Raw genomic sequence first — 54409 nt, 5'->3', positions numbered from 1 at the left:
CTGCCGCTGTGTGATGTGCTGCGCGAATGGGGCGGGATGGCGTCGGTGGGGGAAATCGAAGGGGCGTTCTGTGATGGCCGCTACAACGTCAACCTTAACGGTCGCAAACTGGTCGGCACTGCCCAGCGCTGGCGCCAGGGCCTGGGTGGCAAGCGCCCGGTGGTGTTGGTTCATGGTGCGTTGCTGCTGGATAACGAGCGCGAGTCGATGGTGGCGGCGGTCAACCGCTTCAACGAATGCTGCGAGCTGGAGCAGCGCTGCCTGGCCGACAGCCACATCGCTTTGCACGAGGTGGTACCCGAGGCGCCACTGCTCGAGCGCCTTGGCCAGGCCTATGCCGAAGTGATCAAAGGCATCGCCCGCGATTAACGGGTACCGAAGACCACCATGGTCTTGCCCTTGACGTGTACCAGGCTGCGCTCTTCGAGATCCTTGAGGACGCGGCCAACCATCTCCCGCGAACAACCGACGATGCGGCCGATTTCCTGGCGGGTGATCTTGATCTGCATGCCGTCGGGGTGGGTCATGGCGTCTGGCTGCTTGCACAATTCCAGCAGGCAGCGGGCTACCCGGCCGGTGACGTCGAAGAAGGCCAGGTCGCCGACCTTGCGCGTGGTGTTGCGCAGGCGCTGGGCCATCTGGCTGCCCAGGGCATAGAGAATGTCCGGGTCGTGACGCGCCAGTTCACGGAATTTTTCGTAGCTGATTTCTGCAACTTCACATTCGCTTTTGGCCCGCACCCAGGCGCTGCGCTGGTGTTCCTGGCCGGCTGGTTCAAACAGCCCCAGCTCGCCGAAAAAGTCGCCACTGTTGAGGTAGGCGATGATCATTTCGTGGCCGTTGTCATCCTCGATAAGGATGGTCACCGAGCCCTTGACGATAAAGGACAGGGTTTCGGCCTTGTCACCGGCGCAGATGATGTTGCTCTTGGCCGCATAGCGGCGGCGCTGGCAATGGACCAGCAGCTTGTCGATGTTCTTGATCTTGGCTGGAAGGGCTGATGCAACCATGGCTGGATCCCGGTCAGGAGGCGACGCTTCAATTTCTTTTATAGATAGTCTGGCGATAAGCGCCAGTGATTTGGCGTCAGCTTATCAGACACTTGTCCTTCTATCGGCAGATTTACTCATGCGCTTGAGCTTTTCCGCCGGGCTCGCAGGGTCTAAGCTGGCAGTCTTTTTTCAATCAAGGGAGTCCAGGTAATGAAGGCGCGTATCCAGTGGGCAGGTGAAGCCATGTTTCTGGGCGAATCGGGCAGTGGCCATGTGGTCGTGATGGATGGCCCGCCCGAGGCCGGTGGCCGCAACCTGGGTGTACGGCCCATGGAAATGCTGCTGTTGGGCCTGGGTGGCTGCAGCAACTTCGATGTGGTCAGCATCCTGAAGAAATCCCGCCAGGCAGTAGAGAGCTGCGAAGCTTTCCTTGAAGCCGAGCGCGCCAGCGAAGACCCGAAGGTATTCACCAAAATCCACCTGAATTTCGTGGTCAAGGGCCGTGGCCTGAAAGAAGCCCAGGTCAAGCGTGCGGTCGAGCTGTCGGCAGAGAAGTATTGCTCGGCCTCGATCATGCTCGGCCGGGCCGGTGTCGAGATCACCCACAGCTACGAGATTGTCGAGCTCGGTTGATTACCAGCAAGCCCGCTCCTGTGGGGGCGGGCTAACGGCGCAGGCGCTCCAGCCCGATCAGCCAGGCCAGCCCCGGAACCAGCGCCACCACCAACCAGTGCAGGTTGAAGACGAGCAGACCGACGATTTCTGCGCTACTCCAGGTATTGCCAAAGGCGTCGGCAAATATCAGGCACTGCAGCCAGGCCGTCAGCGCGGCCGATAGCACAAAGGCCAAGGCAAGCAGGCGCTGCCTGTGAATGAAGCAGCCGGCCAGCAGCAACAGCAGTTGCCCGGGCAGTGAGAACACCCACAGGTCGACGGCACTGTTGCCATCAGGTTGGGAGATGTCAGGCAGTTTCAGGCTAAAGGGTTCCCCGCTCATGCCGGCAGTCAGCAGGCACACGAACAGATAAGCCACCAGCACCAGCCCCAGGCTTTGCAGCAAGCGAAGGCAAAATAACCGAATCATCAGTGGCGCAACCCCGGCAGCAGCTTCAGCAAGCCTTGCGGCAATCGCGCCTGCAAACGGCTGCTCAAAGCCTCGCGGTGCTTCTGATAGAAAAGCCCCAAGCCAATCACGCCCAACCCGATCAGGGTCAGCACCACCGGGAACAGCAGCGACTCGGCAAACACCTCGTAAGACAGGTAACCCAGGTACATCGCCACGCCCATGCCACCAAAGACCATGAACAGCGGACGGCGCAGCAACAGTGCTATGCCCATCAGGCCAAGGTTGATCAGACCATAAAGCGCTTTGTCCCATTCACTGTCGGTATCCAGCAGCGGCAAGCCGAGCCAGAAGGCCAGCAATCCGGCCAGATAGCCCCAGAAGGCATAGTCCTGGCGGGTGCGACCGTCGATCACCAGGAACACCAGCAATGTCGCCAGGCCAAACCACAGTGACACCGTACGCCGCTGATTCCAGTCGAAGGCCTCGCCATAGAACCATTCGCTCAGGTCCATGGACATGAACCACAAGGCCACGGCAATCGGCATGACGATGAACGGAAACGGGATCAGGCGCAGCATCAACAAGCCGGCCAGTATCGTCGCCGCCTCCATCAGCAGCCAACCGTCCTGCACGTAGGTGTAGTAGTTGTGGTAGTTGCCCTGGGCGTTGTCCAGTAGCCAGAAACCGCTGAGTCGCTCCGCCGCAAACACTGCCAGCGGTACGATGCTCACCGCCACCGCAGCAAGTACGCCAGCAGGGATGACCTGGCCGCGGCGTTGCATTAGCAAGGCGCCCAGGGTCAGTACGCCGATATAAATCAGTGAGACCAGCAGCAGGGCGCTGTCACCGACGCGCATCCAGGCTTCACTGAGCAGCCAGCCCATGGCGGCCATGATCAGCAGGGCGCCGAAGTAAAACGCCACGTGGGCCAGCTGGAAACTGGCCTGGGTTTGCGGCTGGCGCTTGAGAAATTCAAGCAGGGCCTGATCCTGGCCCGGGTTCAGAACGCCGGCGCTGACTGCGCGGGCCAGGTCCTTGGCGTCGAAGCGTTCCGTCATCGGTGGTCCTAGATACGATAAGTGCTTTTGGTCATGACCTTGGCCATCAGGCTCATGCCGAACTTGACCGGTGCCGGGAAGCGGAAGCCGCCAGCATCCAGGGCCGATTCGGCATGTTGCTCTTCGTCGATGCGCATCTGCTCAAGAATCGCCCGGGATTTCTCATCCTCGGCCGGGATTTGCTCCAGGTGTTCGTCCAGGTGCTTGCACACCTGATGCTCGGTGGCGGCGACAAAACCCAGGCTGACCTTGTCGCTGACCAGGCCAGCGAGGGCGCCGATGCCGAAGGACATACCGTAGAACAGCGGGTTGAGCACGCTGGGGTGGCTGCCGAGCTGGCGAATGCGTTGTTCGCACCAGGCCAGGTGGTCGATTTCTTCTTCGGCGGCGTGTTCCATGGCCTTGCGAACCTGGGGCAGCTTGGCGGTCAGGGCCTGGCCCTGGTACAGCGCCTGGGCACAGACTTCACCGGTATGGTTGATACGCATGAGCCCGGCCACATGGCGGGTCTGGGTTTCGTCGAGGGTGACATCCGGCTGGATGATCGCCGGCGACGGCCGGGAAGGCTGGCCGCTGAAGGGCAGCAAGGTGCGCATGGCGGTGTCGGCCTGCAGCAACAAGCGGTCGAGCGGGGAATAGTGACGTTCGGTAGCCATCGGGCACCTCCGCAAGAATGTGCCCGACAGTTTACCCCAATCGCGATGCCGGGGCTTGCCCTGGATCAGCCTGGTGGCCAGTGCATCTGACGCTGGCCAAGCACGTGCATATGAATGTGGTAGACGGTCTGCCCACCCAGCTCATTGCAGTTCATGACCACGCGAAAGCCGTCTTCGCAGCCCAGTTCCTTGGCCAGCCGCTGGGCGGTGAACAGGATGTGCCCGGCCAGGCCCTTGTCTTCTTCGGTCAGATCGTTGAGGGTGCGGATCGGTTTTTTCGGGATGACCAGAAAATGTACCGGTGCCTGCGGGGCGATATCGTGGAAGGCCAGAACCTGGTCGTCCTCGTAGATGATCTTGGCCGGGATTTCCCGGTTGATGATCTTGGTAAACAGAGTATCCACTACGGCTGCTCCATGAGGGTGATCGGACTTGAGTGTACGCAGGCCAGACGCTTGCGCCCAGCCCTGTACAACTAGCGCGGGCAATAGGCCTGGTTGATGGCACCGGCCAGCTTGCGTGCCAGCCAGCGCGATAGCCAGCGCGGGCTGAAGGCCAGCCAGCGGTTGCGCCGGCCGGGGATGATCAATGCGCGGTTCTTGTCCAGGGCGCGTACGGTATACAGCGCGACTTCTTCCGGGCTCAGGCTGCGTTGGCCGTTTTCCAGCCGCGGGATACGTCGCAACGGCGAACGCACCGGGCCTGGGCACAGCACCGAAACCTTGATGCCGGTGCGTTTGAGCTCTTCGCGCAGGCCTTCGGAAAAGTGCAGCACATAGGCTTTGCTTGCCGCGTAGCTGCTCATCCACGGGCCGGGCGCGAAGGCGGCAAGCGAAGCGACGTTGAGTATCTGCCCGCCGCCCTGAACCGCCATGGCATTGCCAAGGGCGTGGCAGAGGCGGGTCAGGGCGAGGATGTTCACCTCGATCAGGTCCTGCTCATCGCTCCATTCCTGGGCCAGAAAGTGCCCGTAGGAGCGAATGCCGGCGCAGTTGACCAGCAAGTCGATGTGCCGCTCGCTTTCTTCCAGCTCCAGCAGGAACCCCGACAACCGCAACGGCTCGCCCAGGTCGCAGGCACGAAACAGCACTTCGACGCCAAACCGCTGGGTCAGCTCGATGGCGATGCTTTCCAGCGGGTCGCGCTGTCGGGCCACCAGGATCAAATTGCGTCCCCGACGTGCCAGCGCCTCGGCCAGTGCCAGGCCCAAGCCGCTGGAGGCACCGGTGATCATGGCGTAACGGGTCATGCAGTTCTCCAGTCGGGAAGGGTGGCCAAAGTGCGCAGTTTACAGGTGCCGGGCCCGGAGTGCTGCTACCCGTGGCGTGTCTAGATGCCGGGGCGGGTGACGGTGACGTATGCAAGCCCGGCAACCAGGACCAGCCACAGCCAGGCCAGGATCACCACTGCGTTGTTGTTGGGCACTGGCGGCGCACCGAAGCGGTTGCTGCCACGCGTGCCGGGCATCAGTACCAGCACCAGGATGAAGAAGTTGCCGACCCATGGAAGGATCGACAGCCAGCAGAACCAGCCGCTCCAGTTCAGGTCGTGCAGGCGCTGGACAATGAACAGCATGCTCAGGATCCGTGCCGACAACAGGCCGATCATCATCAGGCCGCCGAGGTCCAGCGACATTGAACTGGACAGCAAGGCCACCAGGAAAATGCCGCCGATGGTCGCAGCGAACAAGACCAGGCTCCAGGCCAGCAGGCGCACGCGGCCAATTCGCCCTTCCAGGCTCATGACCTTGGGTTTGCTCGAGTTGGCGAGAGTCAGGGTGTCATACATGCGGGCTTCCTTTGCCGTGATAAAACGTGAGTCAGCCCGGCCAGCGATGGCCAAGGGCTGTGGCCGAGGCGTGCGCCTGGCGGTATTCGGTATCCAGGCGGGTAATCAGTTGCTCGACCGAGCAGAGCTGGTCGATGGCACCGACACCTTGTCCGGCAGACCAGACGGTCTTCCAGGCCTTGGCCTCGTCGTCGATGGGTTTGAGCTTGGTCTCGGTGTGGCTGCGCAGGGCGGCCATGTCGAAACCGGCGTTTTCCAGGCTCTGGCGCATGAAGCTGGCAGGCACCCCGGAAACCGCAGCGGTGTGGATGATATCGGCTGCCTTGGCTTCAAGCATCATTTCTTTGTAAGGCCCCGGCGCCTGGCTCTCGTGGGTGGCGATAAAGCGCGTACCCAGGTAGGCGAGGTCAGCGCCCAGCAACTGCGCGGCGAGGATTTCCTGGCCACGGTTTATGCAACCGGCCAGCAGCAAGGTCTTGTCGAAGAACTGGCGAATCTCGGCGATCAGGGCGAACGGGCTCCAGGTGCCAGCGTGGCCGCCGGCGCCCGCGGCTACGGCAATCAGACCGTCGACACCGGCCTCGGCGGCTTTCTCGGCATGCCGGCGGGTGGTCACGTCATGGAACACCAGGCCGCCATAGCTGTGCACGGCATCGACCAGTTCCTTCACCGCCCCGAGGCTGGTGATGACGATCGGCACCTTGTGCTCGACGCACAACGCCAGGTCTGCCTGCAGGCGCGGGTTGCTCTGGTGCACGATCAGGTTGACGGCATAGGGTGCAGGTTTGTCGAGGGCCGCCAGGCCCGTTTCGATCTCTTCCAGCCAAGCCTTGAAGCCTGCGCTGTCGCGCTGGTTCAGGGCCGGGAAACTGCCGACCACCCCGTTGGCACAACAGGCCAGTACCAGTTGCGGATTGGAGATCAGAAACATCGGCGCCGCTACCACCGGCAGGCGCAAGCGTTGTTCGAGCAGGGCAGGCAATGACATGGCAGGTTTCCCGAGGCTGAGTATGGGTTTAGGTTAGAACGGTTTGACCACCACCAGAATTACCACGGCCAGCAGGACCAGCACCGGCACTTCATTGAACCAGCGGTAGAACACGTGGCTGCGGGTGTTTTCGCCGCGGGCGAAGCGCTTGAGCTGTGCGCCGCACATATGGTGGTAACCGATCAGCAGCACCACCAGGGTGAGCTTGGCGTGCATCCAGCCCTGGCTCATGAAGCCCGGGGTCAGGCTCAGCAGCCAGATGCCGAAGACCAGGCTGGCGATCATCGCCGGCAGCATGATGCCGCGGTAGAGCTTGCGCTCCATGATCACGAAGCGTTCCTGGCTGATGCTGTCCTGGCTTTGTGCGTGATAGACGAACAGGCGCGGCAGGTAGAACAGGCCGGCAAACCAGCAGACCACGCTGACGATATGCAGCGCTTTGATCCAGAGAAAAAGCATGGGGTTGAGTTCCTTCAGGGTTCACGGTGGTCAGATAGTAGAGGCAAGGGGCCCGGCGAGCCATCGCAACAGTTGTGGGCGTGTTTCAGCGCCCCTATTATCGTGGGCTTTCCTGATGGTTCGTTGATAAGGGGCACGCGTTATGGTCAAGGTCGGTATCGTTGGCGGCACGGGTTACACCGGGGTCGAGCTGCTGCGTCTGTTGGCACAGCATCCACAGGCCGAGGTGGCAGTGATCACCTCGCGTTCCGAAGCTGGTCTGGCGGTTGCCGATATGTACCCGAACCTGCGTGGCCACTACGACGGCCTGGCCTTCAGCGTACCGGACGTGAAGACCCTGGCCGCCTGCGACGTAGTGTTCTTTGCCACCCCGCACGGTGTCGCCCACGCCCTGGCCGGCGAGCTGCTGGCCGCGGGCACCAAGGTCATCGACCTGTCCGCCGACTTCCGCCTGCAGGACGCCGATGAGTGGGCCAAGTGGTACGGCCAGCCGCACGGCGCGCCCGAGCTGCTCAAGGACGCGGTCTACGGTCTGCCTGAAGTCAATCGCGAGCAAATTCGCCAGGCACGCCTGATCGCCGTACCGGGTTGCTACCCAACCGCTACCCAGCTTGGCTTCCTGCCGCTGCTCGAAGCCGGTATCGCCGACGCCTCGCGGCTGATCGCCGACTGCAAATCCGGGGTCAGCGGCGCCGGCCGTGGCGCGGCGGTGGGCTCGCTGTTCTGTGAGGCGGGCGAAAGCATGAAGGCTTATGCGGTCAAGGGGCACCGTCACCTGCCGGAAATCACCCAGGGCCTGCGCCGGGCGGCGGGTGGTGATGTCGGACTGACCTTCGTGCCGCACCTGACCCCGATGATCCGCGGTATCCATTCGACCCTGTATGCAACCGTCGCCGATACCTCGGTCGATCTGCAGGCGCTATTCGAAAAACGCTACGCCGATGAACCGTTCGTCGACGTAATGCCGGCCGGCAGCCATCCGGAAACCCGCAGCGTGCGCGGTGCCAACGTCTGCCGAATTGCCGTGCACCGTCCACAAGGCGGCGACCTGGTGGTGGTGTTGTCGGTGATCGACAACCTGGTCAAGGGCGCGTCGGGGCAGGCGGTACAGAACCTCAACATCCTCTTTGGCCTGGACGAGCGCATGGGGCTTTCCCACGCCGGTCTGCTTCCGTAAACGCCAGCTTTCAAGCTGCAAGTAAAAGGTGTATGCGATCCGCTTATAGCTTGCGGCGCACCTCTTGCAGCTTTTGTATTGTTGACCGCTTTTCTCGGAGAAGCGGATAATGCGCGTCATCACGCATTATGGCGGCATAGCGCCGGGAGATAGTCAGCATGAGCGTCGAATCCTTCACCCCTGTGGCATTGCAGTTCACTGAGGGTGCAGCGCACAAGGTGAAGACCCTGGTCGATGAAGAAGGCAATGATCGCCTGAAGTTGCGAGTTTTCGTGACCGGCGGCGGTTGCTCGGGTTTTCAGTACGGTTTCACTTTCGATGAAGACGTTGCCGAAGACGACACCATCGTCGAGCGCGAAGGCGTGGCTCTGGTTGTCGATCCGATGAGTTTCCAGTATCTGGCAGGAGCCGAGGTGGATTACCAGGAAGGCCTGGAAGGCTCGCGTTTCGTTATCAAGAACCCGAACGCCACCACGACCTGTGGTTGCGGCTCTTCGTTCTCGATCTGATCGCCAGGGCAGTACCGCAAACGCCGCGCTGATGCGCGGCGTTTTGCTGTCTGCGAGTTATGCCGGGTAGATCGCGCCCAGTACCCGCAGGCCACGGGCAGCGGTGACGCTGGGGCGGTTGGCGGGGATGCGCTGCAGGCAGCAGTGGGCCAGCCAGGCAAAGGCCATGGCCTCAACCCAGTCAGGGTCGATCCCGCAAGCGGCAGTGCTGCTGACCCGGGCGTTGGGCAGCAGGGCTGCCAGGCGCTGCATCAGCACGCTGTTGTGGGCGCCGCCGCCGCAGACCAGCAGTGCCTGGGTATCATGCTGTGCCGCTTGCAGCGAGCTGACGATGCTACGGGCGGTCAGTTCCAGCAGGGTGGCCTGCACGTCTTCATCCCGAAGGCTTGGCTGAGGGGCCAGGTGCTGATTGAGCCAAGGCAGGTTGAACACTTCGCGGCCGGTACTTTTCGGGCCGCTGCCTGCGAAGAACGGATCGCTCAGCAGCGAGGCGAGCAGGCCTGGGATAACCTGGCCGGTGCCCGCCCAGGCACCATTGGCGTCATAGCTGTGCCCTTGTTTCTGCTGAATCCAGGCATCGAGCAGCACGTTACCCGGCCCGCAGTCGAAGCCGCTGACTGGTTTGTCCTGCTCGATCAGGCTCAGATTGCTGAAGCCACCGACATTGAGCACCGCCAGGCGTTGGCCCTGATGGGCGAACAGGGCTTCGTGAAAGGCCGGTACCAGGGGAGCGCCCTGGCCGCCGGCGGCAACGTCACGGCGACGGAAGTCGCTGACCACGCTGATGCCGGTAAGCTCAGCCAGCAGCGCCGGGTTGCCGATCTGTACGGTAAAGCCGCGCGCCGGTTCGTGGCGGATGGTCTGGCCGTGGCTGCCGATGGCGCGAATGGCCTCGGGCGTGAGGTTGCGCGCGGCCAGCAGGTGCTGGATACCTTCGGCGGCAAGCTGCACCCAGCGGTTTTCGGCCAGGGCGGCGCGGGCAATCTCGTCCGGCCCGCTGGCGCACAGGGCCAGCAGGTCCTGGCGCAGGTCGGCGGGCATGGGGATGTAATGGGTGGCGAGCAGCGTGAGTTGCTGCTCCTGTTCGATCAAGGCGATGTCAAGGCCATCGAGGCTGGTCCCGGACATCACACCCAGATAGAGCGGCATTGCTTAACGCTTGCTCGAAGCAAGCAGGGTGGCCTTTTCCTGGTCCATGCGCGCGACCAGTGGCTGGCTTTGCTGCAGGAAACGCTGGCGCTCGGCCTTGGCGATCGGGTCAGCCATTGGCAACTTCTGCCCGAGCGGGTCGACGTGGACGCCGTTGACCTGGAACTCGTAGTGCAGGTGCGGGCCGGTAGACAGGCCGGTGGTGCCAATGTAGCCGATGATTTGCCCTTGCTTGACGGTGCCGCCGGTCTTCACGCCCTTGGCGAAGCCCTGCATGTGCCCGTACAGGGTCTGGTAGCGGTTACCGTGCTGGATGATCACGGTGTTGCCGTAGCCGCCGCGGCGGCCTGCCAGCAGCACTTTACCGTCACCGGCCGCCTTGATCGGTGTGCCGCGTGGTGCTGCGTAGTCGACACCTTTGTGCGCGCGGATCTTGTTCAGGATCGGGTGCTTGCGGCCAGCCGAGAAGCGCGAGCTGATGCGGGCGAAATCAACCGGAGTGCGGATGAACGCCTTGCGCATGCTGTTGCCGTCGGCGGTGTAGTAGTTGGTGTTACCCTGCTTGTTGGTGTAGCGCACTGCGGTGAAACTCTTGCCGCGGTTGGTGAAGCGGGCAGAGAGGATATTGCCGGTACCGACGACCTTGCCGTTCATGACCTTCTGTTCATAGATCACGTCGAACTCGTCGCCCTGGCGGATATCCTGGGCGAAGTCGATGTCATACCCGAAGATGCGCGCCATATCCATGGTCAGGTTGTGATTCAGGCCGGCACGCTGGGCCGAGGCCGACAGCGAACTCTTGATCACGCCATGTACATAGGCCGAGCGCACCACGGGCTTGCTGATTTCACGGTTGAACGCGTAACCGTTTGCGCTCTTGGTCAGGCGAATGGTTTCCAGGTCGCTGAGCTTGCTGTGCAGGCTGGCCAGCTGACCGTCCTTGTCCAGTTCGATCTGCAGTACCTGGCCATGCTTGAGCTGGCTGAACTGCTTGGCCTGCTTGTTACTGGCCAGCACTTCATGCACAGCGGTAGCCGGCAGGCCGACCTTGGCGAACAGGGTCGACAGGGTATCGCCGCGGCTTACGGTGACTTCGCGGTGGCTTGGGTCCTTGGCTGGCGCGGCTTCGGCAGCGGCGGGCGCAGGCTCGGTCTTAGCGGTTTCCTCGGTTGCTGCGGCGCTGTTGTCGATCTGCGCAAACGGCGAGGGGGCGGCGTCGGTGTTCTGGGTAAGTGGGGCGTCCTGTTCCTGCTTGAGTTGCTCTGCCGGGCTTTCCAGCTCCAGGTTCAGGGTGGTTTTCTTGGCTTCGACCTCGCTGGATGGGAACACCAGCAAGGCCAGGCTGAGTAAGGCGGCGATGCCGCTGGCGGCCAACAGGTGGCTCTTCGGATAAAGCGGGGGCGCTTTAGGCGGTTCGTTGGTCATAGATGAATTGACTTTGAAATAGATGAAGTGGAAAAGATGAATGACATGATGAAGATGAAATAACTGTATAAAATATAACCAAATCCCCTTCAGCGCAAGCGCGCAGACGTCATCAGTCGGCTTCGAGGTCACACTCGGGGCAAAAACTTGTATTTGATGGCTGATCTTGTATGGTTGGGTCCCTTTGAATCTGAGCCTTACGGGTCTGTTATGAAGTCGGTTGAAGAGCAGCTAGCGCTGATCAAGCGTGGAGCGGAAGAGGTACTGGTCGAGTCCGAGTTGGTCGAGAAGCTCAAGCGCGGGCAGCCGCTGCGGATCAAGGCGGGTTTTGACCCGACTGCGCCTGACCTGCACCTGGGGCATACCGTCCTGATCAACAAGCTGCGCCAGTTCCAGGATCTGGGTCACCAGGTGATCTTCCTGATTGGCGACTTCACCGGCATGATCGGTGACCCGAGCGGCAAGAGCGCTACCCGTCCGCCGCTGACCCGCGAGCAGGTACTGGATAACGCCGAGACCTATAAACAGCAGGTGTTCAAGATTCTCGACCCGGCCAAGACCGAAGTCGCGTTCAACTCCACCTGGATGGACAAGCTCACCCCGGCCGACTTCATTCGCCTGGCGTCGCAGTACACCGTGGCGCGCATGCTCGAGCGCGACGACTTCGACAAGCGCTACACCACCAACCAGCCGATCGCGATCCATGAGTTCCTCTATCCGCTGGTGCAGGGTTATGACTCGGTGGCACTCAAGTGCGACGTCGAGCTCGGCGGTACCGACCAGAAGTTCAACCTGCTTATGGGGCGCGAGCTGCAACGTGCTTACGGCCAGGAAGCACAGAACATCGTGACCATGCCGCTGCTCGAAGGGCTCGACGGCGTGAAGAAGATGTCCAAGTCCCTGGGCAATTATGTCGGCATCCAGGAAGCCCCTGGGGTGATGTACAGCAAGCTCGTGTCGATTCCTGACACCCTGATGTGGCGTTACTTCGAACTGCTGAGCTTCCGTTCCATGGAAGAGATCGAGCAGTTGCGTGCCGATGTCGCCAATGGCGCAAACCCGCGTGACATTAAGATCAAGCTGGCGGAAGAGATCGTTGCCCGCTTCCATGGCGAGGAGGCTGCCGCCAATGCTCACCGCGCGGCAGGTAACCGTATGAAAGAGGGCGAGTTGCCGGAGGATCTGCCTGAGGTTGAGGTCTCTGCGGCTGAAGGCTTGCCGATCGCTGCCGTGTTGAACCGCGCGGGTCTGGTGAAGAACTCGGCGATGGCGCGGGATCTGCTCAATGGCGGCGCGGTGAAGGTCGACGGTGCGGTGGTTGATCGTGATTTCATGTTTGCACTTGGCGCGACCCATGTATGCCAGGCGGGCAAGAAGGCATTTGCCCGGGTTACCCTCAAGGCTGAGTAGGCGGTAGCGGCAAGCTATAAGCTGCAAGCTACAAGTTGAGCGCGGTGCCTCTGCTTTTACTTGCAGCTTGAAGCTTGCTACTTATAGCCAAAACGCCCCCGCTGAAACAAAGTTGAAATAAGTCCTTGACGCCCCCGCAGATCTCTCTATAATTCGCCCCACTTCCGGCGCAGTCGGAACTGAAAACTCCTTGAGTTTCAAAGAGTTAGCGGTTCCAGGGTCATCCGGAGGTGCTTCGATCGAAAGATCGGCAGCGGTGAAAAAGGCGGTTGACAGCGGTTTGAAACGCTGTAGAATTCGCCTCCCGCTACGAGAGATCGCAGCGAGTCAAGTGTTTGAAGCGAAACGAAAAACTTCAAAATAAACGCTTGACAGGCTCTGAGGAAAGCGTAGAATGCGCGCCTCGGTTGAGACGAAAAGCTCTTAACCAACCGCTCTTTAACAACTGAATCAAGCAATTCGTGTGGGTGCTTGTGAGCTCAGACTGATAGTCAAAAAGATTATCAGCATCACAAGTGGCTACACGAAAATCGAAAGATTTGAAAGTAAGTCATTTGAGATTGCTGAGCCAAGTTTAGGGTTTTCTCAAAACCCAAGCAGTATTGAACTGAAGAGTTTGATCATGGCTCAGATTGAACGCTGGCGGCAGGCCTAACACATGCAAGTCGAGCGGATGAGAAGAGCTTGCTCTTCGATTCAGCGGCGGACGGGTGAGTAATACCTAGGAATCTGCCTGGTAGTGGGGGACAACGTTTCGAAAGGAACGCTAATACCGCATACGTCCTACGGGAGAAAGCAGGGGACCTTCGGGCCTTGCGCTATCAGATGAGCCTAGGTCGGATTAGCTAGTTGGTGAGGTAATGGCTCACCAAGGCGACGATCCGTAACTGGTCTGAGAGGATGATCAGTCACACTGGAACTGAGACACGGTCCAGACTCCTACGGGAGGCAGCAGTGGGGAATATTGGACAATGGGCGAAAGCCTGATCCAGCCATGCCGCGTGTGTGAAGAAGGTCTTCGGATTGTAAAGCACTTTAAGTTGGGAGGAAGGGTACTTACCTAATACGTGAGTATTTTGACGTTACCGACAGAATAAGCACCGGCTAACTCTGTGCCAGCAGCCGCGGTAATACAGAGGGTGCAAGCGTTAATCGGAATTACTGGGCGTAAAGCGCGCGTAGGTGGTTCGTTAAGTTGGATGTGAAATCCCCGGGCTCAACCTGGGAACTGCATCCAAAACTGGCGAGCTAGAGTAGGGCAGAGGGTGGTGGAATTTCCTGTGTAGCGGTGAAATGCGTAGATATAGGAAGGAACACCAGTGGCGAAGGCGACCACCTGGGCTCATACTGACACTGAGGTGCGAAAGCGTGGGGAGCAAACAGGATTAGATACCCTGGTAGTCCACGCCGTAAACGATGTCAACTAGCCGTTGGAATCCTTGAGATTTTAGTGGCGCAGCTAACGCATTAAGTTGACCGCCTGGGGAGTACGGCCGCAAGGTTAAAACTCAAATGAATTGACGGGGGCCCGCACAAGCGGTGGAGCATGTGGTTTAATTCGAAGCAACGCGAAGAACCTTACCAGGCCTTGACATGCAGAGAACTTTCCAGAGATGGATTGGTGCCTTCGGGAACTCTGACACAGGTGCTGCATGGCTGTCGTCAGCTCGTGTCGTGAGATGTTGGGTTAAGTCCCGTAACGAGCGCAACCCTTGTCCTTAGTTACCAGCACGTTATGGTGGGCACTCTAAGGAGACTGCCGGTGACAAACCGGAGGAAGGTGGGGATGACGTCAAGTCATCATGGCCCTTACGGCCTGGGCTACACACGTGCTACAATGGTCGGTACAGAGGGTTGCCAAGCCGCGAGGTGGAGCTAATCTCACAAAACCGATCGTAGTCCGGATCGCAGTCTGCAACTCGACTGCGTGAAGTCGGAATCGCTAGTAATCGCGAATCAGAATGTCGCGGTGAATACGTTCCCGGGCCTTGTACACACCGCCCGTCACACCATGGGAGTGGGTTGCACCAGAAGTAGCTAGTCTAACCTTCGGGAGGACGGTTACCACGGTGTGATTCATGACTGGGGTGAAGTCGTAACAAGGTAGCCGTAGGGGAACCTGCGGCTGGATCACCTCCTTAATCGACAGACATCAGCTGTCTTATGAGCTCCCACACGAATTGCTTGATTCATTGAAGAAGACGATTGGGTCTGTAGCTCAGTTGGTTAGAGCGCACCCCTGATAAGGGTGAGGTCGGCAGTTCGAATCTGCCCAGACCCACCAATTACATGTGGTGCAGCCTGTAGCAATACGGGGCCATAGCTCAGCTGGGAGAGCGCCTGCCTTGCACGCAGGAGGTCAGCGGTTCGATCCCGCTTGGCTCCACCACCTTACGTCAAAGCTTAGAAATGAATATTCGTATCGAATATTGATTTCTGAACTTTTTCAGAATCGTTCTTTAAAAATTTGGGTATGTGATAGAAAGATAGACTGGACAGCACTTTCACTGGTGTGTGTTCAGGCTAAGGTAAAATTTGTGAGTAATTACAAGTTTTCGGCGAATGTTGTCTTCACAGTATAACCAGATTGCTTGGGGTTATATGGTCAAGTGAAGAAGCGCATACGGTGGATGCCTTGGCAGTCAGAGGCGATGAAAGACGTGGTAGCCTGCGATAAGCTTCGGGGAGTCGGCAAACAGACTTTGATCCGGAGATCTCTGAATGGGGGAACCCACTCAGCATAAGCTGAGTATCTTGTACTGAATACATAGGTGCAAGAGGCGAACCAGGGGAACTGAAACATCTAAGTACCCTGAGGAAAAGAAATCAACCGAGATTCCCTTAGTAGTGGCGAGCGAACGGGGACTAGCCCTTAAGTGGCTTTGAGATTAGCGGAACGCTCTGGAAAGTGCGGCCATAGTGGGTGATAGCCCTGTACGCGAAAATCTCTTAGTCATGAAATCGAGTAGGACGGAGCACGAGAAACTTTGTCTGAATATGGGGGGACCATCCTCCAAGGCTAAATACTACTGACTGACCGATAGTGAACCAGTACCGTGAGGGAAAGGCGAAAAGAACCCCGGAGAGGGGAGTGAAATAGATCCTGAAACCGTATGCGTACAAGCAGTGGGAGCCTACTTTGTTAGGTGACTGCGTACCTTTTGTATAATGGGTCAGCGACTTATATTCAGTGGCGAGCTTAACCGAATAGGGGAGGCGTAGCGAAAGCGAGTCTTAATAGGGCGTTTAGTCGCTGGGTATAGACCCGAAACCGGGCGATCTATCCATGGGCAGGTTGAAGGTTAGGTAACACTGACTGGAGGACCGAACCGACTACCGTTGAAAAGTTAGCGGATGACCTGTGGATCGGAGTGAAAGGCTAATCAAGCTCGGAGATAGCTGGTTCTCCTCGAAAGCTATTTAGGTAGCGCCTCATGTATCACTGTAGGGGGTAGAGCACTGTTTCGGCTAGGGGGTCATCCCGACTTACCAAACCGATGCAAACTCCGAATACCTACAAGTGCCGAGCATGGGAGACACACGGCGGGTGCTAACGTCCGTCGTGAAAAGGGAAACAACCCAGACCGTCAGCTAAGGTCCCAAAGTTATGGTTAAGTGGGAAACGATGTGGGAAGGCTTAGACAGCTAGGAGGTTGGCTTAGAAGCAGCCACCCTTTAAAGAAAGCGTAATAGCTCACTAGTCGAGTCGGCCTGCGCGGAAGATGTAACGGGGCTCAAACCATACACCGAAGCTACGGGTATCACTTAGGTGATGCGGTAGAGGAGCGTTCTGTAAGCCTGTGAAGGTGAGTTGAGAAGCTTGCTGGAGGTATCAGAAGTGCGAATGCTGACATGAGTAACGACAATGGGAGTGAAAAACTCCCACGCCGAAAGACCAAGGTTTCCTGCGCAACGTTAATCGACGCAGGGTTAGTCGGTCCCTAAGGCGAGGCTGAAAAGCGTAGTCGATGGAAAACAGGTTAATATTCCTGTACTTCTGGTTATTGCGATGGAGGGACGGAGAAGGCTAGGCCAGCTTGGCGTTGGTTGTCCAAGTTTAAGGTGGTAGGCTGAGATCTTAGGTAAATCCGGGATCTTAAGGCCGAGAGCTGATGACGAGTTGCCATTAGGCGACGAAGTGGTTGATGCCATGCTTCCAAGAAAAGCTTCTAAGCTTCAGATAACCAGGAACCGTACCCCAAACCGACACAGGTGGTTGGGTAGAGAATACCAAGGCGCTTGAGAGAACTCGGGTGAAGGAACTAGGCAAAATGGCACCGTAACTTCGGGAGAAGGTGCGCCGGTGAGGGTGAGGGACTTGCTCCGTAAGCCCATGCCGGTCGAAGATACCAGGCCGCTGCGACTGTTTATTAAAAACACAGCACTCTGCAAACACGAAAGTGGACGTATAGGGTGTGACGCCTGCCCGGTGCCGGAAGGTTAATTGATGGGGTTAGCTAACGCGAAGCTCTTGATCGAAGCCCCGGTAAACGGCGGCCGTAACTATAACGGTCCTAAGGTAGCGAAATTCCTTGTCGGGTAAGTTCCGACCTGCACGAATGGCGTAACGATGGCGGCGCTGTCTCCACCCGAGACTCAGTGAAATTGAAATCGCTGTGAAGATGCAGTGTATCCGCGGCTAGACGGAAAGACCCCGTGAACCTTTACTATAGCTTTGCACTGGACTTTGAATTTGCTTGTGTAGGATAGGTGGGAGGCTTTGAAGCGTGGACGCCAGTTCGCGTGGAGCCATCCTTGAAATACCACCCTGGCAACTTTGAGGTTCTAACTCAGGTCCGTTATCCGGATCGAGGACAGTGTATGGTGGGTAGTTTGACTGGGGCGGTCTCCTCCTAAAGAGTAACGGAGGAGTACGAAGGTGCGCTCAGACCGGTCGGAAATCGGTCGTAGAGTATAAAGGCAAAAGCGCGCTTGACTGCGAGACAGACACGTCGAGCAGGTACGAAAGTAGGTCTTAGTGATCCGGTGGTTCTGTATGGAAGGGCCATCGCTCAACGGATAAAAGGTACTCCGGGGATAACAGGCTGATACCGCCCAAGAGTTCATATCGACGGCGGTGTTTGGCACCTCGATGTCGGCTCATCACATCCTGGGGCTGAAGCCGGTCCCAAGGGTATGGCTGTTCGCCATTTAAAGTGGTACGCGAGCTGGGTTTAGAACGTCGTGAGACAGTTCGGTCCCTATCTGCCGTGGACGTTTGAGATTTGAGAGGGGCTGCTCCTAGTACGAGAGGACCGGAGTGGACGAACCTCTGGTGTTCCGGTTGTCACGCCAGTGGCATTGCCGGGTAGCTATGTTCGGAAGAGATAACCGCTGAAAGCATCTAAGCGGGAAACTTGCCTCAAGATGAGATCTCACTGGAGCCTTGAGCTCCCTGAAGGGCCGTCGAAGACTACGACGTTGATAGGTTGGGTGTGTAAGCGCTGTGAGGCGTTGAGCTAACCAATACTAATTGCCCGTGAGGCTTGACCATATAACACCCAAGCAATTTGCGTCGAAGACCAGATTGCGGTGTTGTGAAGACTGCACAGCCGAAGATTTGTAACTCACAAACATCACATACCCGATTCGCTGGAGTGTCTGAACAAGACCTTCTGGCAACAGAATTTCTTGACGACCATAGAGCATTGGAACCACCTGATCCCATCCCGAACTCAGCAGTGAAACGATGCATCGCCGATGGTAGTGTGGGGTTTCCCCATGTGAGAGTAGGTCATCGTCAAGATTAAATTCCGAAACCCCTATCTGCATATGCAGGTAGGGGTTTTGTCTTTCTGGCTGTTTCCTCTGCGGGCGGTGACCACAGAGGGCCATTCCTACAGCTCAGTTTTCTATGCAATCCCCACCTGCATGGCTATCATGCCCTCCTCATTGTGAGTCGAGATTGGCATGCTGAAGTTGTTGAAGCTCCTCAAGGATGGCCGGTTCCATTCCGGGCAAGACCTGGGCGCAGCCTTGGGCGTCAGTCGCGCCGCTGTCTGGAAGCAATTACAGCTTCTTGAGGCTGAGCTGAACCTGCCCATTCATAAAGTCCGTGGCCGCGGCTACCAGTTGGCCACGCCGTTGTCGTTGCTGGAAGAATCGGCCATAGCCGAGCTTTCCCAGGGCGAACAATGGCCAGTATTGATATTCGAATCCATCGACTCGACCAATGCCCAGGCCCTGCGCTCAATCAGCGAAGGCCAGGCTGCGCCGTTCCTGGTGCTGGCTGAGCGTCAGGCGGCGGGGCGCGGCCGACGCGGTCGTCAGTGGGTCAGCCCATTCGCGGAAAACCTCTATTACAGCCTGGTGCTGCGTATTGAAGGCGGCATGCGCCAGCTGGAAGGTCTGAGCCTGGTGGTTGGCCTGGCGGTAATGCGTACGCTGCAGGCCTTTGGTGTTGCCGGCTCGGGACTGAAATGGCCGAATGATGTTCTGGTAAACAATCAGAAGATCGCCGGTATCCTCCTGGAACTGGTCGGAGATCCTGCGGACGTCTGTCACGTCGTGCTGGGGATTGGTATCAACGTCAACATGCAGGTCAACGAGCAGATCGATCAGTTGTGGACGTCAGTGCGTCGTGAGACAGGGGTGGCAGTCGATCGTAATAAACTGGTGGCTGCGCTCAGTCAGAACCTGCAGCAGGATCTGCAGCGCCATCGGCAATCCGGATTCGCCGCGTTCCAGGCCGAGTGGGAACAATCCCATCTGTGGCAGGGGGCTGCGGTGTCCTTGATTGCCGGAGTCAACCGGATTGACGGAATTGTTCTAGGCATTGACCGGCAAGGGGCGCTGCGCCTCGAGGTCGATGGTGTTGAAAAGAGCTTTAGCGGTGGTGAGCTCAGTTTGAGGTTGCGTGATGATTCTTGAGCTCGATTGTGGCAACAGCTTTATCAAGTGGCGAGTCATCAGCGCTACTGAGGGCGCCGTTGTTGCCGGCGGCATTGTGGACTCCGATCAGGCCCTGGTGGCTGCCGTCACGGCGCTCCCTGCAGCGCCCCGGCGCTGCCGCCTGGTCAGTGTCAGAAGTGAGGAGGAGACCGCTGGCCTTTCGGCGCTGCTCGCCCAGCATTTTGGCTTGAGCGTCGTGGTGGCTCAGCCTGCCAGGGAGGTCGCTGGCGTACGCAATGGCTACGAAGATTACCAGCGCCTCGGCCTGGATCGCTGGCTTGCGGTGCTGGGCGGCTTTCACTTGGCCCGTGGCGCGTGTCTGGTGATGGATTTCGGTACGGCGGCCAAGGCTGACTTCGTTTCGGCCGACGGCGAGCACCTGGGTGGCTTCATCTGCCCGGGCATGCCGTTGATGCGTAGCCAGCTGCGTACCCACACCCGACGCATCCGCTATGACGATGCCTCCGCTGAGCGCGCACTGTCGAGCCTTGCCCCTGGGCGTTCTACCGTCGAGGCGGTAGAGCGTGGCTGCGTGCACATGCTTCAGGGCTTTGTCCGCTCGCAGCTTGAGCATGCCCATGAGTTGTGGGGTGATGATTTCACTGTGTTGCTGACCGGGGGCGATGCGCTCCTGGTGCAAAAGGCCGCTCCACAGGCCCGGGTGGTTCCGGACCTGGTATTTGTTGGCCTGGCCATGGCTTGTCCCCTGGATTGAGGTGCCTATGCGTTGGTTGTTTCTGTTGTTGGTGGTGCTCAACGTCTTTTATTACGTCTGGCACCAGCAGGAAGCGCCGTTGAAGGCCAAGGAAGTGGCGCCGTTGTCGCTGTACAAGGGAAATCAGCAGGATATTCGTCTGCTGAGCGAGTCGAGCAAGGGTAAAACTGCGCCCGAGCGTGGCCAGGAGTGCCTCTATGTAGGTGGCTTGGTGGGCCAGGATCAGCTAAAAGCGCTGCGTCAGCGCTTGCTGACCCTGGATATCGCTGCTGCTCCAGTGACCGGCCGCCTGGGGGACAGCACGGGTTTGTGGTTGCAGATTGCGCCCCAGAGCCAGCGTTTGCTGGACCAAACCGTGCTCGGGACACTTTCCCATGATTTCAAAGACTTAAAACATAAAATAATGTTGTGCGAGGGTATTGCAACTGGCGAATAGCTTGATAGAATGGCGCCCGCTTCACAGGGAACACCACTGAGGTGGTAGAGCTGGAAGCGGTGTCAAAGCAGCTAAGTTTCAGATTTGATTGAAAAAATTTGAAAAAACGCTTGACACTTGATCGGTATCTGAATAGAATGCCGGCCAATTCTGGAGGGATTCCCGAGCGGTCAAAGGGGACGGACTGTAAATCCGTTGCGAGAGCTTCGAAGGTTCGAATCCTTCTCCCTCCACCAGTTTTAGCGAGAGCCGCAAGCTCCGCGGGTATAGTTTAGTGGTAGAACCTCAGCCTTCCAAGCTGATGATGCGGGTTCGATTCCCGCTACCCGCTCCAGGTTTGCTGTTGTTGCACAGTGTTACGCTCTTGTAGCTCAGTTGGTAGAGCACACCCTTGGTAAGGGTGAGGTCAGCGGTTCAAATCCGCTCAAGAGCTCCATATAACAAGGCAGATATGAAAATATCTGCCTTTGTTTTAATGGTCATATTGACTTGCTTGTTTCTTATTGCTGAGGATTGTCTCGATGGCTAAGGAAAAGTTCGATCGTAGTCTGCCGCACGTAAACGTCGGCACCATTGGTCACGTTGACCATGGCAAGACCACGCTGACTGCGGCACTGACCCGCGTCTGCTCCGAAGTTTTCGGTTCGGCCGTCGTTGAATTCGACAAGATCGACAGCGCTCCAGAAGAGAAAGCTCGCGGTATCACCATTAACACCGCACACGTCGAGTACAACTCGAACATTCGTCACTACGCTCACGTCGACTGCCCAGGTCACGCTGACTACGTGAAGAACATGATCACCGGTGCTGCCCAGATGGACGGCGCGATCCTGGTTTGCTCGGCCGCCGATGGTCCGATGCCACAAACCCGTGAGCACATCCTGCTGTCCCGTCAGGTTGGCGTTCCGTACATCGTGGTCTTCCTGAACAAGGCTGACCTGGTAGACGACGCTGAGCTGCTGGAACTGGTCGAGATGGAAGTTCGCGACCTGCTGTCCACCTATGACTTCCCAGGCGACGACACCCCGATCATCATCGGTTCGGCTCGTATGGCGCTGGAAGGCAAAGACGACAACGAAATGGGCACCACCGCTGTCAAGAAGCTGGTTGAGACTCTGGACAGCTACATCCCAGAGCCTGAGCGCGCTATCGACAAGCCGTTCCTGATGCCAATCGAAGACGTATTCTCGATCTCGGGTCGTGGTACTGTTGTTACCGGTCGTATCGAGCGTGGTATCGTCCGCGTTCAAGACGCCCTGGAAATCGTTGGTCTGCGTGACACCACCACCACCACCTGCACCGGTGTTGAGATGTTCCGCAAGCTGCTGGACGAAGGTCGTGCTGGCGAGAACTGCGGCGTGCTGCTGCGCGGCACCAAGCGTGACGACGTTGAGCGTGGCCAGGTTCTGGTCAAGCCAGGTTCGGTCAAGCCGCACACCAAGTTCACCGCAGAAGTTTACGTTCTGAGCAAAGAAGAAGGCGGTCGTCACACTCCGTTCTTCAAAGGCTACCGTCCACAGTTCTACTTCCGTACTACTGACGTGACTGGTAACTGCGAGCTGCCAGAAGGCGTTGAAATGGTAATGCCAGGTGACAACATTCAGATGACTGTTACCCTGATCAAAACCATCGCGATGGAAGACGGTCTGCGTTTCGCTATCCGTGAAGGCGGTCGTACCGTCGGCGCTGGCGTAGTAGCGAAGATTATCGAATAAGTAGTTGATTTCTCTCGATCAGGCCGGCATAATGGTCGGCCTGATAAGCTTTTAGGTCAGTAGCTCAATTGGCAGAGCGACGGTCTCCAAAACCGTAGGTTGGGGGTTCGATTCCCTCCTGACCTGCCAGATTCACCTCGTGTGTCTGGCTTTCTTTTCACAGGATCTTCCTAGATGACTCCCAAGGCTGAAGCCCAAGACTCTCGTTTTGATCTGCTCAAGTGGCTGGCTGTTGTCGCTTTGGTAGTCGTTGGTGTTGTGGGTAACCAGTATTACTCTGCTTCGCCGATTCTGTACCGCGTACTTGCACTGCTTGCCCTTGCTGCTGTAGCTGGCTTTGTTGCCCTGCAGACCGCCAAAGGCAAGTCGTTCTTTGCGCTGGCAAAGGAAGCTCGCACCGAGATTCGTAAAGTCGTATGGCCAACCCGCCAAGAAACCACTCAGACCACGCTCATCGTAGTGGCGGTTGTCCTGGTGATGGCGTTGCTGCTGTGGGGTCTCGACTCCCTGCTGGGTTGGTTGATTTCCTTGATTGTTGGCTAAGGGTGTCCCGTGGCTAAGCGTTGGTACGTTGTGCATGCTTACTCGGGTTACGAGAAGCATGTCATGCGCTCGCTGATCGAGCGCGTAAAGCTGGCTGGCATGGAAGATGGCTTCGGCGAAATTCTGGTCCCCACTGAAGAAGTGGTTGAGATGCGCAATGGCCAGAAGCGCAAAAGCGAGCGTAAGTTCTTCCCAGGTTATGTGCTGGTCCAAATGGACATGAACGAAGGGACTTGGCACTTGGTCAAGGACACCCCTCGCGTCATGGGCTTCATCGGTGGTACTGCAGACAAGCCTGCACCGATCACCGACAAGGAAGCCGAGGCCATTCTGCGTCGCGTTGCCGATGGCAGCGACAAGCCGAAGCCGAAGACTCTGTTCGAGCCGGGCGAAGTGGTCCGTGTTATCGATGGTCCGTTTGCTGATTTCAACGGTACCGTTGAAGAAGTTAACTACGAGAAGAGCCGGATCCAAGTGGCCGTGCTTATTTTCGGTCGCTCTACCCCGGTAGAGCTCGAGTTCAGCCAGGTCGAGAAGGTCTAGCCGAACAAAGCATCCCATACCCCGCAGCCCTATGTGCTGCGGGGTTTTGTCGTCACTGGGATAAAACGCAAGTCATCCGGGGAGCCATCTGGCGTTCGTACCCGATATTGGAGTAGCTCATGGCTAAGAAGATTCAGGCTTACATCAAGCTGCAAGTAAAGGCCGGCCAGGCCAACCCAAGCCCACCCGTTGGTCCAGCACTGGGTCAACACGGTGTGAACATCATGGAATTCTGCAAGGCCTTCAACGCCCGTACCCAGGGTCAAGAAGCCGGCCTGCCGACTCCTGTGATCATCACTGTTTACAGTGACCGCAGCTTCACCTTCGAAACCAAAAGCACCCCTGCTTCGGTTCTGCTGAAGAAAGCAGCTGGCCTGACCAGCGGTTCTGCACGTCCGAACACCGTTAAAGTCGGTACTGTGACCCGTGCTCAGCTGGAAGAGATCGCAAAAACCAAAAATGCTGATCTGACCGCTGCTGACATGGATGCGGCCGTGCGTACCATCGCCGGTTCCGCTCGCAGCATGGGCCTCAACGTGGAGGGTGTGTAATGGCTAAGCTGACCAAGCGCCAAAAGGCCATTGCTTCGAAAATCGAAGCAGGCAAAGTCTACAACTTCGAAGAAGCAGCAGTGCTGCTGGCCGAACTGTCCACCGTGAAGTTCAGCGAATCCTTCGACGTTGCTGTCAACCTCGGTGTTGACCCACGTAAATCCGACCAGGTCGTACGTAGCGCTACCGTGCTGCCACACGGCACTGGCAAGACCGTACGTGTAGCTGTCTTCACCCAGGGTCCTGCTGCCGAGGCCGCTCTGGCTGCCGGCGCTGACCGCGTTGGTATGGACGATCTGGCTGCCGAAATGAAAGGCGGCGACCTGAACTATGACGTCGTTATTGCTTCCCCGGACGCAATGCGTGTTGTAGGTCAGCTGGGTCAGGTTCTGGGTCCTCGCGGCCTGATGCCTAACCCGAAAGTCGGTACCGTAACTCCAGACGTAGCCACCGCGGTTAAAAACGCCAAGGCTGGTCAGGTTCGTTATCGCACCGACAAAAACGGCATCATCCACACCTCCGTTGGCAAAATCGGCTTTGAAGCTGGCAAGCTGAAGGAAAACGTTGAAGCCCTGATCGCTGATCTGAAGCGTATCAAGCCAGCTTCCTCGAAAGGTATCTACGTCAAGCGCGTTACCCTGAGCACCACCATGGGCCCAGGTCTGGTCATCGACCAGAGCTCGCTGAACGCGTAAGACAAAACCCGGTGCGAGTGATCGCACCAGGTTGAAAAATTGGGGTCCCTGCCTGGCGGGGGCTATCCAAGACCGTAGGCGACGCAAGTCTTAAACCACAAGCCTACGCAGATGGTGCCCCTGGTTCCTTACCGAATCAGACACCAAAACGACATCCGGCCCCGGCTGGATGAAACGGTAACAAGCAGGAGTTTTACCCGTGGCAATTAAACTCGAAGACAAGAAGGCCATCGTCGCTGAAGTCAACGAGGCTGCCAAAGTCGCTCTGTCTGCTGTCGTGGCTGATGCCCGTGGCGTGACTGTAGGCGCAATGACCGGACTCCGTAAAGAGGCTCGTGAAGCTGGCGTTTACGTACGTGTTGTACGTAACACCCTGCTCAAGCGCGCTGTTGCTGACACTGAATTCAGTGTCCTCAACGACGCCTTCACCGGCCCTACCCTGATCGCGTTCTCCAACGAACACCCGGGCGCTGCTGCCCGTCTGTTCGCAGAATTCGCCAAGGGTCAGAGCAAGTTCGAGATCAAGGCAGCTGCGTTCGACGGCAAGTTCCTTGCCGCAAACCAGATCGACGTGTTGGCTTCGCTGCCGACCCGCGACGAAGCTATTGCAAAGCTGATGAGCGTGATCCAAGGCGCTACCAGCAAGCTGGCTCGTACTCTGGCAGCCGTTCGCGACCAGAAAGAAGCTGCTGCAGCCTAAGGCGCAGAAAGCACTTTCGAAATCATACGTTTAATTTGATGGCTGCGTAGGCTGTCACCCCAATACAGGATTTAAGTCATGTCTCTGACTAACGAGCAAATCATCGAAGCAATCGGCCAGAAAACCGTTCTGGAAGTTGTTGAGCTGATCAAAGCAATGGAAGAAACCTTCGGCGTTACCGCTGCTGTTGCCGCTGCTGGCCCAGCTGCTGCCGCTGCCGTTGTTGAAGAACAAACCGAGTTCAACGTTGTTCTGGTTGCCGCTGGCGACAAGAAAGTAAACGTGATCAAGGCTGTTCGCGAACTGACCGGCCTGGGCCTGAAAGAAGCCAAGGAAAAGGTTGATACCGCTCCTCAGGTTGTTGCTGAAGGCGTTTCGAAAGAAGCCGCTGACAAAGCTAAAGCTGACCTGGAAGCAGCAGGCGCTACCGTCGAACTGAAATAATTTCGACTGTGCGTCTCCAGCCCGAGCGACAAGCGAAAGGCTGATGGCTGGTGGCTCTTGCCACCGGCCTTTTTCCGTTATTGGCAGCTGACCAGGTCGGCGCTGATAACGAGCTGCAACCACCAATGATGGTGGCGCAAACCAAGGGGTTTGCACGATTTTCTGGCTGCTCCCGTCGGGAGAAGCCAAACAAGCAGGTGACCAAGCTGGGGAACGCTGATGGCTTACTCATACACTGAGAAAAAACGTATCCGCAAGGACTTTAGCAAGTTGCCGGACGTCATGGATGTGCCTTACCTCCTGGCCATCCAGCTGGATTCGTATCGTGAATTCTTGCAAGCGGGAGCGACCAAAGATCAGTTCCGCGACGTGGGCCTGCATGCGGCCTTCAAATCGGTTTTCCCGATCATCAGCTACTCCGGCAATGCTGCCCTGGAGTACGTTGGCTATCGTCTGGGCGAACCGGCTTTTGATGTCAAAGAATGCGTACTGCGTGGCGTGACCTACGCGGTGCCGCTGCGGGTAAAAGTCCGCCTGATCATTTTCGACAAAGAATCGTCGAACAAAGCGATCAAGGACATCAAAGAGCAAGAAGTCTACATGGGTGAAATCCCCCTGATGACTGAAAACGGTACCTTCGTAATCAACGGTACCGAGCGTGTTATCGTTTCCCAGCTGCACCGTTCGCCGGGCGTGTTCTTCGATCACGACCGCGGCAAGACGCACAGCTCTGGCAAACTGCTGTACTCGGCGCGGATCATTCCTTACCGCGGCTCGTGGCTGGACTTCGAATTCGATCCGAAAGACTGTGTATTCGTCCGTATCGACCGTCGTCGCAAACTGCCTGCGTCGGTTCTGCTGCGCGCGCTGGGCTACAGCACTGAAGAAGTGCTGGACGCTTTCTACACCACCAACGTTTTCCACGTGTCGGGCGAGAAGCTCAGCCTGGAGCTGGTGCCTCAGCGCCTGCGTGGTGAAGTTGCGGTCATGGACATCCATGACGAAACCGGCAAGGTCATTGTCGAGCAAGGTCGTCGTATCACTGCTCGCCACATCAACCAGCTGGAAAAAGCTGGCGTCAAGCAGCTGGACGTGCCGCTGGAATACGTCCTGGGCCGCACTACCGCCAAGGCGATCGTGCACCCGGCTACCGGCGAGATCCTGGCTGAGTGCAACACCGAGCTGAGCACCGACGTCCTGGTGAAAATCGCCAAGGCCCAGGTTGTTCGCATCGAGACCCTGTACACCAACGACATCGACTGCGGTCCGTTCATCTCGGATACCCTGAAGATCGACTCCACCAGCAACCAACTGGAAGCGCTGGTCGAGATCTATCGCATGATGCGTCCTGGCGAGCCGCCAACCAAGGATGCCGCCGAGACCCTGTTCAACAACCTGTTCTTCAGCGCCGAGCGTTACGACCTGTCGGCCGTAGGCCGCATGAAGTTCAACCGTCGTATCGGTCGCACCGAGATCGAAGGTTCGGGCGTGCTGAGCAAGGAAGATATCGTCGAGGTCCTCAAGACCCTGGTCGACATCCGTAACGGCAAAGGCATCGTCGACGACATCGACCACCTCGGTAACCGTCGCGTCCGCTGTGTCGGCGAGATGGCCGAGAACCAGTTCCGCGTTGGCCTGGTGCGTGTAGAGCGCGCGGTCAAAGAGCGTCTGTCGATGGCAGAAAGCGAAGGCCTGATGCCTCAGGACCTGATCAACGCCAAGCCGGTTGCGGCGGCGGTGAAAGAGTTCTTCGGCTCCAGCCAGCTCTCGCAGTTCATGGACCAGAACAACCCGCTGTCCGAGATCACCCACAAGCGTCGTGTTTCTGCACTCGGCCCTGGTGGTCTGACCCGTGAGCGCGCAGGCTTCGAAGTCCGTGACGTACACCCGACCCACTACGGCCGCGTGTGCCCGATCGAGACCCCTGAAGGTCCGAACATCGGTCTGATCAACTCCCTGGCGGCATACGCTCGCACCAACCAGTACGGCTTCCTGGAAAGCCCGTACCGCGTGGTGAAAGAGGGCGTGGTTACCGACGACATCGTGTTCCTGTCGGCGATCGAAGAAGCTGATCACGTCATCGCCCAGGCTTCGGCCACGATGAACGAGAAGAAGCACCTGATCGATGAGCTGGTAGCTGTTCGTCACCTGAACGAATTCACCGTCAAGGCGCCGGAAGACGTCACCCTGATGGACGTTTCGCCGAAGCAGGTAGTTTCGGTTGCAGCGTCGCTGATTCCGTTCCTCGAGCACGACGACGCCAACCGTGCGTTGATGGGTTCGAACATGCAGCGTCAGGCTGTACCAACCCTGCGCGCCGACAAGCCGCTGGTCGGTACCGGCATGGAGCGCAACGTTGCCCGTGACTCCGGCGTTTGCGTCGTGGCCCGTCGTGGCGGCGTGATCGACTCTGTCGATGCCAGCCGTATCGTTGTTCGCGTTGCCGATGACGAAGTTGAAACCGGTGAAGCCGGTGTCGACATCTACAACCTGACCAAATACACCCGTTCGAACCAGAACACCTGCATCAACCAGCGTCCGCTGGTTAACAAGGGTGACGCGGTTCAGCGTGGCGACATCATGGCCGACGGCCCGTCCACCGACATGGGTGAACTGGCGCTGGGTCAGAACATGCGCATCGCGTTCATGGCGTGGAACGGCTTCAACTTCGAAGACTCCATCTGCCTGTCCGAGCGTGTTGTTCAGGAAGACCGCTTCACCACGATCCACATCCAGGAACTGACCTGTGTGGCCCGTGACACCAAGCTTGGCCCAGAGGAAATCACCGCGGACATCCCGAACGTCGGTGAAGCTGCGCTGAACAAGCTGGACGAAGCCGGTATCGTTTATGTTGGTGCTGAAGTTGGCGCTGGCGACATCCTGGTCGGCAAGGTCACGCCAAAAGGCGAAACCCAGCTGACTCCGGAAGAAAAACTGCTGCGCGCAATCTTCGGTGAGAAAGCCAGCGACGTTAAAGACACCTCCCTGCGCGTGCCTACCGGCACCAAAGGTACTGTCATCGACGTGCAGGTCTTCACCCGTGATGGCGTCGAGCGCGACAGTCGTGCGCTGTCCATCGAGAAGATGCAGCTGGACGAGATCCGCAAGGACCTCAACGAAGAGTTCCGCATCGTCGAAGGCGCAACCTTCGAACGTCTGCGTTCGGCCCTGAACGGCCAGGTTGTCGACGGTGGTGCAGGCCTGAAGAAAGGCACTGTGATCACCAACGAAGTCCTGGACGGTCTGGAGCACGGCCAGTGGTTCAAACTGCGCATGGCCGAAGACGCGCTGAACGAGCAGCTCGAGAAGGCCCAGGCCTACATCGTTGATCGTCGCCGTCTGCTGGACGACAAGTTCGAAGACAAGAAGCGCAAGCTGCAGCAGGGCGATGACCTGGCACCGGGCGTACTGAAGATCGTCAAGGTCTACCTGGCAATCCGTCGCCGCATCCAGCCGGGCGACAAGATGGCCGGCCGTCACGGTAACAAAGGTGTGGTCTCGGTGATCATGCCGGTCGAAGACATGCCGCACGACGCCAACGGTACTCCGGTCGACGTGGTCCTCAACCCGTTGGGCGTACCATCGCGTATGAACGTCGGTCAGATCCTCGAAACCCACCTGGGCCTGGCGGCCAAAGGTCTGGGCGAGAAGATCAACCGCATGCTCGAAGAGCAGCGCAAGGTCATCGAGCTGCGCAAGTTCCTCACCGAGATCTACAACGAGATCGGTGGTCGTCAGGAACAACTGGAGACCTTCTCCGACCAGGAAATCCTGGACCTGGCGAAGAACCTCAAAGGCGGTGTGCCAATGGCCACTCCAGTCTTCGACGGTGCCAAGGAAAGCGAGATCAAGGCCATGCTGAAACTGGCAGACATGCCAGAAAGCGGTCAGATGCAGCTGTTCGACGGTCGTACCGGCAACAAGTTCGAGCGTCATGTGACCGTTGGTTACATGTACATGCTCAAGCTGAACCACTTGGTGGACGACAAGATGCACGCGCGTTCCACTGGTTCTTACAGCCTGGTTACCCAGCAGCCGCTGGGTGGTAAGGCGCAGTTCGGCGGTCAGCGTTTCGGGGAGATGGAAGTGTGGGCGCTGGAAGCATACGGCGCGGCATACACCCTGCAAGAAATGCTCACAGTGAAGTCGGACGACGTGAACGGTCGGACCAAGATGTACAAAAACATCGTGGACGGCGATCACCGTATGGAGCCGGGCATGCCCGAGTCCTTCAACGTGTTGATCAAAGAGATTCGTTCGCTCGGTATCGATATCGATCTGGAAACCGAATAACACGTGACGCGAATCGGGAGCGTGGCTGAAAAGCCCGCTCCCTGCTCCGCCAGGAGGAAAGGCCTTGAAAGACCTACTGAATTTGCTGAAAAACCAGGGTCAAGTCGAAGAGTTCGACGCCATCCGTATCGGATTGGCCTCGCCTGAGATGATCCGTTCGTGGTCGTTCGGTGAAGTTAAAAAGCCGGAAACCATCAACTACCGTACGTTCAAACCCGAGCGTGACGGCCTGTTCTGCGCCAAGATCTTTGGCCCAGTCAAGGACTACGAGTGCCTGTGCGGTAAGTACAAGCGCCTGAAACACCGCGGCGTGATCTGCGAGAAGTGCGGCGTTGAAGTCGCCCTGGCCAAGGTTCGTCGTGAGCGCATGGCGCACATCGAACTGGCTTCGCCGGTTGCCCACATCTGGTTCCTGAAGTCGCTGCCGTCCCGTATCGGCCTGCTGATGGACATGACCCTGCGTGATATCGAGCGCGTTCTCTACTTCGAGAGCTATGTCGTTATCGACCCGGGCATGACCACCCTGGAAAAAGGCCAGCTGCTCAACGACGAGCAGTACTTCGAAGCGCTGGAAGAGTTCGGTGACGACTTCGACGCCCGCATGGGTGCCGAGGCTGTCCGCGAGCTGCTGCACGCTATCGACCTGGAGCACGAGATCGGTCGCCTGCGCGAAGAGATTCCGCAGACCAACTCGGAAACCAAGATCAAGAAGCTGTCCAAGCGTCTGAAACTGATGGAAGCCTTCCAGGGCTCGGGCAACCTGCCTGAGTGGATGGTCCTGACCGTTCTGCCGGTTCTGCCGCCAGACCTGCGTCCACTGGTTCCGCTGGATGGCGGTCGCTTCGCGACTTCCGACCTGAACGACCTGTATCGTCGGGTGATCAACCGTAACAACCGTCTGAAGCGCCTGCTCGACCTGTCCGCGCCGGACATCATCGTGCGCAACGAAAAGCGCATGCTGCAGGAAGCGGTCGACGCCTTGCTGGATAACGGCCGTCGCGGTCGTGCCATCACCGGCTCGAACAAGCGTCCTCTGAAATCCCTGGCCGACATGATCAAGGGTAAGCAAGGTCGTTTCCGTCAGAACTTGCTCGGTAAGCGCGTTGACTACTCCGGCCGTTCGGTAATTACCGTAGGTCCGACCCTGCGTCTGCACCAGTGCGGTCTGCCGAAGAAAATGGCTCTCGAGCTGTTCAAGCCGTTCATTTTCGGCAAGCTGGAAATGCGTGGTCTGGCGACCACCATCAAGGCCGCCAAGAAGATGGTCGAGCGCGAGCTGCCAGAGGTCTGGGACGTTCTCGCCGAAGTGATTCGCGAACACCCCGTACTGCTCAACCGTGCGCCGACCCTTCACCGTCTGGGTATCCAGGCCTTTGAACCGGTACTGATCGAAGGTAAGGCTATCCAGCTGCACCCGCTGGTCTGTGCTGCGTACAACGCCGACTTCGACGGTGACCAAATGGCCGTTCACGTGCCGCTGACGCTGGAAGCCCAGCTCGAAGCGCGCGCGCTGATGATGTCGACCAACAACATTCTGTCGCCAGCCAACGGTGAGCCAATCATCGTTCCGTCGCAGGACGTTGTACTGGGTCTGTACTACATGACCCGTGAAGCCATCAACGCCAAGGGCGAAGGTCGCGTGTTCGCCGACCTGCAGGAAGTCGACCGCGTATTCCGCGCCGGCGAAGCTGCCCTGCACGCCAAGATCAAGGTTCGTATCAACGAAACCGTCAACGATCGTGATGGCGGCAGCGTCAAGAACACCCGTATCGTCGACACTACTGTCGGCCGTGCGCTGCTGTTCCAGGTTGTACCGCCAGGTCTGTCGTACGACGTGGTCAACCAGCCAATGAAGAAAAAGGCGATCTCCAAGCTGATCAACCAGTGCTACCGCGTGGTTGGTCTGAAAGAGACCGTGATCTTCGCTGACCAGCTGATGTACACCGGTTTTGCCTACTCGACCATCTCCGGCGTTTCCATCGGTGTTAACGACTTCGTTATCCCGGATGAAAAAGCCCGCATCATCGGTACCGCTACCGACGAAGTGAAAGAGATCGAGAGCCAGTACGCCTCCGGCCTGGTAACCCAGGGCGAGAAGTACAACAAAGTCATCGACTTGTGGTCCAAGGCGAACGACGAAGTTTCCAAAGCGATGATGGCCAACCTCTCGAAAGAGAAAGTCATCGACCGCAACGGCGACGAAGTCGAGCAAGAGTCCTTCAACTCGATGTACATGATGGCTGACTCCGGTGCCCGGGGTTCGGCAGCTCAGATTCGTCAGCTGGCCGGTATGCGTGGTCTGATGGCCAAGCCGGACGGCTCGATCATCGAGACGCCGATCACCGCGAACTTCCGTGAAGGTCTGAGCGTACTCCAGTACTTCATCTCGACTCACGGTGCTCGTAAGGGTCTGGCGGATACCGCGCTGAAAACCGCGAACTCCGGTTACCTGACTCGTCGTCTGGTAGACGTTGCCCAGGATCTGGTGGTTACCGAGATCGACTGCGGCACCGAGCAAGGCCTGCTGATGACGCCGCACATTGAAGGCGGCGACGTTGTAGAGCCGCTGGGTGAGCGTGTACTGGGTCGTGTTATCGCCCGTGACGTGTTCAAGCCAGGCACCGACGACGTTATCGTTCCGGCCGGTACCCTGGTCGACGAGAAGTGGGTCGAATTCATCGAGCTGAACAGCATCGACGAAGTGATCGTGCGTTCGCCGATCAGCTGCGAAACTCGCTACGGCATCTGCGCCAAGTGCTACGGTCGCGACCTGGCTCGCGGTCACCAGGTGAACATCGGTGAAGCGGTCGGCGTTATCGCTGCCCAGTCGATCGGTGAGCCGGGTACCCAGCTGACCATGCGTACGTTCCACATCGGTGGTGCTGCAAGCCGGACCTCGGCTGCCGACAGCGTCCAGGTGAAGAACGGCGGTATGGTTCGCCTGCACAACCTGAAACAGGTTGAGCGTGCCGACGGTAACCTGGTTGCCGTATCGCGTTCCGGTGAGTTGGCGATTGCCGACGAATTCGGTCGTGAGCGTGAGCGTTACAAGCTGCCTTACGGTGCGGTCATTTCCGTGAAGGAAGGCGACAAGGTCGACGCTGGCGCAATCGTCGCCAAGTGGGACCCGCACACCCACCCGATCGTTACCGAAATGAAAGGTACCGTGACCTTCGTGGGCATGGAAGAAGGCATCACCATCAAGCGTCAGACTGACGAATTGACTGGTTTGACCAACATTGAAGTTCTGGACGTCAAAGACCGTCCGGCTGCAGGTAAGGAAATCCGCCCTGCAATCAAGATGGTCGACGCCAATGGCAAGGATCTGCTGCTGCCAGGTACCGACGTACCGGCTCAGTACTTCCTGCCGGCGAACGCCCTGGTTGGTGTGGCTGACGGTGCCCAGATCGGCGTCGGTGACGTTATCGCGCGTATCCCGCAAGAAACGTCGAAGACCCGTGACATCACCGGTGGTCTGCCACGGGTTGCCGACTTGTTCGAAGCCCGTCGTCCGAAAGAAGCCTCGATTCTGGCTGAAGTCAGCGGCACCATCGCCTTCGGTAAAGAGACCAAGGGCAAGCGCCGTCTGGTCATCACCCCGAACGATGGCAGCGATCCGTACGAAGAGCTGATTCCGAAGTGGCGTCACCTGAACGTCTTCGAAGGCGAACAGGTTAACCGCGGCGAAGTTATCTCCGACGGTCCGAGCGATCCGCACGACATCCTGCGTCTGCTGGGTGTAAGCGCGCTGGCCAAGTACATCGTCAACGAGATTCAGGACGTTTACCGTCTGCAAGGCGTGAAGATCAACGACAAGCACATCGAGACCATCCTGCGTCAGATGCTGCGTAAAGTTGAGATCACCGAGTCCGGCGATTCCAGCTTCATCAAGGGCGACCAGATGGAACTGACCCAGGTACTGGTAGAGAACGAGCGTCTCGGCGCAGATGACAAGTTCATCTCCAAGTTCTCGCGCGTACTGCTGGGTATCACCAAGGCCTCGCTGTCCACCGAATCGTTCATCTCGGCGGCTTCCTTCCAGGAAACCACCCGCGTACTGACCGAAGCGGCGGTAACCGGCAAGCGCGATTACCTGCGCGGCCTGAAAGAAAACGTGGTCGTGGGTCGTCTGATCCCGGCCGGTACCGGTCTGGCCTACCACAGCGAGCGCAAGCGTCGCCGTGATGCCGACAAACCGCTGCGCGTAAGTGCCAGTGAGGTGGAAGCCGCACTGACCGAAGCGCTGAATTCCAGCGGTAACTGAAAGTAGGATAGGGCCCCGGCAAACCTGTTTTGGCCATCGGCGACATAATTTGTTGCCGATGACTGGAAGGGGAGGGCCGGGGCCTTGTCTTGACTGGGGGCAAGATCCTCTTTAGACTCTTGTACCCCTAAATTTGGTGGGACTCCGTCCTGCCAATTTTTGCTTTTCTTGCAAGACAATAGCGTCGCAAGACAACAGTGGAGCTAGTAGATGGCAACTATCAACCAGCTGGTACGTCAGCCGCGTAAGCGTATCGTCGAGAAATCCGACGTTCCTGCGCTGCAGAACTGCCCGCAACGTCGTGGCGTGTGCACCCGTGTGTACACCACCACGCCGAAAAAACCTAACTCGGCACTGCGTAAAGTTTGCCGTGTGCGTCTGACCAACGGTTTCGAGGTTTCCTCGTACATCGGCGGTGAAGGCCACAACCTGCAAGAGCACAGCGTCGTACTGATCCGTGGCGGTCGTGTAAAAGACTTGCCAGGTGTTCGTTACCACACCGTTCGCGGCTCCCTGGATACCTCCGGCGTCAAAGGTCGTAACCAAGGTCGTTCGAAGTACGGTACCAAGCGTCCGAAGTAATCGGCCGTTTGTTGCAGTTTGCAGTTATCAATTTTATTGAGTCGATAAGAGTAAGGTCGGGCACGCACCCTTAAGGGGCACTGTCCCGGGCTAACCTGAAGACCGTTTGAGGGCTTATCAATGCCAAGACGTCGTGTAGCAGCCAAGCGTGAGATTCTGGACGATCCAAAATACGGAAGCCAGATCCTCGCCAAGTTCATGAACCACGTAATGGAAAGCGGCAAAAAAGCCGTTGCCGAGCGTATCGTTTACGGTGCACTGGACAAGGTTAAAGAACGCAAGAACAGCGATCCCCTGGAAATCTTCGAGAAAGCTCTCGACGCCATCGCTCCGCTGGTCGAAGTTAAGTCGCGCCGTGTTGGCGGTGCCACTTACCAGGTTCCTGTTGAAGTTCGTCCATCCCGTCGTAACGCCCTGGCAATGCGCTGGTTGGTAGACTACGCCCGCAAGCGTGGCGAGAAGTCCATGGCTCTGCGCCTGGCTGGCGAGCTGCTGGATGCTGCTGAAGGCAAAGGTGCTGCAGTCAAGAAGCGTGAAGACGTACACCGTATGGCCGAAGCCAACAAAGCGTTCTCGCACTACCGCTTCTAATTCTGGCATCACTATTTTTGCGAGGGCTCTATGGCTCGTACTACACCAATCAACCGCTACCGTAACATCGGTATTTGCGCGCACGTTGACGCGGGCAAAACTACCACTACCGAGCGGATCCTGTTCTACACAGGCCTGAGCCACAAGATGGGCGAGGTGCATGACGGCGCCGCGACCACCGACTGGATGGTGCAGGAGCAGGAGCGGGGTATTACCATTACCTCCGCTGCTGTTACCACCTTCTGGCAGGGTTCCCGTGGCCAGTATGACAACTATCGCGTAAACGTCATCGATACCCCCGGCCACGTTGACTTCACCATTGAAGTAGAACGTTCGCTGCGCGTACTCGACGGCGCGGTCGTTGTGTTCTGCGGCACTTCCGGCGTTGAGCCACAGTCCGAAACCGTATGGCGTCAAGCCAACAAGTACGGCGTTCCACGTGTTGTTTACGTGAACAAGATGGACCGTGCCGGTGCCAACTTCCTGCGCGTCGTAGGTCAGATCAAGAACCGTCTGGGTCACACCCCGGTTCCTGTTCAGCTGGCCATCGGTTCGGAAGATAACTTCCAGGGTCAGGTCGACCTGATCAAGATGAAGGCTATCTACTGGAACGACGACGACAAAGGCACCACTTATCGCGAGGAAGAAATTCCTGCCGATATGCTGGAGCTGGCTGAAGAGTGGCGCGCCAATATGGTCGAAGCTGCTGCCGAAGCCAACGAAGAGCTGATGAACAAGTACCTTGAAGAAGGTGAGCTGACCGTCGAAGAAATCAAAGCCGGTCTGCGCGCGCGCACCCTGGCCAGCGAGATCGTTCCGGCTGTCTGCGGTTCGTCGTTCAAGAACAAGGGCGTTCCCCTGGTTCTCGACGCCGTTATCGACTTCCTGCCTGCTCCGACCGAAATCCCGGCGATCAAGGGTATCCACCCTGATCTGATCGAGAAGCCGAAAGAAGAGCTGGTTGACGCCGACTACGACGAGCGTCATGCCGACGACAACGAGCCGTTCTCGGCTCTGGCGTTCAAGATTGCCACCGACCCGTTCGTGGGTACTCTGACCTTCGTCCGCGTTTACTCGGGTATGCTGCAGTCCGGCGACTCCGTGATCAACTCGGTCAAGGGCAAGAAAGAGCGCGTTGGTCGTATGGTGCAGATGCACGCCAACCAGCGTGAAGAAATCAAAGAAGTACTGGCAGGCGACATCGCTGCTCTGATCGGCATGAAGGACGTCACCACCGGTGACACCCTGTGCAACGCCGACAAGCCGATCATCCTCGAGCGTATGGACTTCCCGGAGCCTGTGATCTCGGTAGCTGTTGAGCCGAAGACCAAGCAAGACCAGGAAAAGATGGGTATCGCACTGGGCAAGCTGGCTCAGGAAGACCCGTCGTTCCGCGTCAAAACCGACGAAGAAACCGGCCAGACCATCATCTCCGGTATGGGTGAGCTTCACCTGGACATCCTCGTTGACCGCATGAAGCGCGAGTTCAACGTCGAAGCCAACATTGGTAAGCCACAGGTTTCGTACCGCGAGCAGATCACCAAGGACAACGTCGAGATCGAAGGTAAGTTCGTTCGTCAGTCCGGTGGTCGCGGTCAGTTCGGTCACTGCTGGATTCGCTTCTCGCAGCCAACAGTGGACGCACAAGGCAACATCACCGAAGGCCTGGAATTCACCAACGAGGTTGTAGGTGGTGTGGTTCCTAAGGAATACATCCCGGCGATCCAGAAGGGTATCGAAGAGCAGATGAAGAACGGCATCGTTGCCGGCTATCCGCTGATCGGCCTGAAGGCTACCGTGTTTGATGGTTCCTACCACGACGTCGACTCCAACGAGATGGCGTTCAAGGTGGCGGCCTCCATGGCGACCAAGCAACTCGCAGCCAAAGGCGGCGGTAAAGTGCTTGAGCCGATTATGAAGGTAGAAGTTGTGACCCCTGAGGACTACATGGGTGACGTGATGGGTGACCTGAACCGTCGTCGTGGTCTGATCCAGGGTATGGAAGATTCGGTGTCCGGCAAGGTTGTCCGTGCTGAAGTTCCGCTCGGAGAAATGTTCGGTTATGCGACCGACGTTCGTTCCATGTCTCAGGGTCGCGCGAGCTACTCCATGGAATTCTCCAAATACGCCGAAGCTCCGTCGAATATCGTCGAAGCACTCGTTAAAAAACAAGGCTAATCCAGCCCTTTAGGCAAGAGGTTCACTGTCGTGGCTAAAGAAAAATTTGATCGTTCCCTTCCGCACGTCAACGTTGGCACCATCGGTCACGTTGACCACGGTAAAACCACTCTGACCGCAGCTCTGACTCGCGTCTGCTCCGAAGTTTTCGGTTCGGCCGTCGTCGAATTCGACAAGATCGACAGCGCTCCAGAAGAGAAAGCTCGCGGTATCACCATCAACACCGCACACGTCGAGTACAACTCGAACATTCGTCACTATGCTCACGTCGACTGCCCAGGTCACGCTGACTACGTGAAGAACATGATCACCGGTGCTGCCCAGATGGACGGCGCGATCCTGGTTTGCTCGGCCGCCGATGGTCCGATGCCACAAACCCGTGAGCACATCCTGCTGTCCCGTCAGGTTGGCGTTCCGTACATCGTGGTCTTCCTGAACAAGGCTGACCTGGTAGACGACGCTGAGCTGCTGGAACTGGTCGAGATGGAAGTTCGCGACCTGCTGTCCACCTATGACTTCCCAGGCGACGACACCCCGATCATCATCGGTTCGGCTCGTATGGCGCTGGAAGGCAAAGACGACAACGAAATGGGCACCACCGCTGTCAAGAAGCTGGTTGAGACTCTGGACAGCTACATCCCAGAGCCTGAGCGCGCTATCGACAAGCCGTTCCTGATGCCAATCGAAGACGTATTCTCGATCTCGGGTCGTGGTACCGTTGTTACCGGTCGTATCGAGCGTGGTATCGTCCGCGTTCAAGACGCCCTGGAAATCGTTGGTCTGCGTGACACCACCACCACCACCTGCACCGGTGTTGAGATGTTCCGCAAGCTGCTGGACGAAGGTCGTGCTGGCGAGAACTGCGGCGTGCTGCTGCGCGGCACCAAGCGTGACGACGTTGAGCGTGGCCAGGTTCTGGTCAAGCCAGGTTCGGTCAAGCCGCACACCAAGTTCACCGCAGAAGTTTACGTTCTGAGCAAAGAAGAAGGCGGTCGTCACACTCCGTTCTTCAAAGGCTACCGTCCACAGTTCTACTTCCGTACTACTGACGTGACTGGTAACTGCGAGCTGCCAGAAGGCGTTGAAATGGTAATGCCAGGTGACAACATTCAGATGACTGTTACCCTGATCAAAACCATCGCGATGGAAGATGGTCTGCGTTTCGCTATCCGTGAAGGCGGTCGTACCGTCGGCGCCGGCGTCGTAGCCAAAATCATCGAGTAATCGTTGATCGCTTAAAAAGGCCCCCGCTCAGCGGGGGCTTTTTTATTGGGTTGACACTCAGTGGGGCCCTCTATAGAATCACGCCTCCTTTTAACGGGCGTAGTGCGCCCGGTGGGAATAGCAGCCTGGAGTCTGAAATCCAATGCAAAATCAGCAAATCCGTATCAGGTTGAAGGCTTTTGACCATCGCCTGATCGACCAATCCACCCAGGAAATCGTGGAAACCGCGAAACGTACTGGTGCTCAAGTGCGTGGTCCAATTCCACTGCCTACCCGTAAAGAGCGGTTCACCGTTCTGGTCTCCCCGCACGTCAACAAAGACGCGCGTGACCAGTACGAGATCCGTACTCATAAGCGCGTACTGGACATCGTCCAGCCAACGGATAAAACCGTTGATGCTCTTATGAAGCTTGATCTTGCGGCCGGTGTGGAAGTGCAGATCAGCCTCGGCTAAGACACGGTCTTAGTCGTGTAACGCTCTGAAATGGGCGGCCATAGCGGGTGAAAGCCCCGTACACTCATGAGGTTTACAACATGACTATTGGTGTAGTCGGTCGTAAATGCGGTATGACCCGTATTTTCACCGAAGAAGGTGTCTCCATTCCGGTCACGGTCATTGAGATCGAGCCGAATCGCGTCACCCAGTTCAAAACTGAAGAAACCGATGGCTATCGTGCAGTGCAAGTCACTGTCGGTGAGCGTCGCGCTTCGCGCGTGACTGCTGCTCAAGCAGGTCACTTCGCCAAGGCGAACGTTGCCGCGGGTCGCGGTGTCTGGGAATTCCGCCTTGAAGAAGGTGAGTTCCAGGCCGGTGATTCGATCAACGCTGAAATCTTCGCTGCAGGTCAGCTGGTAGACGTTACCGGCCAGTCCAAGGGTAAAGGCTTTGCCGGTACCATCAAGCGCTGGAATTTCCGCGGTCAAGATAACACCCACGGTAACTCCGTCTCCCACCGCGTCCCGGGCTCTATCGGCCAGTGCCAGACTCCTGGTCGTGTATTCAAGGGCAAAAAAATGTCCGGTCACATGGGCGCCGAGCGCGTGACCGTTCAGTCCCTCGAAGTAGTGCGCGTCGACGCTGAACGCAATCTGTTGCTGGTCAAGGGTGCCGTTCCAGGCGCAACTGGCAGCGATCTGGTTGTGCGTCCGGCTGCCAAGGCTCGCGGTTAAGGGGAAGCTGACATGCAACTAAATGTAAATGACGCTCAAGCGATCGAAGTTTCCGAACTGACTTTCGGCGGCGAATTCAACGAGACGCTGGTACACCAAGCAGTCGTGGCCTACATGGCCGGCGGCCGTCAGGGCACCAAGCAGCAGAAAACCCGTTCCGACGTTGCTGGTGGCGGTAAGCGCCCATGGCGTCAGAAAGGCACTGGCCGTGCTCGTGCCGGTACTATCCGTAGCCCAATCTGGCGTGGCGGCGGTACCACTTTCGCAGCTCGTCCTCAGGATCACTCGCAGAAGCTCAACAAGAAGATGTACCGCGCAGCAATGCGTTCCATCCTCGCTGAGCTGGTGCGTACCGACCGTCTGGTCGTGGTTCAGGACTTCGCTGTTGAAGCACCGAAAACCAAAGACCTGCTGAACAAGCTGAACGGCATGGGTCTGAGCGACGTTCTGATCGTTTCGGACGCTGTTGATCAGAACCTGTACCTGGCTGCTCGTAACCTGCCGCACGTCGACGTACGTGACGTACAGGGTTCCGATCCGGTCAGTCTGATCGCATACGACAAAGTGTTGATCACTGTGTCGGCCGTGAAGAAATTCGAGGAGCTGCTGGGATGAACCAGGAACGCGTATTTAAAGTCCTCCTTGGCCCGCATGTTTCCGAGAAGGCTACCGTTCTGGCTGAGAAAAAAGGCCAGTTCGTATTCAAGGTTGCTACTGACGCAACCAAGCTGGAAATCAAGAAAGCTGTCGAAGGCCTGTTCGGCGTAAAAGTCGAAAACGTGTCGACTGTAAACGTTCTGGGTAAAACCAAGCGTACCGCACGTGGTCTGGGCAAGCGCAATGACTGGAAGAAAGCGATCGTTTCGCTTCAGCCAGGCCAAGATCTCGATTTCAGCAGCAGTGCTGAGTAAGGAAGGGGTGCATCATGGCAATCGTTAAATGCAAACCGACTTCCCCTGGCCGCCGTTTCGTGGTCAAGGTGGTCAACAAGGAGCTGCATAAAGGCGCTCCTCACGCACCGCTGCTCGAGAAGAAATCGAAGTCTGGTGGTCGTAACAACAATGGCCGTATCACTACTCGTCACGTAGGTGGTGGTCATAAGCAGCATTACCGTATGGTCGATTTCCGTCGCAACGACAAAGATGGCATCGTCGCCACTGTCGAGCGTATCGAATACGATCCAAACCGTACTGCTCACATCGCACTGCTGTGCTACGCAGACGGCGAGCGCCGCTACATCATCGCCCCTAAAGGCGTTGCTGCTGGCGACCAGCTGATCGCAGGCGCTCTGGCTCCAATCAAGCCAGGCAACTCCCTGCAACTGCGCAACATCCCAGTGGGTAGCACCATTCACGGCATCGAACTGAAGCCGGGCAAAGGTGCACAGATCGCTCGTTCCGCTGGTGCTTCGGCTCAGCTGATCGCTCGCGAAGGTGTCTATGTGACCCTGCGTCTGCGCTCTGGTGAAATGCGTAAAGTCCTGGCTGAATGCCGTGCGACCCTGGGTGAAGTCTCGAACTCCGAGCACAGCCTGCGTTCGCTGGGTAAAGCTGGTGCCAAACGCTGGCGTGGCGTTCGCCCAACCGTTCGTGGTGTTGCCATGAACCCGGTTGACCACCCACATGGTGGTGGTGAAGGTCGTACCTCCGGTGGTCGTCATCCGGTATCGCCATGGGGCTTCCCGACTAAGGGCGCGAAGACTCGTGGTAATAAGCGTACCGACAACATGATCGTCCGTCGTCGCAAGTAAATAGAGGGATACGACAGTGCCACGTTCTCTGAAAAAAGGTCCTTTTATCGATCTTCACCTACTGAAGAAGATCGAAGTGGCGGCGGAAAAGAACGATCGCAAACCAGTTAAGACCTGGTCGCGCCGTTCCATGATCCTGCCACAAATGGTCGGTCTGACCATCGCGGTACACAACGGTCGCCAACACGTCCCAGTTCTCGTGAACGAAGACATGGTCGGCCATAAACTGGGCGAGTTTGCCGGTACCCGCACTTATCGTGGGCACGTGGCTGACAAGAAAGCCAAGCGTTAAGGGGTAAGGAAATGGAAGTAGCCGCTAAGTTGTCGGGCGCTCGAATCTCCGCCCAGAAAGCCCGCTTGGTCGCCGACCAGATCCGCGGGAAGAAGGTGGGCGAAGCGCTCAACCTGTTGGCTTTCAGCAGCAAAAAAGCCGCTGAAATCATGAAGAAAGTCCTCGAGTCGGCCGTAGCCAACGCCGAGCATAACGAAGGCGCAGACGTTGATGACCTGAAGGTCTCCACCGTTTTCGTCAACGAAGGGCGTTCGCTGAAGCGCATCATGCCGCGTGCCAAAGGCCGCGCTGATCGCATCGTCAAGCGGTCTTGCCATATCACTGTCAAGGTTGCGGACAAGTAACGGAGTCGATCAGATGGGTCAGAAAGTACATCCCACTGGCATTCGCCTGGGAATCGTCAAGGAGCACACCTCCGTCTGGTACGCAGACGGTCGGACTTATGCGGACTATTTGCTCGCAGATCTGAATGTGCGTGAGTACCTCCAAGACAAACTAAAAAGCGCGTCCGTTAGCCGTATCGATATCCATCGTCCGGCCCAAACTGCACGCATCACCATCCACACCGCTCGTCCAGGTATCGTTATCGGGAAGAAAGGTGAAGATGTTGAGAAACTGCGTCAGGACCTGACCAAGCAAATGGGTGTGCCTGTGCACATCAACATCGAAGAGATCCGCAAGCCGGAACTCGACGGTATGCTGGTAGCTCAGAGCGTAGCTCAGCAGCTGGAGCGTCGTGTGATGTTCCGTCGCGCCATGAAGCGCGCCGTACAGAACGCCATGCGCATTGGTGCCAAAGGCATCAAGATCCAAGTGAGCGGTCGTCTCGGCGGTGCTGAAATCGCACGTACTGAATGGTATCGCGAAGGTCGTGTGCCGCTGCACACCCTGCGTGCCGATATCGACTATGCCACCTACGAAGCTCACACCACTTACGGTGTGATCGGTGTGAAGGTTTGGATTTTCAAAGGCGAAGTAATTGGTGGTCGCCAAGAAGAACTGAAACCACAAGCACCAGCGCCTCGTAAAAAAGCTGCTAAGTAAGGGGTACGCCAAATGTTGCAACCAAAGCGTACAAAATTCCGCAAGCAGATGACTGGCCACAACCGTGGTCTGGCACTGCGCGGTAGCAAAGTCAGCTTCGGCGAGTTTGCTCTGAAAGCTGTTGCTCGCGGTCGTCTCACCGCCCGCCAGATTGAGTCGGCACGTCGTGCTCTGACCCGTCACGTAAAACGTGGCGGTAAAATCTGGATCCGTGTGTTCCCGGACAAGCCGATCTCCAAGAAGCCTCTCGAAGTGCGGATGGGTAAAGGTAAAGGTTCCGTGGAGTACTGGGTTGCCCAGATCCAGCCAGGCAAAGTCCTGTACGAGATCGAGGGTGTTTCTGAAGAGCTGGCGCGTGAGGCTTTCGCCCTGGCGGCTGCAAAGCTGCCTCTCGCCACCTCCTTTGTTAAGCGGACGGTGATGTGATGAAAGCGAATGAACTTCGTGAAAAATCAGCACAGCAGCTGAACGAGCAACTGCTCGGCTTGCTGCGCGACCAGTTCAATCTGCGTATGCAGAAAGCAACTGGCCAGTTGGGGCAGTCGCACCTGCTCTCGCAAGTTAAGCGTGACATCGCTCGCGTGAAAACTGTGCTCAACCAGCAGGCAGGTAAGTGATCATGGCTGAAGCTGAAAAAACCGTCCGTACGCTGACTGGCCGTGTCGTCAGCGACAAGATGGACAAAACCATCACCGTACTGATCGAGCGTCGCGTAAAGCACCCGATCTACGGTAAATACGTTAAGCGTTCGACTAAGCTGCACGCGCACGACGAAACCAACCAGTGCCATATCGGCGACAAGGTCTCCATCCGTGAGACCCGTCCGCTGGCCAAGACCAAGTCCTGGGCACTGGTTGAAGTTCTCGAACGCGCTGTTGAAGTCTAAGGGCTAAGGGTCGGAGAAATTTTATGATTCAGACTCAATCCATGCTCGATGTGGCCGATAACAGCGGCGCTCGTCGCGTCATGTGCATCAAGGTTCTCGGCGGTTCGCACCGCCGTTACGCCGGCATCGGTGACATCATCAAGGTAACCGTCAAGGAAGCAATTCCTCGCGGTAAAGTGAAGAAAGGCCAAGTGATGACTGCTGTTGTAGTCCGCACTCGCCACGGTGTCCGTCGTGCTGACGGCTCCATCATCCGCTTTGATGGCAATGCTGCTGTTCTGTTGAACAACAAGCAAGAGCCGATCGGCACCCGTATCTTTGGGCCAGTGACCCGTGAACTTCGTACTGAGAAGTTCATGAAGATCGTCTCGCTCGCCCCAGAAGTGCTGTAAGGAGATCCGACATGCAAAAGATTCGTCGTGACGACGAGATCATCGTGATCGCCGGCAAAGACAAAGGTAAGCGCGGTAAGGTGCTCAAGGTTCTCGCTGACGACCGTCTGGTCGTTGGTGGGATCAACCTGGTGAAGCGTCATACCAAGCCTAACCCGATGTCGGGCGTACAGGGCGGTATCGTCGAGAAAGAAGCGCCACTGCACGCTTCCAACGTCGCCATTTTCAACGGCGAAACCAACAAGGCTGACCGCGTTGGTTTCAAAGTAGAAGACGGCAAAAAAATTCGTGTCTTCAAGTCGACCCAAAAAGCGGTTGATGCTTGAACACTGCTAGGTAGAAGACCATGGCACGACTGAAAGAGATTTACCGGAACGAGATTGCTCCCAAGCTTAAGGAAGAACTTAAGCTGGCGAACGTGATGGAAGTTCCGCGCGTTACCAAGATCACCCTGAACATGGGTCTGGGCGAAGCTGTCGGCGACAAAAAAGTCATCGAACACGCTGTTGCTGACCTGGAGAAGATCACCGGTCAGAAAGCCGTTGTGACTTTCGCTCGGAAATCCATCGCGGGCTTCAAAGTCCGTGAGGGCTGGCCGATCGGCGTTAAAGTTACCCTGCGCCGTGATCGTATGTACGAATTCCTGGACCGCCTGCTGGCGATCTCCCTGCCTCGGGTTCGCGACTTCCGCGGCCTGAATGCCAAGTCCTTCGACGGTCGTGGCAACTACAGCATGGGCGTGAAAGAGCAGATCATCTTCCCGGAAATCGACTACGACAAGATCGATGCTCTGCGCGGTCTGGACATTACCCTGACCACCACTGCCAAGAACGATGACGAAGGCCGCGCTCTGATGCGTGCTTTCAAATTCCCGTTCCGCAACTGATTGGAGTAGGAAAATGGCCAAGAAGAGCATGAAAAACCGTGAGCTGAAGCGTCAGCTCACTGTTGCCAAGTACGCCAAGAAGCGTGCCGAGCTGAAAGCGACCATCGTCAACCTGGAAGCAACTCCAGAAGAGCGTTTTGCCGCTGTCGTAGCTCTGCAGAAGCAACCACGTGACGCCAGCGCCTCGCGCCTGCGGAACCGTTGCCGCATCACCGGTCGTCCACACGGCGTTTACCGCAAGTTCGGCCTCGGCCGTAACAAGCTGCGTGAAGCAGCAATGCGCGGTGACGTTCCAGGTCTGGTTAAAGCCAGCTGGTAAGACGTACCGGCAGCGTCCAGGTGGCGGGGGAGCAATCTTCCGACCACCGGTGACCTTGCAACGAAACAAGCCCCTTCTGGGGCTTGTTTCGTTTCTGGGAACTGTCTAGAATGACCGGCTCTCCTGAGCCCGGGTTTTTACGCCCGGCGATTTCAGGGGACTGTAGTAGCCGAGAGGCTAATTTTTCTTGTATCAGGAGCGTCTAGCCCATGAGTATGCAGGACCCGTTAGCGGACATGCTAACTCGCATCCGTAATGCCCAGATGGCTGAAAAGTCCGTCGTAAGCATGCCTTCGTCGACTCTGAAGGTTGCGGTAGCCAAAGTTCTGAAAGATGAAGGTTACATCGCTGGCTACCAAGTCAGCAGCGAAGTAAAACCATCGCTTTCCATCGAGCTGAAATACTTCGAAGGCCGTCCGGTCATCGAGGAAGTCAAGCGCGTAAGTCGTCCAGGCCTGCGTCAGTACAAGTCCGTCGAAGAACTGCCGAAAGTACGTGGCGGTCTGGGCGTGTCTATCGTCTCCACCAACAAAGGTGTGATGACTGATCGTGCTGCGCGCGCTGCCGGTGTCGGCGGCGAAGTTCTCTGCACAGTGTTCTAAGGGGGGATAAGCATGTCTCGCGTCGCTAAGAACCCCGTTAAGCTGCCAGCCGGTGTCGAAGTCAAATTCGTCGGCCAACAGCTTTCGGTGAAGGGTGCCAAGGGCACTCTCGAACTGAACGTTCACTCGTCGGTTGAAATCGTTGAAGAAGCTGGTGAGCTGCGTTTCGCTGCTCGCAATGGCGATCAACAAACTCGCGCTATGGCCGGTACTACCCGCGCCCTGGTGAACAACATGGTCCAGGGCGTAAGCCAAGGCTTCGAGCGTAAGCTCCAGCTGGTCGGTGTTGGTTACAAAGCACAAGCCAAAGGCACCGTGCTGAACCTGGCACTCGGCTTCTCGCATCCAGTGGATTACGAACTGCCGGCCGGTATCACCGCAGAGACCCCAAGCCAGACCGATATCCTGATCAAGGGTATCGACAAGCAGCTGGTAGGTCAGGTGGCCGCTGAAATCCGCGACTTCCGTCCACCAGAGCCGTACAAAGGCAAGGGTGTGCGTTACGCGGACGAAGTCGTCCGTCGTAAAGAAGCCAAGAAGAAGTAGGGCCTAGCAAATGACCGACAAAAAAGTTACTCGACTGCGTCGCGCTCGCAAAGCACGCCTGAAAATGCACGAACTCGAAGTCGTGCGTCTCTGCGTGTTCCGCTCCTCGCAGCACATCTACGCCCAGGTCATTTCGGCCGACGGCAGCAAGGTTCTGGCCAGTGCCTCGACCTTGGACAAAGAACTGCGTGATGGTGCCACCGGCAACATCGACGCGGCCACTAAGGTTGGCAAGCTGGTAGCTGAGCGCGCGAAAGCCGCCGGTGTATCTCAAGTTGCCTTTGACCGTTCCGGCTTCAAGTACCATGGCCGCGTCAAAGCGCTGGCTGATGCTGCTCGTGAAGGCGGGCTGGAGTTCTAAGTTATGGCAAATAACGATCAAAAGCGCGACGAAGGCTACATCGAGAAGCTGGTTCAAGTTAACCGCGTTGCTAAAACCGTCAAAGGCGGCCGTATCTTCACTTTCACCGCGTTGACCGTGGTGGGTGATGGTAAAGGTCGTGTTGGCTTCGGCCGTGGCAAATCGCGCGAAGTACCTGCTGCGATCCAGAAAGCCATGGAAGCTGCCCGTCGCAACATGATTCAGGTAGACCTGAACGGCACTACTCTGCAGTACGCCACCAAGTCCGCCCATGGCGCGTCGAAGGTGTACATGCAGCCTGCCTCGGAAGGTACCGGTATCATCGCCGGTGGCGCAATGCGTGCCGTCCTGGAAGTTGCTGGCGTTCAGAACGTCCTGGCCAAGTGCTACGGCTCGACCAACCCAGTGAACGTGGTTCATGCCACTTTCAAGGGTCTGAAGGCTATGCAATCTCCTGAGTCCATTGCTGCCAAGCGCGGCAAGAGCGTTGAGGAGATCCGCTGATCATGGCTACCGTTAAAGTAACGCTGATCAAAAGCACCGCCGGCCGTCTCCCTAACCACAAACTGTGTGTTAAGGGTCTGGGTCTGCGCCGCATCGGTCACACTGTAGAAGTCCTGGATACTCCCGAGAATCGCGGGATGATCAACAAGGCTTACTACATGCTGCGCGTCGAGGGTTAATCGATGAAACTCAATGATCTGAGTCCAGCGCCGGGTTCCCGTCGCGAGAAGCATCGTCCGGGCCGTGGTATCGGTAGCGGTTTGGGTAAGACTGGTGGCCGCGGCCACAAAGGTCAGACCTCCCGTTCCGGTGGCACCATTGCTCCAGGCTTTGAAGGCGGTCAACAGCCGCTGCACCGTCGTCTGCCGAAATTCGGCTTCGTTTCCCTGAAAGCCATGGACCGCGCAGAAGTGCGTCTGTCCGAGCTGGCCAAAGTGGAAGGCGACGTTGTCACCGTGCAATCCCTGAAGGATGCCAACGTGATTAACCAAAACGTACAGCGTGTGAAAATCATGCTGTCCGGCGAAGTTACTCGCGCGGTCACCATCAAGGGTATCGCAGCCACCAAAGGTGCGCGTGCGGCTATCGAAGCAGCTGGCGGCAAGTTCGAGGAATAAATGGCTAAGCAAGGTGCTCTCTCTTCGCTCGGCAAAGGCGGGATGTCTGAACTCTGGGCTCGTCTGCGTTTTCTGTTCCTGGCGATCATCGTCTACCGGATAGGCGCACACATCCCAGTTCCAGGTATCAACCCGGACCGGCTGGCGGAACTGTTTCGACAGAATGAGGGGACCATTCTTAGCTTGTTCAACATGTTTTCCGGCGGCGCGCTGGAACGGATGAGCATCTTTGCGCTGGGGATCATGCCGTACATTTCGGCATCGATCATCATGCAATTGATGACCGCCGTCAGCCCGCAGCTGGAGCAGTTGAAGAAGGAAGGTGAAGCTGGCCGTCGCAAGATCAGCCAGTACACCCGCTACGGCACCGTTATCCTGGCGCTGGTCCAGGCCATTGGCATGTCCATTGGCCTGGCCGGTCAGGGCGTGGCGTTTTCTGCTGACTTTGGCTTCCATTTCGTTGCGGTGTCCACGTTCGTGGCCGGCGCGATGTTCATGATGTGGCTGGGCGAGCAGATCACCGAGCGCGGTGTAGGCAACGGTATCTCGATGTTGATTTTCGCAGGTATCGTCGCCGGTCTTCCGAGAGCAATCGGGCAGTCTTTCGAGTCTGCACGCACAGGCGATATCAACATTTTCGCCCTGGTCGCTATCGGTTTGCTGGCAGTAGCGATTATCGGTTTCGTGGTGTTCATTGAGCGTGGTCAGCGTCGTATCGCCGTTCACTACGCCAAGCGTCAGCAGGGCCGCAAGGTCTTCGCTGCGCAGACCAGCCACCTGCCGTTGAAAGTGAACATGGCGGGTGTAATCCCTGCCATTTTCGCGAGCAGCATCTTGCTGTTCCCGGCTTCGCTGGGTGCCTGGTTCGGTCAGTCCGAAGGTATGGGCTGGTTGCAGGACATCTCGCAGTCGATCGCTCCTGGTCAGCCGTTGAATATTCTGCTGTTTAGTGCAGGGATTATTTTCTTCTGCTTCTTCTATACGGCGTTGATGTTCAATCCGAAAGACGTAGCGGAAAACCTGAAGAAGTCCGGTGCCTTTATTCCGGGCATCCGTCCAGGTGAGCAGTCGGCGCGCTACATTGATGGCGTTCTGACCCGCTTGACCATGTTCGGTGCTCTTTATATGACGGCCGTGTGTCTGCTTCCCCAGTTCCTGGTGGTCGCGGCAAACGTTCCGTTCTACCTTGGCGGGACCTCGTTGCTGATTGTGGTAGTGGTTGTGATGGACTTCATGTCCCAAGTACAATCGCACCTCGTTTCGCACCAGTACGAATCCCTGATGAAGAAAGCCAACCTGAAAGGCTACGGTGGCAGCGGTCTGCTGCGCTGATTGACCCTTAAGGTTCGAGGAGTTGGTGATGAAAGTTCGTGCATCGGTGAAAAAGCTGTGCCGTAACTGCAAAATTATTCGCCGCGAAGGTGTCGTTCGAGTAATTTGCAGTGCGGAACCACGTCACAAGCAGCGCCAAGGCTGATTGTGATCTGCGCTACAAACCCAGCAGCTAGTGCGCTGCTGGGTTGATTATTTGTTTCTACAGCGATATTATCTCGCGCCCTATTTCTTGGCTTCCGGGGCGTAGGTAGCTGTCAATTGGAGTCCCACTGAATGGCCCGTATTGCAGGCGTCAACATTCCAGATAACAAGCACACTGTTATCTCGCTGACCTACATCTATGGTGTTGGTCGCACTACTGCACAGAAAATCTGTGCAGAGACTGGGGTCAACCCAGCCGCAAAGATCAAGGATCTGAGCGACGAGCAGGTTGAATCGCTGCGTACTGAAGTCGCGAAGTACATCACCGAAGGTGATCTGCGCCGTGACATCAACATGAAAATCAAGCGGTTGATGGACCTGGGTTGCTACCGCGGCCTGCGTCATCGTCGGGGTCTGCCAGTACGCGGTCAGCGTACCAAGACCAACGCGCGTACCCGTAAGGGCCCGCGTAAGCCGATCCGCAAGTAATCGCACCAGCGAATCGACAGGAATTTAGAAATGGCAAAACCTGCTGCTCGTCCTCGTAAAAAAGTCAAAAAGACAGTGGTTGATGGCATCGCCCACATCCATGCCTCTTTTAACAACACCATCGTGACCATCACCGATCGTCAAGGTAACGCTCTGTCCTGGGCTACCTCCGGCGGTTCGGGTTTCCGCGGTTCCCGCAAGTCCACCCCGTTCGCTGCTCAGGTAGCTGCTGAACGTGCTGGTCAAGCTGCGCTGGAATATGGTCTGAAGAACCTCGACGTCAACGTCAAGGGTCCAGGTCCAGGTCGTGAGTCCGCTGTTCGTGCTCTGAACGGCTGTGGCTATAAGATCGCCAGCATCACCGACGTGACGCCAATCCCGCATAACGGGTGCCGTCCGCCGAAGAAGCGCCGCGTGTAATCAGGAGACAGATAAATGGCACGTTACATTGGTCCAAAATGCAAACTGTCTCGTCGTGAAGGCACCGATCTGTTCCTGAAGAGCGGCGTTCGCGCTCTGGAATCGAAGTGCAACATCGAAGCAGCCCCAGGTATCCACGGTCAGCGCCGCGGTCGTCAGTCCGACTACGGCACCCAGCTGCGTGAGAAACAAAAAGTCCGTCGTATCTACGGCGTACTTGAGCGTCAATTCAGCGGTTACTACAAGCAAGCGGCCTCCAAGAAGGGCGCTACTGGTGAGAACCTGCTGCAACTGCTCGAGTGCCGTCTGGATAACGTCGTTTATCGTATGGGCTTTGGCGCTACTCGTGCCGAATCCCGTCAGCTGGTTTCGCACAAAGCGATCAGCGTAAACGGCAAGACTGTAAACGTTCCGTCCTACCAAGTTCGTCCGGGTGACGTGGTCGCGGTTCGCGAGAAGTCGCTGAACCAGCTGCGCATTGTTCAAGCCCTTGAACTGTGCGCCCAGCGTGGCCGCGTTGAGTGGGTAGATGTGGATGCTGCCAAGAAGTCGGGCGTTTTCAAGAACGTTCCTGCTCGCAGCGACCTGTCCGCCGACATCAACGAAAGCCTGATTGTCGAGCTCTACTCCAAGTAAGGGCTAGAAAATAGGTGCATCCATGCAGATTTCGGTAAATGAGTTCCTGACGCCCCGCCACATCGATGTGCAGGTCGTCAGTCCAACCCGCGCTAAAATCACGCTCGAGCCTCTCGAGCGTGGCTTTGGCCATACCCTGGGCAACGCGCTGCGCCGCATCCTGTTGTCCTCCATGCCTGGCTGTGCAGTAGTCGAGGCCGAGATTGACGGTGTACTCCACGAGTACTCGGCAATCGAAGGTGTACAGGAAGATGTCATTGAAATCCTGTTGAACCTGAAAGGCCTGGCTATCAAACTGCACGGTCGTGACGAAGTTACGCTGACCTTGTCGAAGAAGGGTTCGGGGGTGGTTACCGCTGCCGATATTCAGCTGGATCATGATGTCGAGATCGTTAACCCCGATCACGTAATCGCTAACCTGGCGTCGAATGGCGCCTTGAACATGAAGCTCACCGTAGCTCGTGGTCGTGGTTATGAGCCGGCCGATTCGCGTCAGAGCGATGAAGACGAAAGCCGCAGCATTGGTCGCTTGCAGCTCGACTCTTCGTTCAGCCCGGTTCGCCGTATCGCATACGTGGTGGAAAACGCCCGTGTCGAGCAGCGTACCAACCTGGACAAGCTGGTAATTGATCTGGAAACCAACGGTACCCTGGATCCTGAAGAGGCCATCCGTCGTGCCGCAACCATCCTGCAACAGCAGCTGGCTGCGTTCGTCGACCTCAAAGGTGACAGTGAACCAGTGGTAGTCGAACAGGAAGACGAGATCGATCCGATCCTGCTTCGTCCGGTTGACGATCTGGAATTGACCGTGCGTTCGGCCAACTGCCTTAAGGCGGAGAACATTTACTACATCGGCGACCTGATTCAGCGCACCGAAGTAGAACTGTTGAAGACTCCGAACCTGGGCAAGAAATCCTTGACCGAAATCAAGGACGTTCTGGCCTCCCGTGGTCTGTCCCTCGGCATGCGCCTCGACAACTGGCCGCCTGCAAGTCTTAAGAAGGACGACAAGGCGACTGCCTGATCGTCGTAATCACCGAACGTAGTGTTTGGTAAGGAATGAACCCATGCGTCATCGTAAAAGTGGACGTCACCTGAGCCGTACTAGCTCTCACCGTAAGGCCATGTTCCAGAACATGGCGGTGTCGCTGTTCGAGCACGAGCTGATCAAAACTACTCTGCCAAAAGCCAAGGAACTGCGCCGCGTTGCCGAGCCGCTGATCACCCTGGCCAAGGAAGACAGCGTTGCTAACCGTCGTCTGGCTTTCGACCGTACCCGTTCGAAAGAAATCGTCGGCAAGCTGTTCAACGATCTGGGCAAGCGCTATGCCACCCGTCAGGGCGGCTACCTGCGTATCCTCAAGTGCGGCTTCCGCGCTGGCGATAACGCACCTATGGCGTACGTCGAGCTGGTTGATCGTCCTGTTGGTGGCTCGGTTGAAGCTGCTGAGTAAGGCGAACAGTCTGTAACAAGAAACCGGGCCTAGTGCCCGGTTTTTTGTGTCTATATGTATTGTAATAATCTATTGATCTGAGTCAGGCAATGAATTTGTTGTTGTCATAGTTGTGGTCGATACTCCTCCCAAGCCGATTAGCCGGCCGTTCAAGACCGATAGGGAGAGAGAGCATGAGCCAGAACAAAATACTGACCACCGCCAGCGGCGCCCCGGTAGCCGACAACCAGAATTCGCGTTCGGCAGGCCCACGCGGCCCGCTGTTGCTGGATGACTTCCATCTCATCGAGAAGCTCGCGCATTTCAACCGCGAGAACATCCCTGAACGCCGCGTACACGCCAAAGGCTCGGGTGCCTATGGCACCTTTACCGTTACCCGTGATATCACCCAGTACAGCTGCGCCAAGCTGTTCAGCAACCTCGGCAAGCAGACCGAAACCTTCCTGCGTTTCTCCACCGTCGGTGGCGAGCGGGGGTCGGCCGATACCGAGCGCGACCCGCGTGGTTTCGCCCTGAAGTTCTACACCGAGGAAGGCAACTGGGACATCGTTGGCAACAACACCCCGGTGTTCTTCATCCGTGACCCGCTGAAATTCCCCGACTTCATCCACACCCAGAAACGCCTGCCGCAAAGCAACCTGAAAAGCGCGCAGATGATGTGGGACTTCTGGTCGCACTCGCCTGAAGCGCTGCACCAGGTCACTATCCTGTTCTCCGACCGCGGCATTCCGGACGGCTACCGGCACATGCATGGTTTTGGCAGCCATACCTACAGCCTGATCAACGCTCAGGGCCAGCGCACCTGGGTCAAATGGCACTTCAAGACCAAGCAGGGCATCAAGAACCTGGCTCCTGCCGAGGCCGCGCGCCTGGCCGGTACCGATCCGGATTACGCCCAGCGCGACCTGTTCGAAGCGATCGAGCGCGGTGACTTCCCGAAATGGGCCGTGTGCATCCAGGTCATGAGCGAAGAAGAAGCGGCCAGCCGCGACGAGAACCCGTTTGATGTGACCAAGACCTGGTCGCAGAAGGACTACCCGCTCATCGAGATCGGCGAACTGGAACTCAACCGCAACCCGCTGAACTACTTTGCCGAAGTCGAACAAGCCGCGTTTGGCCCGAGCAACATGGTGCCCGGTGTCGGCCTGTCGCCAGACCGCATGCTGCAGGGGCGCGTGTTCGCTTACGCAGACGCCCATCGCTACCGCGTCGGTACCAACCACCAGCAACTGCCGGTAAACGCCCCACGCAGCCCGGTAAACAGCTACCAGCGTGATGGTTCTATGGCGTTTGGCAGCAACGGTGGTGCGGCGCCGAACTATGAGCCGAACAGCTACGCCAATGCGCCCAAGCAAGCGCCGCAGTATGCTGAGCCGCCACTGGCGCTCAACGGTGTCGCCGATCGTTACGATCACCGCGAAGACACCGACTACTACAGCCATGCCGGTGCGCTGTTCCGCCTGATGAACCCGGAGCAGAAGGCGCTGCTGATCAGCAACATCGCCGGCGCCATGGGCGGAGTT

The 54409-nt window shown here is 57.4% G+C and carries 61 protein-coding genes, 6 tRNA genes and 3 rRNA genes (2 of these 70 cut by a window edge); 59 read left to right on the top strand and 11 right to left on the bottom strand.

The features are described from left to right. Positions 1–369 carry the 3' portion of a lipoate--protein ligase family protein gene (locus tag ACZ9A3_RS21215; RefSeq protein WP_093378989.1) on the top strand. 336 nt of this gene lie to the left of the window's left edge, so only the last 369 of its 705 coding nucleotides appear in the window; its start codon lies off the left edge, out of view; its stop codon occupies positions 367–369. Here ACZ9A3_RS21215 and crp read toward each other — a convergent pair. Next, positions 366–1010, bottom strand: coding sequence for a cAMP-activated global transcriptional regulator CRP (crp, locus tag ACZ9A3_RS21210; RefSeq protein WP_045199329.1), 645 nt, complete (start codon positions 1008–1010; stop codon positions 366–368). The two genes, ACZ9A3_RS21215 and crp, sit on opposite strands and share 4 nt — an antisense overlap. A 192-nt stretch (positions 1011–1202) precedes the next feature. Here crp and ACZ9A3_RS21205 point away from each other — a divergent pair, with 192 nt between their 5' ends. Continuing rightward, on the top strand, positions 1203–1625 hold the full coding sequence (locus ACZ9A3_RS21205) for an OsmC family protein (RefSeq protein WP_010221469.1): 423 nt from the start codon (positions 1203–1205) through the stop codon (positions 1623–1625). Between the two features lie 31 nt (positions 1626–1656). Here ACZ9A3_RS21205 and ACZ9A3_RS21200 read toward each other — a convergent pair whose 3' ends face one another. The 8 genes from ACZ9A3_RS21200 to hemJ form a co-directional block, all read right to left on the bottom strand. Beyond that, positions 1657–2076 (bottom strand): hypothetical protein, encoded by a 420-nt coding sequence (locus ACZ9A3_RS21200; RefSeq protein WP_052676536.1) that lies wholly within the window; start codon positions 2074–2076, stop codon positions 1657–1659. Further along, positions 2076–3116 (bottom strand): DUF2157 domain-containing protein, encoded by a 1041-nt coding sequence (locus ACZ9A3_RS21195; RefSeq protein WP_123565389.1) that lies wholly within the window; start codon positions 3114–3116, stop codon positions 2076–2078. Before ACZ9A3_RS21195 ends, ACZ9A3_RS21200 begins: the two co-directional genes overlap by 1 nt. An 8-nt stretch (positions 3117–3124) precedes the next feature. After that, positions 3125–3772 (bottom strand): 2-polyprenyl-3-methyl-6-methoxy-1,4-benzoquinone monooxygenase, encoded by a 648-nt coding sequence (gene coq7 / locus ACZ9A3_RS21190; RefSeq protein ID WP_045199333.1) that lies wholly within the window; start codon positions 3770–3772, stop codon positions 3125–3127. 65 nt (positions 3773–3837) lie between these two features. After that, positions 3838–4176 carry a histidine triad nucleotide-binding protein gene (locus tag ACZ9A3_RS21185; protein WP_045199336.1) on the bottom strand — a complete coding sequence of 113 codons (339 nt, stop codon included), beginning with the start codon at positions 4174–4176 and terminating at the stop codon, positions 3838–3840. A gap of 71 nt (positions 4177–4247) precedes the next feature. Next, positions 4248–5021: an SDR family NAD(P)-dependent oxidoreductase gene (locus ACZ9A3_RS21180; RefSeq protein ID WP_045199338.1), complete on the bottom strand. Its 774-nt coding sequence runs from the start codon at positions 5019–5021 to the stop codon at positions 4248–4250. 80 nt (positions 5022–5101) lie between these two features. Next, positions 5102–5560, bottom strand: coding sequence for a DUF805 domain-containing protein (locus ACZ9A3_RS21175; protein WP_052676537.1), 459 nt, complete (start codon positions 5558–5560; stop codon positions 5102–5104). Between the two features lie 31 nt (positions 5561–5591). Next, positions 5592–6548 carry an NAD(P)H-dependent flavin oxidoreductase gene (locus tag ACZ9A3_RS21170; protein WP_093378996.1) on the bottom strand — a complete coding sequence of 319 codons (957 nt, stop codon included), beginning with the start codon at positions 6546–6548 and terminating at the stop codon, positions 5592–5594. A 33-nt stretch (positions 6549–6581) separates the two neighbouring features. Then, complete coding sequence (hemJ, locus tag ACZ9A3_RS21165; RefSeq protein ID WP_045199341.1) at positions 6582–7007, bottom strand: protoporphyrinogen oxidase HemJ; 426 nt, start codon at positions 7005–7007, stop codon at positions 6582–6584. Between the two features lie 142 nt (positions 7008–7149). On the opposite strand from hemJ, the gene argC reads away from it, so the two are divergent. Both argC and erpA read left to right on the top strand, forming a co-directional pair. Next, positions 7150–8184, top strand: a complete 1035-nt coding sequence (argC, locus tag ACZ9A3_RS21160; protein ID WP_213603112.1) for an N-acetyl-gamma-glutamyl-phosphate reductase — start codon at positions 7150–7152, stop codon at positions 8182–8184. A gap of 158 nt (positions 8185–8342) precedes the next feature. After that, the gene (gene erpA, locus ACZ9A3_RS21155; protein WP_010221479.1) at positions 8343–8693 is read left to right on the top strand and encodes an iron-sulfur cluster insertion protein ErpA; all 351 of its coding nucleotides are present in this window, start codon (positions 8343–8345) and stop codon (positions 8691–8693) included. 57 nt (positions 8694–8750) lie between these two features. Here erpA and ACZ9A3_RS21150 read toward each other — a convergent pair whose 3' ends face one another. Both ACZ9A3_RS21150 and ACZ9A3_RS21145 read right to left on the bottom strand, forming a co-directional pair. After that, a complete protein-coding gene (locus tag ACZ9A3_RS21150; protein ID WP_476253086.1) occupies positions 8751–9842 on the bottom strand; it encodes an anhydro-N-acetylmuramic acid kinase in 1092 nt (363 codons plus the stop codon). A 3-nt stretch (positions 9843–9845) separates the two neighbouring features. Further along, complete coding sequence (locus ACZ9A3_RS21145) at positions 9846–11267, bottom strand: peptidoglycan DD-metalloendopeptidase family protein (protein ID WP_045199347.1); 1422 nt, start codon at positions 11265–11267, stop codon at positions 9846–9848. A gap of 210 nt (positions 11268–11477) precedes the next feature. Here ACZ9A3_RS21145 and tyrS point away from each other — a divergent pair, with 210 nt between their 5' ends. The 55 genes from tyrS to ACZ9A3_RS20870 all read left to right on the top strand — a co-directional run. After that, positions 11478–12677 (top strand): tyrosine--tRNA ligase, encoded by a 1200-nt coding sequence (tyrS, locus tag ACZ9A3_RS21140; RefSeq protein WP_045199348.1) that lies wholly within the window; start codon positions 11478–11480, stop codon positions 12675–12677. 604 nt (positions 12678–13281) lie between these two features. Then, a 16S ribosomal RNA gene (locus ACZ9A3_RS21135) occupies positions 13282–14818 on the top strand. A gap of 66 nt (positions 14819–14884) precedes the next feature. Next, a tRNA-Ile gene (locus ACZ9A3_RS21130) sits at positions 14885–14961 on the top strand. A gap of 29 nt (positions 14962–14990) precedes the next feature. After that, positions 14991–15066: transfer RNA gene (locus ACZ9A3_RS21125), tRNA-Ala, on the top strand. A gap of 214 nt (positions 15067–15280) precedes the next feature. Next, positions 15281–18171: ribosomal RNA gene (locus tag ACZ9A3_RS21120) — 23S ribosomal RNA — on the top strand. A 136-nt stretch (positions 18172–18307) separates the two neighbouring features. Then, positions 18308–18423: ribosomal RNA gene (gene rrf / locus ACZ9A3_RS21115) — 5S ribosomal RNA — on the top strand. The 16S, 23S and 5S rRNA genes sit together here with 2 tRNA genes alongside, the layout of an rRNA operon. 164 nt (positions 18424–18587) lie before the next feature. Then, positions 18588–19547 (top strand): bifunctional biotin--[acetyl-CoA-carboxylase] ligase/biotin operon repressor BirA, encoded by a 960-nt coding sequence (birA, locus tag ACZ9A3_RS21110; protein WP_045202402.1) that lies wholly within the window; start codon positions 18588–18590, stop codon positions 19545–19547. Then, entirely contained in the window at positions 19537–20283 is a 747-nt protein-coding gene (locus ACZ9A3_RS21105) for a pantothenate kinase (RefSeq protein WP_045202403.1), read from the top strand. Before birA ends, ACZ9A3_RS21105 begins: the two co-directional genes overlap by 11 nt. Positions 20284–20290: 7 nt before the next feature. Continuing rightward, on the top strand, positions 20291–20719 hold the full coding sequence (locus tag ACZ9A3_RS21100) for a hypothetical protein (protein ID WP_045202405.1): 429 nt from the start codon (positions 20291–20293) through the stop codon (positions 20717–20719). Between the two features lie 152 nt (positions 20720–20871). Then, a tRNA-Tyr gene (locus ACZ9A3_RS21095) sits at positions 20872–20955 on the top strand. Positions 20956–20979: 24 nt separating this feature from the next. Then, positions 20980–21053 (top strand) — tRNA-Gly (locus tag ACZ9A3_RS21090). 26 nt (positions 21054–21079) lie between these two features. Continuing rightward, a tRNA-Thr gene (locus tag ACZ9A3_RS21085) sits at positions 21080–21155 on the top strand. Between the two features lie 85 nt (positions 21156–21240). Further along, complete coding sequence (tuf, locus tag ACZ9A3_RS21080; protein ID WP_010220303.1) at positions 21241–22434, top strand: elongation factor Tu; 1194 nt, start codon at positions 21241–21243, stop codon at positions 22432–22434. Between the two features lie 53 nt (positions 22435–22487). Then, positions 22488–22563: transfer RNA gene (locus tag ACZ9A3_RS21075), tRNA-Trp, on the top strand. A gap of 45 nt (positions 22564–22608) precedes the next feature. Further along, positions 22609–22977 (top strand): preprotein translocase subunit SecE, encoded by a 369-nt coding sequence (gene secE, locus ACZ9A3_RS21070; protein WP_045202238.1) that lies wholly within the window; start codon positions 22609–22611, stop codon positions 22975–22977. A 9-nt stretch (positions 22978–22986) separates the two neighbouring features. Beyond that, on the top strand, positions 22987–23520 hold the full coding sequence (gene nusG, locus ACZ9A3_RS21065) for a transcription termination/antitermination protein NusG (RefSeq protein ID WP_010220294.1): 534 nt from the start codon (positions 22987–22989) through the stop codon (positions 23518–23520). 119 nt (positions 23521–23639) lie between these two features. Beyond that, entirely contained in the window at positions 23640–24071 is a 432-nt protein-coding gene (gene rplK, locus ACZ9A3_RS21060; protein WP_010220295.1) for a 50S ribosomal protein L11, read from the top strand. Next, a complete protein-coding gene (gene rplA, locus ACZ9A3_RS21055) occupies positions 24071–24766 on the top strand; it encodes a 50S ribosomal protein L1 (RefSeq protein ID WP_045202241.1) in 696 nt (231 codons plus the stop codon). Before rplK ends, rplA begins: the two co-directional genes overlap by 1 nt. Before the next feature lie 199 nt (positions 24767–24965). Beyond that, the gene (rplJ, locus tag ACZ9A3_RS21050; protein WP_045190247.1) at positions 24966–25466 is read left to right on the top strand and encodes a 50S ribosomal protein L10; all 501 of its coding nucleotides are present in this window, start codon (positions 24966–24968) and stop codon (positions 25464–25466) included. A 78-nt stretch (positions 25467–25544) separates the two neighbouring features. Continuing rightward, entirely contained in the window at positions 25545–25910 is a 366-nt protein-coding gene (rplL, locus tag ACZ9A3_RS21045; protein WP_043861936.1) for a 50S ribosomal protein L7/L12, read from the top strand. Positions 25911–26129: 219 nt separating this feature from the next. Then, entirely contained in the window at positions 26130–30203 is a 4074-nt protein-coding gene (gene rpoB / locus ACZ9A3_RS21040; RefSeq protein WP_045202245.1) for a DNA-directed RNA polymerase subunit beta, read from the top strand. Between the two features lie 64 nt (positions 30204–30267). Beyond that, a complete protein-coding gene (gene rpoC / locus ACZ9A3_RS21035; protein WP_045202248.1) occupies positions 30268–34467 on the top strand; it encodes a DNA-directed RNA polymerase subunit beta' in 4200 nt (1399 codons plus the stop codon). Positions 34468–34677: 210 nt separating this feature from the next. After that, positions 34678–35049 carry a 30S ribosomal protein S12 gene (rpsL, locus tag ACZ9A3_RS21030; protein ID WP_003186084.1) on the top strand — a complete coding sequence of 124 codons (372 nt, stop codon included), beginning with the start codon at positions 34678–34680 and terminating at the stop codon, positions 35047–35049. 120 nt (positions 35050–35169) lie between these two features. After that, complete coding sequence (gene rpsG, locus ACZ9A3_RS21025; RefSeq protein WP_008089143.1) at positions 35170–35640, top strand: 30S ribosomal protein S7; 471 nt, start codon at positions 35170–35172, stop codon at positions 35638–35640. A gap of 30 nt (positions 35641–35670) precedes the next feature. After that, the gene (gene fusA, locus ACZ9A3_RS21020; RefSeq protein WP_045202252.1) at positions 35671–37818 is read left to right on the top strand and encodes an elongation factor G; all 2148 of its coding nucleotides are present in this window, start codon (positions 35671–35673) and stop codon (positions 37816–37818) included. A gap of 30 nt (positions 37819–37848) precedes the next feature. After that, positions 37849–39042 carry an elongation factor Tu gene (gene tuf / locus ACZ9A3_RS21015; protein WP_010220303.1) on the top strand — a complete coding sequence of 398 codons (1194 nt, stop codon included), beginning with the start codon at positions 37849–37851 and terminating at the stop codon, positions 39040–39042. A gap of 142 nt (positions 39043–39184) precedes the next feature. Then, positions 39185–39496, top strand: a complete 312-nt coding sequence (rpsJ, locus tag ACZ9A3_RS21010) for a 30S ribosomal protein S10 (RefSeq protein ID WP_003186070.1) — start codon at positions 39185–39187, stop codon at positions 39494–39496. 80 nt (positions 39497–39576) lie between these two features. Then, positions 39577–40212, top strand: a complete 636-nt coding sequence (gene rplC, locus ACZ9A3_RS21005) for a 50S ribosomal protein L3 (RefSeq protein ID WP_010220304.1) — start codon at positions 39577–39579, stop codon at positions 40210–40212. Positions 40213–40224: 12 nt separating this feature from the next. Continuing rightward, entirely contained in the window at positions 40225–40827 is a 603-nt protein-coding gene (gene rplD / locus ACZ9A3_RS21000; RefSeq protein ID WP_010220305.1) for a 50S ribosomal protein L4, read from the top strand. Further along, the gene (gene rplW, locus ACZ9A3_RS20995; RefSeq protein ID WP_010220306.1) at positions 40824–41123 is read left to right on the top strand and encodes a 50S ribosomal protein L23; all 300 of its coding nucleotides are present in this window, start codon (positions 40824–40826) and stop codon (positions 41121–41123) included. The genes rplD and rplW overlap by 4 nt, the downstream gene beginning before the upstream one ends. 14 nt (positions 41124–41137) lie before the next feature. Then, complete coding sequence (gene rplB, locus ACZ9A3_RS20990; RefSeq protein WP_038606161.1) at positions 41138–41962, top strand: 50S ribosomal protein L2; 825 nt, start codon at positions 41138–41140, stop codon at positions 41960–41962. Between the two features lie 16 nt (positions 41963–41978). Next, positions 41979–42254, top strand: coding sequence for a 30S ribosomal protein S19 (rpsS, locus tag ACZ9A3_RS20985; protein ID WP_002555486.1), 276 nt, complete (start codon positions 41979–41981; stop codon positions 42252–42254). 11 nt (positions 42255–42265) lie between these two features. Then, positions 42266–42598, top strand: coding sequence for a 50S ribosomal protein L22 (gene rplV, locus ACZ9A3_RS20980; RefSeq protein ID WP_003103908.1), 333 nt, complete (start codon positions 42266–42268; stop codon positions 42596–42598). Positions 42599–42611: 13 nt separating this feature from the next. Continuing rightward, a complete protein-coding gene (gene rpsC, locus ACZ9A3_RS20975; protein ID WP_010220308.1) occupies positions 42612–43298 on the top strand; it encodes a 30S ribosomal protein S3 in 687 nt (228 codons plus the stop codon). 12 nt (positions 43299–43310) lie between these two features. Next, positions 43311–43724: a 50S ribosomal protein L16 gene (gene rplP / locus ACZ9A3_RS20970; RefSeq protein ID WP_003255479.1), complete on the top strand. Its 414-nt coding sequence runs from the start codon at positions 43311–43313 to the stop codon at positions 43722–43724. Next, positions 43724–43915 (top strand): 50S ribosomal protein L29, encoded by a 192-nt coding sequence (gene rpmC, locus ACZ9A3_RS20965; protein WP_002555481.1) that lies wholly within the window; start codon positions 43724–43726, stop codon positions 43913–43915. Before rplP ends, rpmC begins: the two co-directional genes overlap by 1 nt. Before the next feature lie 2 nt (positions 43916–43917). Continuing rightward, complete coding sequence (gene rpsQ, locus ACZ9A3_RS20960; protein ID WP_008374160.1) at positions 43918–44184, top strand: 30S ribosomal protein S17; 267 nt, start codon at positions 43918–43920, stop codon at positions 44182–44184. 23 nt (positions 44185–44207) lie between these two features. After that, positions 44208–44576: a 50S ribosomal protein L14 gene (gene rplN, locus ACZ9A3_RS20955; protein WP_002555479.1), complete on the top strand. Its 369-nt coding sequence runs from the start codon at positions 44208–44210 to the stop codon at positions 44574–44576. 11 nt (positions 44577–44587) lie between these two features. After that, positions 44588–44902 carry a 50S ribosomal protein L24 gene (gene rplX, locus ACZ9A3_RS20950; protein ID WP_009397501.1) on the top strand — a complete coding sequence of 105 codons (315 nt, stop codon included), beginning with the start codon at positions 44588–44590 and terminating at the stop codon, positions 44900–44902. 20 nt (positions 44903–44922) lie between these two features. Further along, positions 44923–45462: a 50S ribosomal protein L5 gene (rplE, locus tag ACZ9A3_RS20945; RefSeq protein ID WP_010220311.1), complete on the top strand. Its 540-nt coding sequence runs from the start codon at positions 44923–44925 to the stop codon at positions 45460–45462. Positions 45463–45475: 13 nt separating this feature from the next. Further along, positions 45476–45781 (top strand): 30S ribosomal protein S14, encoded by a 306-nt coding sequence (gene rpsN / locus ACZ9A3_RS20940; protein ID WP_010220312.1) that lies wholly within the window; start codon positions 45476–45478, stop codon positions 45779–45781. Positions 45782–45990: 209 nt separating this feature from the next. Then, positions 45991–46383, top strand: a complete 393-nt coding sequence (gene rpsH, locus ACZ9A3_RS20935) for a 30S ribosomal protein S8 (protein ID WP_010220313.1) — start codon at positions 45991–45993, stop codon at positions 46381–46383. A 12-nt stretch (positions 46384–46395) separates the two neighbouring features. Further along, on the top strand, positions 46396–46929 hold the full coding sequence (gene rplF / locus ACZ9A3_RS20930; RefSeq protein ID WP_010220314.1) for a 50S ribosomal protein L6: 534 nt from the start codon (positions 46396–46398) through the stop codon (positions 46927–46929). Positions 46930–46939: 10 nt separating this feature from the next. Beyond that, entirely contained in the window at positions 46940–47290 is a 351-nt protein-coding gene (gene rplR / locus ACZ9A3_RS20925; protein WP_009397496.1) for a 50S ribosomal protein L18, read from the top strand. Positions 47291–47293: 3 nt separating this feature from the next. After that, complete coding sequence (gene rpsE / locus ACZ9A3_RS20920; protein ID WP_010220316.1) at positions 47294–47794, top strand: 30S ribosomal protein S5; 501 nt, start codon at positions 47294–47296, stop codon at positions 47792–47794. Positions 47795–47796: 2 nt separating this feature from the next. After that, complete coding sequence (rpmD, locus tag ACZ9A3_RS20915) at positions 47797–47973, top strand: 50S ribosomal protein L30 (RefSeq protein ID WP_010220317.1); 177 nt, start codon at positions 47797–47799, stop codon at positions 47971–47973. A 3-nt stretch (positions 47974–47976) separates the two neighbouring features. Continuing rightward, complete coding sequence (gene rplO / locus ACZ9A3_RS20910) at positions 47977–48411, top strand: 50S ribosomal protein L15 (RefSeq protein ID WP_010220318.1); 435 nt, start codon at positions 47977–47979, stop codon at positions 48409–48411. Next, positions 48412–49743, top strand: a complete 1332-nt coding sequence (gene secY, locus ACZ9A3_RS20905) for a preprotein translocase subunit SecY (RefSeq protein WP_010220319.1) — start codon at positions 48412–48414, stop codon at positions 49741–49743. Positions 49744–49771: 28 nt separating this feature from the next. Next, positions 49772–49888, top strand: coding sequence for a 50S ribosomal protein L36 (gene rpmJ / locus ACZ9A3_RS20900; protein WP_002555468.1), 117 nt, complete (start codon positions 49772–49774; stop codon positions 49886–49888). Positions 49889–50019: 131 nt separating this feature from the next. Then, entirely contained in the window at positions 50020–50376 is a 357-nt protein-coding gene (rpsM, locus tag ACZ9A3_RS20895; protein WP_010220320.1) for a 30S ribosomal protein S13, read from the top strand. A 30-nt stretch (positions 50377–50406) separates the two neighbouring features. After that, positions 50407–50796, top strand: a complete 390-nt coding sequence (gene rpsK / locus ACZ9A3_RS20890) for a 30S ribosomal protein S11 (RefSeq protein WP_002555466.1) — start codon at positions 50407–50409, stop codon at positions 50794–50796. 15 nt (positions 50797–50811) lie between these two features. Next, positions 50812–51432, top strand: coding sequence for a 30S ribosomal protein S4 (gene rpsD, locus ACZ9A3_RS20885; RefSeq protein ID WP_010220321.1), 621 nt, complete (start codon positions 50812–50814; stop codon positions 51430–51432). Between the two features lie 22 nt (positions 51433–51454). Next, a complete protein-coding gene (locus tag ACZ9A3_RS20880) occupies positions 51455–52456 on the top strand; it encodes a DNA-directed RNA polymerase subunit alpha (protein ID WP_003186012.1) in 1002 nt (333 codons plus the stop codon). Positions 52457–52499: 43 nt separating this feature from the next. After that, positions 52500–52886 carry a 50S ribosomal protein L17 gene (gene rplQ / locus ACZ9A3_RS20875; RefSeq protein WP_002555463.1) on the top strand — a complete coding sequence of 129 codons (387 nt, stop codon included), beginning with the start codon at positions 52500–52502 and terminating at the stop codon, positions 52884–52886. 173 nt (positions 52887–53059) lie between these two features. Beyond that, positions 53060–54409, top strand: partial view of a catalase gene (locus ACZ9A3_RS20870; protein ID WP_258715916.1) — the 5' portion only. Its footprint extends 99 nt past the window's final position; only the first 1350 of its 1449 coding nucleotides appear in the window; its start codon is at positions 53060–53062; the stop codon falls past the right edge of the window.

The organism is Pseudomonas sp. TE4620, from assembly GCF_056279045.1.
This window is presented reverse-complemented; position numbering and strand designations above follow the sequence as displayed.

What these genes read in the sequence shown, in the direction of transcription:
- crp (WP_045199329.1), bottom strand. Translation starts at nt 1,010, where the DNA reads ATGGTTGCATCAGCCCTTCCAGCCAAGATCAAGAACATCGACAAGCTG.
- ACZ9A3_RS21205 (WP_010221469.1), top strand. Translation starts at nt 1,203, where the DNA reads ATGAAGGCGCGTATCCAGTGGGCAGGTGAAGCCATGTTTCTGGGCGAA.
- ACZ9A3_RS21200 (WP_052676536.1), bottom strand. Translation starts at nt 2,076, where the DNA reads ATGATTCGGTTATTTTGCCTTCGCTTGCTGCAAAGCCTGGGGCTGGTG.
- ACZ9A3_RS21195 (WP_123565389.1), bottom strand. Translation starts at nt 3,116, where the DNA reads ATGACGGAACGCTTCGACGCCAAGGACCTGGCCCGCGCAGTCAGCGCC.
- coq7 (WP_045199333.1), bottom strand. Translation starts at nt 3,772, where the DNA reads ATGGCTACCGAACGTCACTATTCCCCGCTCGACCGCTTGTTGCTGCAG.
- ACZ9A3_RS21180 (WP_045199338.1), bottom strand. Translation starts at nt 5,021, where the DNA reads ATGACCCGTTACGCCATGATCACCGGTGCCTCCAGCGGCTTGGGCCTG.
- ACZ9A3_RS21175 (WP_052676537.1), bottom strand. Translation starts at nt 5,560, where the DNA reads ATGTATGACACCCTGACTCTCGCCAACTCGAGCAAACCCAAGGTCATG.
- ACZ9A3_RS21170 (WP_093378996.1), bottom strand. Translation starts at nt 6,548, where the DNA reads ATGTCATTGCCTGCCCTGCTCGAACAACGCTTGCGCCTGCCGGTGGTA.
- hemJ (WP_045199341.1), bottom strand. Translation starts at nt 7,007, where the DNA reads ATGCTTTTTCTCTGGATCAAAGCGCTGCATATCGTCAGCGTGGTCTGC.
- argC (WP_213603112.1), top strand. Translation starts at nt 7,150, where the DNA reads ATGGTCAAGGTCGGTATCGTTGGCGGCACGGGTTACACCGGGGTCGAG.
- erpA (WP_010221479.1), top strand. Translation starts at nt 8,343, where the DNA reads ATGAGCGTCGAATCCTTCACCCCTGTGGCATTGCAGTTCACTGAGGGT.
- ACZ9A3_RS21150 (WP_476253086.1), bottom strand. Translation starts at nt 9,842, where the DNA reads ATGCCGCTCTATCTGGGTGTGATGTCCGGGACCAGCCTCGATGGCCTT.
- ACZ9A3_RS21145 (WP_045199347.1), bottom strand. Translation starts at nt 11,267, where the DNA reads ATGACCAACGAACCGCCTAAAGCGCCCCCGCTTTATCCGAAGAGCCAC.
- tyrS (WP_045199348.1), top strand. Translation starts at nt 11,478, where the DNA reads ATGAAGTCGGTTGAAGAGCAGCTAGCGCTGATCAAGCGTGGAGCGGAA.
- birA (WP_045202402.1), top strand. Translation starts at nt 18,588, where the DNA reads ATGCTGAAGTTGTTGAAGCTCCTCAAGGATGGCCGGTTCCATTCCGGG.
- ACZ9A3_RS21105 (WP_045202403.1), top strand. Translation starts at nt 19,537, where the DNA reads ATGATTCTTGAGCTCGATTGTGGCAACAGCTTTATCAAGTGGCGAGTC.
- ACZ9A3_RS21100 (WP_045202405.1), top strand. Translation starts at nt 20,291, where the DNA reads ATGCGTTGGTTGTTTCTGTTGTTGGTGGTGCTCAACGTCTTTTATTAC.
- tuf (WP_010220303.1), top strand. Translation starts at nt 21,241, where the DNA reads ATGGCTAAGGAAAAGTTCGATCGTAGTCTGCCGCACGTAAACGTCGGC.
- secE (WP_045202238.1), top strand. Translation starts at nt 22,609, where the DNA reads ATGACTCCCAAGGCTGAAGCCCAAGACTCTCGTTTTGATCTGCTCAAG.
- rplK (WP_010220295.1), top strand. Translation starts at nt 23,640, where the DNA reads ATGGCTAAGAAGATTCAGGCTTACATCAAGCTGCAAGTAAAGGCCGGC.
- rplA (WP_045202241.1), top strand. Translation starts at nt 24,071, where the DNA reads ATGGCTAAGCTGACCAAGCGCCAAAAGGCCATTGCTTCGAAAATCGAA.
- rplL (WP_043861936.1), top strand. Translation starts at nt 25,545, where the DNA reads ATGTCTCTGACTAACGAGCAAATCATCGAAGCAATCGGCCAGAAAACC.
- rpoB (WP_045202245.1), top strand. Translation starts at nt 26,130, where the DNA reads ATGGCTTACTCATACACTGAGAAAAAACGTATCCGCAAGGACTTTAGC.
- rpsL (WP_003186084.1), top strand. Translation starts at nt 34,678, where the DNA reads ATGGCAACTATCAACCAGCTGGTACGTCAGCCGCGTAAGCGTATCGTC.
- rpsG (WP_008089143.1), top strand. Translation starts at nt 35,170, where the DNA reads ATGCCAAGACGTCGTGTAGCAGCCAAGCGTGAGATTCTGGACGATCCA.
- fusA (WP_045202252.1), top strand. Translation starts at nt 35,671, where the DNA reads ATGGCTCGTACTACACCAATCAACCGCTACCGTAACATCGGTATTTGC.
- rpsJ (WP_003186070.1), top strand. Translation starts at nt 39,185, where the DNA reads ATGCAAAATCAGCAAATCCGTATCAGGTTGAAGGCTTTTGACCATCGC.
- rplC (WP_010220304.1), top strand. Translation starts at nt 39,577, where the DNA reads ATGACTATTGGTGTAGTCGGTCGTAAATGCGGTATGACCCGTATTTTC.
- rplD (WP_010220305.1), top strand. Translation starts at nt 40,225, where the DNA reads ATGCAACTAAATGTAAATGACGCTCAAGCGATCGAAGTTTCCGAACTG.
- rplW (WP_010220306.1), top strand. Translation starts at nt 40,824, where the DNA reads ATGAACCAGGAACGCGTATTTAAAGTCCTCCTTGGCCCGCATGTTTCC.
- rplB (WP_038606161.1), top strand. Translation starts at nt 41,138, where the DNA reads ATGGCAATCGTTAAATGCAAACCGACTTCCCCTGGCCGCCGTTTCGTG.
- rplV (WP_003103908.1), top strand. Translation starts at nt 42,266, where the DNA reads ATGGAAGTAGCCGCTAAGTTGTCGGGCGCTCGAATCTCCGCCCAGAAA.
- rpsC (WP_010220308.1), top strand. Translation starts at nt 42,612, where the DNA reads ATGGGTCAGAAAGTACATCCCACTGGCATTCGCCTGGGAATCGTCAAG.
- rplP (WP_003255479.1), top strand. Translation starts at nt 43,311, where the DNA reads ATGTTGCAACCAAAGCGTACAAAATTCCGCAAGCAGATGACTGGCCAC.
- rpmC (WP_002555481.1), top strand. Translation starts at nt 43,724, where the DNA reads ATGAAAGCGAATGAACTTCGTGAAAAATCAGCACAGCAGCTGAACGAG.
- rpsQ (WP_008374160.1), top strand. Translation starts at nt 43,918, where the DNA reads ATGGCTGAAGCTGAAAAAACCGTCCGTACGCTGACTGGCCGTGTCGTC.
- rplN (WP_002555479.1), top strand. Translation starts at nt 44,208, where the DNA reads ATGATTCAGACTCAATCCATGCTCGATGTGGCCGATAACAGCGGCGCT.
- rplX (WP_009397501.1), top strand. Translation starts at nt 44,588, where the DNA reads ATGCAAAAGATTCGTCGTGACGACGAGATCATCGTGATCGCCGGCAAA.
- rplE (WP_010220311.1), top strand. Translation starts at nt 44,923, where the DNA reads ATGGCACGACTGAAAGAGATTTACCGGAACGAGATTGCTCCCAAGCTT.
- rpsN (WP_010220312.1), top strand. Translation starts at nt 45,476, where the DNA reads ATGGCCAAGAAGAGCATGAAAAACCGTGAGCTGAAGCGTCAGCTCACT.
- rpsH (WP_010220313.1), top strand. Translation starts at nt 45,991, where the DNA reads ATGAGTATGCAGGACCCGTTAGCGGACATGCTAACTCGCATCCGTAAT.
- rplF (WP_010220314.1), top strand. Translation starts at nt 46,396, where the DNA reads ATGTCTCGCGTCGCTAAGAACCCCGTTAAGCTGCCAGCCGGTGTCGAA.
- rplR (WP_009397496.1), top strand. Translation starts at nt 46,940, where the DNA reads ATGACCGACAAAAAAGTTACTCGACTGCGTCGCGCTCGCAAAGCACGC.
- rpsE (WP_010220316.1), top strand. Translation starts at nt 47,294, where the DNA reads ATGGCAAATAACGATCAAAAGCGCGACGAAGGCTACATCGAGAAGCTG.
- rpmD (WP_010220317.1), top strand. Translation starts at nt 47,797, where the DNA reads ATGGCTACCGTTAAAGTAACGCTGATCAAAAGCACCGCCGGCCGTCTC.
- rplO (WP_010220318.1), top strand. Translation starts at nt 47,977, where the DNA reads ATGAAACTCAATGATCTGAGTCCAGCGCCGGGTTCCCGTCGCGAGAAG.
- secY (WP_010220319.1), top strand. Translation starts at nt 48,412, where the DNA reads ATGGCTAAGCAAGGTGCTCTCTCTTCGCTCGGCAAAGGCGGGATGTCT.
- rpmJ (WP_002555468.1), top strand. Translation starts at nt 49,772, where the DNA reads ATGAAAGTTCGTGCATCGGTGAAAAAGCTGTGCCGTAACTGCAAAATT.
- rpsM (WP_010220320.1), top strand. Translation starts at nt 50,020, where the DNA reads ATGGCCCGTATTGCAGGCGTCAACATTCCAGATAACAAGCACACTGTT.
- rpsK (WP_002555466.1), top strand. Translation starts at nt 50,407, where the DNA reads ATGGCAAAACCTGCTGCTCGTCCTCGTAAAAAAGTCAAAAAGACAGTG.
- rpsD (WP_010220321.1), top strand. Translation starts at nt 50,812, where the DNA reads ATGGCACGTTACATTGGTCCAAAATGCAAACTGTCTCGTCGTGAAGGC.
- ACZ9A3_RS20880 (WP_003186012.1), top strand. Translation starts at nt 51,455, where the DNA reads ATGCAGATTTCGGTAAATGAGTTCCTGACGCCCCGCCACATCGATGTG.
- rplQ (WP_002555463.1), top strand. Translation starts at nt 52,500, where the DNA reads ATGCGTCATCGTAAAAGTGGACGTCACCTGAGCCGTACTAGCTCTCAC.